Source organism: Kaistella sp. (assembly GCF_041824135.1).
In the GTDB taxonomy this organism is placed as follows: domain Bacteria; phylum Bacteroidota; class Bacteroidia; order Flavobacteriales; family Weeksellaceae; genus Kaistella.
The window spans coordinates 1-50011 of the sequence record NZ_JBGZYM010000029.1; the positions used below are offsets into that span (position 1 = coordinate 1).

Genomic DNA, 50011 nt, shown 5'->3' on the forward strand with positions numbered 1-50011 from the left:
AATAACGCGGGGTAGAGCAGTAGGTAGCTCGTCGGGCTCATAACCCGGAGGTCGCACGTTCGAGTCGTGTCTCCGCTACTAAGTAAAGAGAATCATTTTAATGGTTCTCTTTTTTGTGGGGTTAAGTGAGGGTTTTGGGGAATACAGCTTCCAGAAGAAAATTAGTAATCAGAATAAACTGTTTAAAATACTGTGCATCAATAATTAACGATTTTGATGGATGAAAATTTTTGAGTAACCATATTATTTATGATAAAAACTAAATAATAATTGTATATTTGCACCATAATAACGCGGGGTAGAGCAGTAGGTAGCTCGTCGGGCTCATAACCCGGAGGTCGCACGTTCGAGTCGTGTCTCCGCTACTAAGTAAAGAGAATCGTTTTAATGGTTCTCTTTTTTTGTGGGGTTAATTGAGGTCTTCAAAAATTCAGATAATTGCGAGTTACCCATCTTCGAAAACGGTTAACATCATGAGAAAAGATTGTAGCTAATTTTTACCTGCTATTAAATTTCTAATTGTCATGCTAGCAGAAAAAACTAAATTATTTATTTCAGTATTTAGCGTTGGCCTATAAATCGAAAACGATTAATCATTCTTAGTCTTTTATTTTTTCAATCCTTTCTTTGAGAACGGAAGTGTTTTTCTTTAATATAATCACTTTAATTTTTGTGCTAGAAACAACGAGGTTCTTTCGTGATTGTAGGAGCCAAATTTCTTAATAAGTAATTAAAAGCTGATCACTTCGAAATGTTATGTTTAGTTAAAAAAAATTGTTTTTTTTATTTTTGATTGTAAATTACCTATTGAAATTCACTGCAATGCAGATTTTAGACATCGAAAATAGTACGGTAAATATCTTCCAATAGTTTTAAATCAAGAACTAAATATTGCCAAAAGGAATTCGCTAAAATCAATCAGGCAGATCTTAAACTGGAAAATAGTTTAAAAAAAATTAACCTTTTTCATCAACTTTCGCCTGCTCCTTTAAAAGTTTTTGAATTTCAAAATAATAGGTAAGAAAAAATCATCAACAATGGAAACGAAAAATTTAATTCAGAAAAGTATCGATACAGTAAGAGTTTTATCCGCAGATGCAGTTGAGAAAGCAGATTCCGGACATCCCGGAACACCGATGGCTTTGGCTCCTTTAGGTCATGTGTTATGGTCGGAAGTGATGCATTACAATCCCAAAAATCCAGAGTGGGTGAATCGCGACCGATTCGTTCTTTCTTGTGGTCACGCCTGCATGTTGCAATACAGTTACCTTTACTTGACTGGTTATAAAATTTCGCTTGATGATATTAAAAAATTCAGACAAATTCACAGCATTACGGCTGGTCACCCGGAATATCGACTTACACCCGGAATAGAAGTAACTACCGGTCCTTTGGGACAAGGTTTTGCGAATGGGGTAGGTATGGCGATTGCGCAACAATATATGGCGGCCCGTTACAATCAGCCTGATTTCAATATTTTTGATTATAAAATTTATGCGATTTGCAGCGACGGTGATCTCATGGAAGGCGTTTCCGCAGAAGCTGCTTCTTTGGCGGGGCATCTCGGCCTCGGAAATTTAATTTATTTCTACGACAGCAACAATATTACCATTGAAGGCGATACTGATTTGGCTTTTGAAGAAGATGTTTCAAAACGGTTTGAGGCTTATGGTTGGCATGTTCAAAATTTACCCGATATCAATGATTTAGACGCAGTTTCAAAAGCCATTAAAAAGGCGAAGAAAGAAACCGATCGTCCTTCCTTAATAAAAGTTCGCAGCATTATTGGTTACGGTAGTCCGAATAAACATAATTCAGCTGCAGCTCACGGGTCACCTTTGGGTAAAGATGAACTTCGGTTGGTTAAAGAAAATTTCGGATTTGATCCTGATAAAGATTTTAATGTTTCGAAGGAAGTTTTAGATTTCTATCGAAAAGCCGGGAAGAAATCTGCAAAAAAAGAAAAGGAATGGAACGAGCTCTATAAAAATTATAAAAAACGTCATCCCGATCTTGCGAAAGAATACGAGAACATCACGGCAGGAAAACTTCTTGAAGGTTGGGAGAAAAAGCTTCCGGTTTTTGAAGCAGGAACTGAGCTGGCGACCAGAAAAGCTTCAGGCAAAACATTGAATGCTATCGCTGAATATTTACCTCAACTGATTGGTGGGTCAGCCGATCTTTCGCCCTCTACAGATACGCATCTTGAGGCGTACCAATCATTTTCTGCAAAGCACCACGACGGTCGTAATTTCCATTTTGGAATCCGGGAACATGCAATGGGTTCGGTTTTGAACGGAATGGCACTCAGTAATTATTTGATTCCTTATGGTGCTACCTTTTTGATTTTTTCTGATTATATGCGTCCACCACTTCGATTGGCTGCAATTATGAAAATTCGTCAGATTATGGTCTTCACTCACGACAGTATTGCGCTTGGAGAAGATGGAACGACCCATCAGCCGGTTGAACAGTTGATTGGATTACGTTCTGTTCCAAACATGACTGTAATTCGTCCAGCAGATGCCAACGAAACCGCTCAAGCCTGGCGGGTCGCCATCGAACATAAAGATGGACCGGTCGCAATTGTCTTAACACGTCAGGGAATTCCTGTAATCGATCAGCAGAAATATGCCAAAGCAAAAAACTTAGAAAAAGGTGCTTACATTCTTTCAGATTCCGAAGGTGAACCAGATTTAATTCTCATTGCAAGCGGGTCTGAAGTCCAATTGATTTTGGGCGCTCAGGAAGAATTGAAGAAAAATAGTATTCAAGCAAGAGTAGTAAGTATGCCTTGCTGGAATTTATTTGATCAACAGACTGACGCTTACAGGGAAAAAGTATTTCCAAAAAATATAAGAAAAAGATTGGCTGTTGAAGCAGGCTCATCTCTCGGCTGGATGAAATATACTACCGACGATGGCGATGTCATTGGCATCGACAAATTTGGCGAATCAGCACCGGGCGAAGAAGTAATGAAAGAATACGGCTTCACTGTAGAAAATGTACTGAAAAGAGCACATGCGTTGCTTAGTAAGAAAGAATAAAGCTTCGTAGTGTTTGCAACGATTTACATTTAGATCGTTGCGCTTATTGCTAAGTGAAATGGCTTTGCAATAGGAATTTTTTACATCATATTGTATTAAAACTATACGTACCCAGCGTTTTGCAAAAATTTATTATCAAAAGTCGTTATCAATTAAATAAAAAAATGTCCACAGAACCATTAATAAAAATAGGAATTTGCGCAGACCATGGCGGATTTGAGCTCAAGGAAAGAATAATTCCTTTTCTAATTGAAAATAAATTTCAACCCATAGATTTTGGAGCAATGGAATTAAATAACGCTGATGATTTTCCAGACTATGTGATTCCTTTAGCCGAATCGGTATCTGCTGGAGACGTTTTCCGCGGCATTGCGATCTGCGGAAGTGGAGTTGGAGCGTGTATTGCTGCTAATAAAGTTTCCGGAGTGAGGGCAGCTTTGATTGTCGATTATTTTTCCGCGCATCAAGGTGTTGAAGATGATGACATGAATTTGATCTGTCTCGGAGGTCGGGTTACTGGATATGCCAGTGCAGAAGAATTGGTTTTGGCTTTTTTAAATGCGAAGTTTATTGGAGCTGAAAGACATCTGCGGCGACTCAAAAAAATTCAAGACTTAGAAAATTAGAAGGAAAAGCTTTTCCCTTTTTGAGATGCTTTTCTGGGAATTAACTTTTAAAATAAATAAAATGAATTCTTTAAATCAAATACGAAAAATGGATCAGAGTATATGGCTCGATTTACTCGATCGCGAAATTATGAACTCTGGCAAGCTCCAAGACCTTATTGACCATGACGATTTGCGTGGCCTTACTTCCAATCCTTCCATTTTTGAAAAAGCCATCAGTGGCAGTTCAGACTACGATCAGGATATTGTAACACTTTCTCAAAAAGAAGATAATAATCCCGCCATATTTTTTGATTTAGCCATTGCTGATATTCAACGTGCTGCTGATCTATTCAAACCCGTTTACGACCAAACCAATGGCACCGATGGTTTTGTAAGTTTAGAAGTCTCACCTTATCTGGCGCGCGATACCGACGCAACCATAGAGCAGGCGCGTGAACTTTGGAAAAGAGTAGACCGGAAAAACGTGATGATAAAAATTCCCGGAACCAAAGAAGGTCTAATCGCCATTCGTGAATGTTTGCGGGAAGGAATTAATATTAATGTGACGTTGTTGTTCGGGCTTCCGCGCTATCGGGAAATTACGGAAGCTTTCATGGGCGGACTGGAAGACCGCCTTGCAGAAGGTCATTCCATTAAAGAAGTTTCATCGGTGGCGAGTTTCTTTTTAAGTAGAATTGATGTCATGATCGATCCAATGTTGAAGGAAAAAGGTGCGGATAAATTGGTTGGAAAAATAGCGATTGCTTCTGCGAAAAAAGCATATCAGATTTATCTTGAAATGATCTCAAGTGACCGTTTTAAAAAGCTGGAAGAGAATGGAGCACAGCGACAACGTGTTCTTTGGGCAAGTACGGGAACCAAAGATCCTTCCTTTAGTGATGTTCTGTATGTAGAAACGTTGATCGGAAAAGATACCATCAATACTCTGCCAATGGAAACCATCGATGCATTTCGGGATCATGGAAAAGTAGCCGAAACGTTGACTCAAGATATACCTGACTCCAATAAAGCAATGGCTCAGCTGGAAAAAATCGGAATCGATATTGATAAGATCACCCAAAAACTTGAAGACGAAGGAATAGAAAAATTCAACGTTGCTTACGAGAAACTGCTCAAAAGTATTGATGACCAAAAACGTAAATTTTGATCTAATGATTGATTTTGAGGTATCTAAAATTAAAGTGGTTTTCATGGATATTGGTGGCGTAATGCTGACCAATGGTTGGGATCACGAATCCCGTGCGAAGGCCGCTGAAGTTTTTGATTTTGATTATACGGAAATGAATATTCTGCATAATTTCATCTACAATGTTTTTGAGATTGGCAGTATTTCTCTGGATGAATATTTGGATACCGTTGTCTTTGACAAGCCACGGGATTTTACAAAATATCAGTTCAAAGATTTTATGTATTCTCAATCGTTAGAGTTACCACAGATGTTATCTTGGCTTAAAAGTTGGAAAAGAAAAATAGATTTACCGGTATTTGCCATTAGCAATGAAAACGAGGAGCTCAATAATTATCGAATCCAGACTTTTAATTTACATGAATTATTTGATGGATTTTTCTCTTCCTGTTATGTTGGATATCGTAAACCCGATCCAAGAATTTTTAAAACCGCTTTAGAAATTACGCAGGTAAAACCTGATGAATGCATTTATTTTGACGATCGACCGATGTTGGTTAATGCTGCAAAGAAACTCGGAATGAACAGTATTCTGCATCAAAATTTTGAAACCACTAAAAATATTCTCGAACATTTTATACGAAAATAATATTATGAACAAAGAAAATACAAATCAAAGCTCCTTTGGGATGATTGGACTCGGAACAATGGGTTCTAATCTTTTACAAAATATTGCCGATCACGGATACCAATGCTCTGGTTATGATATCGATTCTAAAAAAGCCGATACCGTCAATAATTTAGGCAACAAAAATATTCACGCTTATTCAAATTTAAAGGAATTCGTCAATAATTTAAAAAATCCCAAAACAGTGATGATGTTGGTTCCGGCTGGTAAAATTGTCGATTCCGTCATTGAAGAATTACTGGAAGTTCTGGACCAAGGCGATATTATCATCGACGGTGGAAATTCACATTTTACAGATACGGAAAGACGCTTTGTAGATCTGGAGCAAAAAGGATATCACTTTGTTGGAATGGGCGTTTCTGGTGGCGAAGAAGGCGCACGAAAAGGACCGAGTATGATGCCGGGTGGAGACAAAGAAGCTTATGAAGCTATAAAGCCAATTTTAGAAAAAATTGCGGCACACGTTAATGGAGAGCCAACCGTTGCTTATATGGGAGAACGCTCTGCCGGCCATTTTGTAAAAATGGTTCACAACGGAATCGAATATGCTTTAATGCAACTGATTTCTGAAACGTATGAAGTTATGAAAAAAGGACTTCAAATGGAGGATAACGAAATTCATGACGTCTTTAAAAATTGGAATGAAGGAAGATTACAATCCTATCTCATCGAAATTACTCGTGATATTTTTGCCTATAAAAATAAGGGCACAGACCATCTTTTGTTGAATGATATTAAAGATGAAGCAAAAGCAAAAGGAACCGGAAAATGGACTTCTCAAGCAGCTATGGATTTGGCGGTTCCCGTACCGATGATCGATATTGCCGTTTCTATGCGAGATCTTTCTAAGTTTAAAGAACTCCGTACAGAAGCTTCAAAATTATATTATGATTCTAAGAAATACGATTCAAAAGATAAAATGGAATATATCGTAAAATTAGAACAGGCTTTTTACTTTTCAATGATTTCAGCTTATTCGCAGGGAATGCATTTATTGAATCAGGCGAATCAAGAATTTAAATATGATCTGAATCTTGCTACCATTGCAAAAATCTGGCGAGGTGGTTGTATTATCCGTTCAGCATTTTTGGAAGATATTTATGTAGCTTATCAAAAAAATTCAGATTTGAAACATTTATTTCTGGATAGTTCCATTAAAGAAAGTCTTAAAGAAAGTCTTGCTGGAATTCGAGCTATTATTTCAGACGCCGCGTTGCAAGGAATTTCAGTGCCGACTTATGCTGTAGCTTTAAGTTATTTTGATAATGTTCGAAATGAAGAAATGCCGGCAAATTTGATTCAGGCACAACGTGACTTTTTTGGTTCCCATACCTACGAACTTAAAGGCAAAGAAGGCGTATTCCATACAGAGTGGGAAGAGCCAATCGTTTAAGAATCATTTAATTCATCAACTCTAAGCTTCTCAAAATTTAAACACATGATCAAGACATCAAATAAAAAATCAGAACCTACCATTTTCATAATTTTCGGTGGAACAGGCGATCTCACCAGACGGAAAATCATGCCCGCGCTTTACAATCTTTTTCTGGCGAATTGGTTGCCTACTGAATTTGCAATAATCGGAACCTCATCGACCAAAACGAGCGACGAAAAATATATTAGTGATCTACTGGATGCCATCAACGAGTTCTCAAGAAATGGTAAGGCCAAAAAAGAAGAGTGGGAGAAATTTGCTTCACACATCACTTTTCAGGATGCAGATCTTACCCAAGCTGCCACCTTTAAACCATTTGGAAAGTTGATTGAAAAATATAAAAAGCAATGGCAAAAAACACCATCGATTATTTATTATTGTGCCGTGGCACCGCGTTTTTTCTGCACTATTGCAGAAAATATATCAAAATCAAAAATTGAAAATGATCCGGCAACTACGCGAATTATTATTGAAAAACCTTTCGGCACAGATCTCGATTCGGCGAAAGCTCTGAACAAAAGATTGCTTGGTATTTTTGATGAAAAACAAATTTATCGCATTGATCATTATTTAGGAAAAGAAGTCGTTCAGAATATTATGGCGTTCCGATTTGCGAATTCGATTATGGAACCTCTTTGGAATCGAAACCACGTAGAGAATGTCCAGATTTCGGTGACCGAACAAATCGGTATCGGAAGTCGCGGAAATTATTTTGATAACGCTGGAATCTTACGAGACATGATTCAAAACCATTTGTTACAGTTGCTTTGCATCATTGCGATGGAACCTCCAACCAACTTTAATGCTGATGAAGTTAGAGATAGAAAAGTAGATGTCCTAAAAGCCATGCGAAAAATTGAAACAGGAAAAGTTGAAAGTATTTCCGCGCGCGGTCAGTACAGTTCGGGTTGGATTGAAGGCAAAGAAGTGTTGGGTTATCGGGAGGAGGAAAATGTAAAAGAAAATTCAAATACAGAAACGTTTGCTGCTATGAAGCTCCACATTGATAACTGGCGCTGGCAAGGAGTACCATTTTATTTAAGAACGGGCAAGCGACTGTTTAAATCAGCTTCGATCATAACAATTCAGTTTAAAGAAATTCCGCACAATATATTCGTCTCTGAAGATGCCGCCGCGCCGAAGCAAAACCGATTGGTCATCAGTATTCAACCCGATATGGCGATCCGTTTTCAACTGCAAAGTAAAGTTCCGGGATTAGAAATGAATTTAAATACCGTAGATGTTGTGTTTGATTATGCTGGAAATAAAAAGACCGATTCGCCCGAAGCTTACGAAACGCTTTTATTAGATGCGATCACCGGCGATCAAACTTTGTTTATGCGTGCCGATCAGGTAGAAGCTGCCTGGGAATTGATTATGCCGATTCTGAATTATTGGGAAAAGAACAAAGAACAGAATTTCCCGAATTATTCGGCTGATTCCTGGGGTCCTGAAAATGCCGAAGCGCTCATTGCAAAAGATGGTTATCACTGGTTTAATTTGCCCGATAATAAATAACAAATATGATGGAATTAAATATTTATAATACTGTAGATGAAGTGATCAATGCATTGGCACAAGCCATTTGTCATTCTTCAGAATTGGCGATTAAAAAACGCGGACAGTTTAATTTGGTGCTTTCGGGTGGAGGTTCTCCTCGTAAGTTATATGAACTCCTGGCTTCAAAGCAATACCATAACAAAATTGCCTGGAACAAAACCTACTTCTTCTTTGGTGATGAACGGTTCGTTCCTGAAAATGATTCACAAAGAAATTCATTAATGGTCAAAGAGGTTTTATTTGATCCGCTAAAGATTACAAAATCCCACATTTTTAATGTTGACACTACAGGAACTCCTGAAGAGGCAGCCGAAAAATACCAACATTCAATAGAATCTCATTTTCAACATCAACCGATTGAATTCGATTTTAATTTGCTTGGGCTAGGTGACAATTCACATACTGCTTCTCTTTTTCCCTATACTTCCGTTTTAGATGAAACCGAGCCAACCGTTAAATCTGTTTTTGTGAAAGAAGTAGATATGTATAGAATTACAATGACGGCAGCAATGATTAATCAATCAAGACGTATTGCGTTTTTAGTTTTTGGAGAAGGGAAGGCAGAAGCTGTGTTTCACGTTTTGCGAGATCAGGCTGGGACAGCAAACAAATATCCGGCACGTCTGATTTCGAAGGATGAAAAGAAAGTTCAGTGGTTTTTAGATCGCGCTGCAGCTTCTCGTTTGTAGAAAGTTATTTTAATTAACTCTGATCAATCTACTTTACAATTCCCATTGCCGCGTAATACGCCGCACCCATTAACGCCGTTTTATCATTCAGAACGATTTTTACTGGAATGGTTTTCAGCAAATGTTCTAGGCGGCCAACATTGATGAAGTTTTTATAGAATTCTTTTTTATCAATGAAGTCAATAATTTTTGGAGAAATCCCGCCACCGATAAAAACCCCACCAGATGCTTTTGTTTTTAAAGCAAGTTGCGCTGATTCTACGGCTAGATATTTCACAAATAGCTGTAAAGTCTCAAGGCATACCGCATTTTTATTTTGCAAGGCTGCGGTAGAAATTGCGATGGCTGGATCTTCAGTTTGAAATTGGGCGCTGAGCCAATTGGGTTCTTTTTCTTTTCGAAATGTTCTCAAAAACTGGTAAATATTATAAATTCCCTGTCCCGAAACAACTCTTTCCCAACTCACATGTCCGAACTTTTTATTTAAATAGTTCCATAGTTCCATATCCAGTTCATCGCTTGGACTAAAACTACAATGTCCGCCCTCTGTCGCAAAAGGATGATAGTGCGATCCGTCCCAATACATACCGGCTTCACCAAGACCTGTTCCTGATGAAATAATTGCAGCATTTCCCTTGACATTCTCGCCTTTAGTTAAAGTTTTAAAATCTGAATCTTTAAGTGCAGACAATCCATAAGCATTGGCTTGAAGATCGTTGATGAGCAATACGCGCTTGATCTTTAAATCTGATTCTAATTTCTTAGCGTTGATTTCCCAGGCAAAGTTGACACCGCGAACTTTGTCACCATCAACTACCCCAGCTACGCCCAAACAAGCAGCATCAATCTTCGATATTTCATCACCGTGAAACTCATGAATTGCCTTAACAAAAGTATCGTGATCGCTCGTCGCGAACCGTTGATGTTTAATCGAAACGAGCTTTCCGTTTTTAATTTCGAAAAGAGCGAGTTCGGTTTTGGTTCCTCCTAAATCTCCCGCTAGAACAATTCCTGATTTTGGTAAATTATTTTTACGCGAAGGATAGGCCATTGGCATCGTCGCAGATGAAATGTCAGGTAAGGAAATTGCTTTAAATTTTTCCATTTGTTACTGTATAGTTTAGGAATGAACAATTAAATAAAATAATTGCTTCAGTAATGTAGAGAAGGATAACCCATTTTAGAAACTTTTTTTGATGGATTTTGTATTTCTATATTTAGCGTTTGTATTAGAAATAATGCTCTTTACGGAACTTAAAGTTACGCTTTTTAACTATTTCGTATAAAATTTTTTAAAAATAAAGATGGATAAATAAATTACATCCTCAATTCATATAAAAAAAGGAATTCCAATCGAAATTCCTTTAAATCTTAAAGTCTGAATAATTTGTGTGAATATCGGAGAAGAATAGTCAGCGTTCGTAAATGTTTATAACGATTTACTCATTTAAAGTTCTATGTTGAAAATGGTTAATCTTACAATCTGGAAATTCCAGTTTCAATTACTTTTGCCCCTGCATTTATCATCTGCTGTTGTAATTCTGTACCTTTTAAATTTCCAGCCATTTTTTCAAACATTACTCCAGTGGTTACCAATTGTAAACCTGAGAATTTTTCATTCCAATTTGGACGGGGAACTGTATCGCCATAAGGATTTCTCCGTTTTTTTATAAAAATATGCTGTGGTTCATTCCCACACAGATCATCTATCAATTCTGCCATGTGGTCTCCTATGATTATTTGACCTTTATTTCCATTGCTTTTATTCATTAAATCAGCCGTTTCCTGCATTGTCAATAATCTGTCCATTGCCTGGAAAGCCAACCTGGAAATGAAAACTGATTCTGGTGGAATCGGTTGAGGGTTCAGTGCTACCATACTCAAAAAGTTACTCTGGAGCTGACCGATCATTGACAAGAATTTTTCGCGCGGGATACTTATTGTATTTTCTGCTCTGTGATTTTGTGTTTCCATATTATCATTTTTTATAGGTTTAAATTTATTTTAAGAAGATTGAAGAGGAAGTTTTGGTGCGGAATTTTATTGGGAATAAGTTGAAAACAAAAAAGCGCAGGATCGTAATTAAAAAATTATTTATCCAAATATCGTTTCATATTCCTACTTTAACATAGTACAAATGCGACATCATTAAATAAAAATTGAAATTGTAAAAGGAGGAATAACCTGATGAAGAATCAACTGCAAGATTTTGCAGTTTCCTGATACTATTTAAAAAGAAAATTTATGGAATTTTTGAATTGAATCGTACCGAATTTTTGAGCGTTTTTCGCTTGGAGTGACACCTGTGAAATGATGGAAATCATGTATAAGTTGCAGATATCTTCATAACCGAACTGGTGAGAAATATTAGTCCATGAGGCTTTGGGATTATCTTCTTTAAATTGATAGGCTATCGAAAAACGAACATTCCGAGAAAAATATTTTGGTTATAAGCCGATTCGCTGTATGGACTGAAGCTCTATTTGCCGAACACTTAGGCAGGGTTTAGTAACCAGCATATCTATTAATATTTTCCGATGTGAAAATGCACCATTTTTTACATCGCCAGATTTATCGGAAGTGGAGGTATATTCATTTAGCTTACTCAAGAGATATAAATAAATAATCCCATTTTTTTCGGCACAGAATTTTTAAACTAATCGACGTGATTACTTTTAATCAAATCTATAATTGGAAAGTAAAATTTAATGATAAATAATAAGTTCTCTAATTTTTTCGAATTAGTTTCTAGTAGATGAAGAAAGCATAAGATCGTCTTTTTTGAAGCCGCCATTTTGACCGAATTTAAATACTGTTTAGGCATTTAATTATATAAAACTGAATCTCCTAAATCGGCCGTTTTTATAAAAAATCTAAAATTTCTTCGCTTCATATTCACTTTCATTCCCCAACCGATCTACTGATTTTATAGCGATGGTATTTAGTTTTTTACCATTCTTTATCATCGGCAAATTCTCAGAAATAGTGTCTTTTTCTAAAATTTCAGTTTCCCAATTCTCTCCGTATTTCACATATCGGATCCACTGAAAGACATTTTGATTATCCAGTGTATTCCATTTTGCATGAACCGAATTATTGAGCGTTTCAACAAAAAGAATCGGTTTTTCTAATGCAACCGTTTTAATCCAGGGAGATTTTGGAATTAAGGCTTTTGTTTTATAAGCATTCTTAACTGCATTCAACATGGCAGGACTTTTTGATAAACCATCGACGCTATAATGAATTTCTCCGGCACCATTTTTCAGAATCGCACGTGTAGAATTAATTTGATTTACAATTTCGGTCGGTCGATCAGCTACATCTCTTAATCCAATCGTATTAAGTCCTGGCCAAAGATGGCGTTTCTCTGAGTTTTCGCTTTCCCACCATTTTAGCAGAGAAGTAAAACTTTGAGGTCCATCATTTTTCCAGTAAAGCTGAGGTGAAAAGTAATCCAGCCAACCTTGGTTCAGCCATAATTTAGCATCGGCATATAACTCATCATATTGCGATGTTCCTTTAATTCCTTCTGGAAAACCAGGTTTCCAGATTCCAAAAGGGCTGATTCCGAATTTTACATAACTTTTTTCGGCTTTAATTTCATCGTGAATTCTTTTGATGAATTTGTTCACATTCGCTCTTCTAAAATCGGCGCGCGATAAGTTGCCGCCACGTTTTTGATAATCGTTCCATGTTCTGTTATCTGGGAAATCTTTGCCACCATTGTATTCTCGGTACGGATAAAAATAATCATCAATGTGAATCGCATCGATATCGTAGCGCTTCACTAAATCCTTGATGACTGCTGAGGTATGATCCTGAGTTTTCTCATCTGATGGATCCATCCAATACATTCCATTGCGTAGTTTTATAATTTGCTCTGGCATTTTCTTCACCATAGATTCACTGGTAATTGGTCCGCCAGTGGTGTGATGAGCACGATATGGATTCAACCAAACATGCAATTCCATTCCGCGTTTGTGAGATTCTTCAATCCAAAATTCTAAAGGATCGTAAAATGGAGTAGGAGCTTTGCCAATCGCACCAGTCAGGAAGTAAGACCAGGGTTCTAAATCACTTTTATACATTGCATCTGCAGAAGGTCTCGCCTGAAAAATCACCGCATTGAAATTGGCATCTTGCAAGAGATCTAAGATTTTGATAGCCTCGTCCTTTTGTTGCTGAGTGCTGAGGTTATTTTTTGTTGGCCAGTTGATATTTGCCACCGTTGCAATCCAGGCGGCCCGAAATTCACGTTCAACTTCTGGCAAATTCAATTTTGCTTCTGGTTTTTGAACGATGGTTTTCGGTGGGGCAGGTTTGGTCGTAACAACTGGTTTTTTGGTGTTTTTAGCAACCGGCTTTTTAGTGGCGCAAGAAGTGATGAAAAGCGAAAGAATTAAAAATAATAGAGTAGCTGCTTTTGCAAAAGAGTATTTCATAAATGAATTTTAAAGGGAAAATAAAAAACGGATTGCTTTAATAAAAATTGTTTCGCTATGATTAACAAACTCAATTTAATAAGATGAAAAATGCTGATCGCAAATATATAAAAAGCAATGTGATTATTGGTTTGGATTTAAAAATAAAAAACTTTAAAGTAGATTGACTTTAAAGTTTTTCACCAATATCTTCAGCTATTAAAAACAATTTTTAGCTAATTATTAATTGGATATTTTGTAATTAGAACAGAAGCAGATAGGTTGAGTTTTTCCTGTAAATTCCTAATCATGTCAAGAGTCAATCTTTTTTTCCGGTTCAAAACTTCTGATGTCTTGCTTTTCGAGCCAATAATTTCTACCATATCTTTCTGTTTCAAATCCATTTCTTCTATTCTGATTCTGATGGCTTCGATAGGATCAGGTGCTTCAATCTGGTAGTGTTCATTCTCGAAAGTATCAATGAGTAAAGATAAAATTTCTGCCTCATCTCCTTCAGGCGTATTTTCTTTGGCATCAAAAATTTCGTCTAATTTTTCTAATGCTTGAAAATATTGTTGTTCTGTTTTTATCGGTCTTATTTTCATGGTGTTAAATTAAATTTCGTTATCGTCAATTTTATCATATTCGGAATGGGTGCCAATGAATCTAATGAATGCCCATTCTCTTTCATAGTTAAATTTCACTACCATTCGGTATGAATTTCCTTTAATATTAAAAACGACGCGGCTGTTTTTTAGAATGCTGGCATTGGCGAAGTTTTGTTTAACATCATTCGGTGATTTCCACGAATTGGTTTTTGCTATATCGAACCAAGTTTTCAAATATTGTTCTGAATCAGGATATTTCTCCCAAAACTCTTTTAAAGTTCGCTTTGCAATTATTCTTTTCATTTACAATACAAATATATATAAAAGTTCCCGATTCAGGAACTTTTATATTTATTCTACAAAGTATAAAGAAAATAAATTCTCACAACGTTCAATCATCAGTTCAAAAAATCTTAAAAAAATTAAATGTTATCGTAGAGTTTAAATATTGTTTTGTCGGTTGTGATTTAACCTTCTAACAATGAAGATCAAAATAATTTTTAACAATTATTCGGCTAACCATTTGAAAATTGCGTCAAAAGTCTTTTCTGGTTGTTCGATCCACGGAAAATGACCAGACTTATCAAGTAAAACTAATTTCGAATTCAGTGAATTTCTATTCAATTCTTCTGCAAATTCTGGTGGATTATTAGTATCAAATTTCCCATTGATGATCAGAGTTTTTACTTTCAAATTTTTGAACTTTTTCTGAATTTCTAAATATTTCTGTCGTTGATAGGGCGTCTCAACATAATGTTTTCCAGCAACAGGTTTTCTTCTACCTGCCTCGGAAATTACCTTTACAATTGGTATTACTTTTTGCGAAATCTCTTCATCATAAGCCCACCATTTTATTGGTGAATCAGCTAAATATTTTCCGCTTTTATCTGTGCTTATTTTATTCACGTACATGTATTCCCAATCTTCTACTACTTGTGAAAACCAGGCAGATTCTTTGATTCGCTTACTTTCTGAATCTCTTTTGCGTTGAAGTGTTTCGTCCAAATCACCAATAAAACTTGTTCCTGTTAAAATTAAACCTGAAACATGCTCAGGATGTTCAACCGCGTATTGCAATGCAACGGCACTTTGATCAGAATGGCCAAAGATCCAGATTTTATCAGCACCCACTTTTTTTCTCAACAAGTCAATTTCTTTTGATAAGTGATCAGAATTATAATCCTCCAGTTTTTGAGGAGCTTCTGATTTACCGGTTCCACGCGGGTCATAATAAACCATGGTGAACTTTTCTTCTAATGGTTTTAAGGTCATTTCATATCCAATTTTTCCTGAGTTTGGATGTCCAACAAACATGAAGGGACCGTTTCCTTTCACGATGTAATTTAAATATATACCATCAATTTTTTCATAATATTCTCCATTTTCAATTTTTGTTTTTGCATTACAAGAAATCATAACTGCAAATATTGAAATCACTAATATTAAAAAATAAATTTTTCTGGTTTTCATTATTTGTATTCTTACCTACTGTTTAGCTAAACTAATAAAAATAAGCAAAAAAAGAATCCCAAATAAATTTGGAACTCTTTTATCAATTTGGCAAATGCCAATATATTTAGAATGGTTTGGAAGGATTACCCTTTTGCACCTCTTTCAATACGTTTTCTTTCGTTTTCTGAAAGTACTTTTTTACGCATTCTGATGAAGTTTGGAGTTACCTCGATCGCCTCGTCACTTTGGATGTATTCCATACATTCTTCCAGAGAGAATAATTGTTTTGGAGCAATGTTACCATCTTTATCTTTTCCAGAAGCACGCATGTTGTTCAACTGTTTTGCTTCCACAATATTAACAACCATATCTACCGGTTTGTTTTGCTCACCGATGATCATCCCTTCATAGATTTCTTCACCCGGATCAACAAAGAACTTACCTCTATCCTGTAATTTTGCAATTGAATATTCAGTTGCTGGACCTTGAGTTTTACTAATCAAAACACCAACTAATCTACCTGGAATAGCACCTTTGTAAGGTTTGTACTCGCTGAAACGGTGTGCCATAATAGCTTCACCTGCAGTTGCTGTCAACATTTGAGAACGCAATCCGATCAAACCTCTTGAAGGAATTTCGAATTCCATGTGTTGCATTTCACCTTTCGTTTCCATGATATGCAGATCACCTTTTCTTTGAGTCGCTAAGTCAATTACTTTTGATGCAAATTCGTCTGGTACATCAACAACCATTGATTCATAAGGTTCACATTTCACACCATCGATTTCTTTGATGATTACTTGTGGCTGACCAATCGTCATTTCATAACCTTCTCTTCTCATCGTTTCGATCAAAACAGAAAGGTGAAGAATACCACGGCCGAATACCAAGAAAGTGTTGGCATCTTCAGTAGGTTCAACTTTCAGTGCTAAGTTTTTCTCTAACTCCTTGTACAACCTTTCTTTCAGGTGATTTGAAGTTACATATTTACCATCTTTTCCGAAGAAAGGAGAGTTGTTAATCGAGAACGTCATGTTCAAAGTCGGCTCATCGATTGCAGTTCTTGGCAATGGTTCTGGATTTTCCAGGTCTACGAATGAATCTCCAATCTGGAATTTATCAAAACCTACAATTGCACAGATATCTCCGGCTTGTACTTCCTGAACTTTTTTCTTTCCTAAACCTTCGAAAACGTAAAGTTCTTTTACTTTTCCTCTGATGATTTTACCGTCTTCCTGAGCTAAACCAATTGTTTGACCTTCTTTAATAGAATTTCTTCTGATTTTCCCGATCGCAATTCTACCTAAGAAAGAAGAGAAATCTAATGAAGTAATCTGCATTTGCAAGCTTCCTTCAAAAGTTTCAGGTTCTGGAACATACTGAATAATACCATCTAATAATGGAGTAATATCATCAGCAGGCGTTAAGCTGGTGTTAAACCAACCTTGTTTGGATGAACCGTAGAACGTTGGGAAATCCAATTGCTCTTCGGTTGCTTCTAAGTTGAAGAATAAATCGAAAACTTTGTCATGAACTTCATCAGGACGACAGTTTGGTTTATCTACTTTATTAATAACCACGATTGGCTTTAAACCTAATTCTAATGCTTTGTGCAATACAAAACGAGTCTGAGGCATTGGTCCTTCAAAAGCATCTACTAAAAGTAAAACTCCGTCAGCCATCTTCAAAACTCTCTCTACTTCTCCACCGAAATCGGCGTGACCAGGCGTATCAATTACATTAATTTTGGTGCCTTTGTACATTACCGAAATATTTTTCGATAAAATGGTAATTCCTCTCTCACGCTCCAAGTCATTGTTGTCCATGATTAAGTCACCTGTCTCTGCCTGATTTTCACGGGAAACAGTGGTTGCGTGGATGATTTTATCAACCAAAGTAGTCTTACCGTGGTCAACGTGCGCAATAATTGCGATATTTCTAATGTTTTGCATATTCGTTTTTTGACGGTGCAAAAGTAATCTTTTTTCGTCAAATTCTTTTATAAGTTGTTTAATTTAATAAAATTTTATGTTAAAATTTAGAGAAAGTTGAATTTTAAATAGTTTTTTGTGGAATTATGACCATTTAAAATAATTTTAGAAGAGGAAAGTCCTGCATACTCAGAACTTTATTTCTGTAGAATTCTATCAAATCATAAAGCGGTCTGTTTTCTCTCAAAAAGCTTTTTGATATTTATTAAAAGTAATATTCTAAATACAGTTCTACATTAAAAACGAAAGTCCAGCGATTAATGATCAACTGGACTTTCTTTAAAAACAGAAAAATAAGGATCTTTCTAGATAACTGCTCCTGCAGCATCTTCAATTTGTTGAAGCTGTTTTCTTCTTCTCATATGAGTATTATGTTTTCTTTTATCTACCGTAAGCTTCATCAAACGGAAAGTGTGATGGCGGTCAACGCCGAAATGGTAGGCGAGGATATACATTAAAACACCGACGCCGGCAATACAAACATATCCAAGCAGTCTTTTATTCGCTGCTAATATTGCATTGAGCTGAATGGCTTTCATATTTCCCATCACCTGGTTATAACTGATCGAATTTCCATCCATGTAAATAGCCAGATTTCCTATAGACTCTATCTGAAACTGATACTGTAACCAGGAAAAGAGCGCTGAAAATATAGCAACAGAAAAGAAGGTTCTCCAAACCAGTACCAATCCTGCTCCTGCCATCATCTGATTCATATCCAGTTTATCCAGCGTGTAATACCAAACAGCAATAAACAGAGCGCCCATTCCGAAACCTTTGAGAAACATCGGAAGGATCCATCTTTCAAAATTGAATTCGAACGTCATTGAAAAGTACATGATCATCGAATAAGCCAACATGGCTGCGAAACCAAGAAATATAAACATCTTCAAACCGCGTCCCTGTCGAAACCAGTACGCCATATAAACTCCTGCTGCCACGATTCCCGGAATCATTAATAAATTTAAGCTGGCATTCACTACTGGATCGTATCCTAATATTCCTACAGTAAAAATGCTCTGGATGGAACCGGTGGCTAAAAACATTCCTGTAAACAATAGCATGATCAAACCATGAATGACATTATTCCTTCTAAAAATTTTAAAGGAAAGATACGGTCGTTTTAAAGTATACTGTCTGATCACCAAAATAATGAGGCTGACAAACGACGCAATGGTTGCATTAATAATAGAAGGGGAGTGAATCCAGTCCTGTTGCTTTCCGAAGGCGAGCACATAGGCACCAAACATGAACATGGCTACAAAAATCAAAATACTGATCCAGTCGATGTAATGCAGTGGCATTTTGAAGCCGAAATATTTATCGTGCATAAAGATCCAGGCAATTAATGCCAATCCTAAACAGATCGCAGCGGCGACCATATGAACGTATTCCCAGTTATGATCATACGCTAACATTGTTAAAACATATCCTGCGATCTGCGACGTGATAATGGAGAACGGATAAAAAACAGAATAAAATTTCCCTCTGTTACCCTCCGGTGAGATCATCATCATGATCGGAATAATAAACTCCAGCAAAATGATCATTTTTAAATATCCGATGATCAATGAATTGGCGACCATTAAATAGGGACGATCGGTCGTTCCATTTACATAACTCAAAATACCGATCAGAATAAAGATAAATGTTACTTTATCGCGGATCTTAAACCGGAATTTCATCCGCAAAATGATCGGCATTGCAGCTCCCATTCCGATCACGCCGGCATAGTTGGCCCACACGAAATATTCCGTCTGGATCCCTGTGCTTCCAACCATATAAGATACGTTACCAACATACACTCCGTTTACGGGAACAATGACGATGGTGAATACCAATATGAGTAAAAGCTGAACAAGTTTGGGAACCCAATCTCTAAATAAACCTTGATTATACATTGTAATTGTTTTTTACAATAACCCTACTGGTTATTTCGATTGGGAGCTATCTTTATTAATGGTCACATCCATGTTCATTCCTGCGCGTAGTTTTGCGATGTCTTCTTTTTTATTATTGCTGGTGAATTCTATTCGTACCGGAATTCTTTGTTGAACTTTCACAAAATTACCGGTAGAGTTGTCGGTCGCCACGTTGGAGTATTGCGCTCCAGTCGCTGCAGAAATTGCAGTTACCGTTCCTTCAAATTCTTGTCCGCCTAAAGCATCTGCTTTCATCATGATCTTTTTACCGATTGCGATTGCAGGCATTTGACTTTCCAGGAAATTGGCAGTTACCCATTTTTCACCATCCAAAACGATGGTTCCAACTTGTTGTCCTCCTTGAATCAATTGGCCTTCAGAAATCATTCTTCTGCCCATAATTCCATCATAAGGTGCGGTAATTACGGTGTATGATAAATTAATTCTGGCCATGTCGAGCGCTGCTTTGGCTCTTTTAATTTCAGCATCATTAATTCCTATTTTGAATCTCACTTCTGAGGTAGAGAGATTGGCAGAGTTCTTTTGATTCAATAAAGTTTGATAAGAAGCTCTGGTCGCGTCATATTCCGTTTTTACCTGATCGTACTGTTGTCTGGTTACGGCTTCCGCTTTTAATAAGTTTTGATATCTTTTTAAGTTTTGCTCGGCATTCCACAATCTCGCTTTTTGTCCGGCAATGTTACTTTCCAAAACGGACACATTACTGGAAACCGTGTTAATGGAAGAATTGGTCGCTTGTCTTTGTGCTAAAGTATTTTGATAAGCCGCTTCAGCTTGAGCCAATTGCGTTTCGATTTCCCGTCCATCTAAAACAACCAAAGTATCTCCTTTTTTTACCGCCTGATGTTCATTAAATTTAATTTCTAAAATATAGGCGGAAACGCGGGAGTTGATCGGATTTATAAATTCCTGAACCTGTGCAGATTCTGTGTAATCATTTTTTACAACATTGAAATATTCTTTGATCAGCCAATAAAATCCGAAAACCACGACTGCAAAAACAATGATATTTGCGATTGTATTTCTTAATTTATTAGATTTGTTTTTACTGACTTTCTTCTCAGTTTTAGGGTTTGCCACTTTAGTTGGAGCAGTTGGTTTCTGCGCTTCTGCGTCAGTGTTTTCTATCTCTGGGTTATTTTCCTTATTTTCCATTTTCTTATTTCTTATTCTGTTAGTAGTTTATTTTAAAGTGTTCCGGTAGATTTCAACAGGTTGTAGTATTGATATAGCAAATCGATCTCTGCATTTACATAATCTAATTCTGCTTGAATTTTCTGATTCTGTGCATCGGTTATTTCCGCTTGAACTGCCAGTTGATTCAAATATTTCGCTTCTGTAATTTTATAGTTTTCATTGGCTAATGTTTGGGCTTCTTTTAAAATAACCAGATTTTCCAACGCATTTTGATGACCGATATAAGCGGCATTAACCTGCATGTTGATATTTTGTTCCACAAGGTTATAGGTTTTCTCCACCTGTTCTTTTTGCAATTGTCCTAGCTGTAATTTCTCTTTTGTTTTGAAAAGATTATCGATATTATAACTCACCTGAATTCCGGCTTGAAAACCTCCAGAATACATATCGAGAACTGGCGAACTGCTTGTTAAAGGTTTGTTTAAACTATATCCGCCAAAGCCAGCGATAGTCGGCATTTTGTCTGTGTTAATAATTTCAATATTCTTATCCGCAATCTCAATGTTTCTTTTTACATATTTCTGATTCGGATTATTTTGGTGCGCTAAATCGAGGTAGTAATTTAAATCACGTAACGTTTGCTCTCCTTCAATATTTTCTGTTGGAATGATTTCCGTATTCTCTGGTAATCCCAGCGCGTTGTTTAAGTTGTAATTTAAAATTTTGCGATTGTTATTTAAAACCAAAATGCCTTGGTCGATATTCATAATTCCCAATTCACCACGAATGATCTCATTTCTGGTGATCATTCCTTGCTGATAGAATTTTTTAACATTTTTCAGTCTTTCTTCTGCTAAATTTTTATTGTTCAGATAAACAGCATTCTGATTGATGATTTTAAAAATGTCCAGGTAATTTGACATCACCAGAAACTTCACGTCTTGCTGATCTTTTTCATAATCCAATTCTGAAAGTTGTTCCTGTAAAGCGGTGATCTCGATTGATTTTTTAACCAAACCACCTTTAAAAATGAGTTGACTCGCCTGCAATCCATAAGTACTGCCGTAATGCGGCAATTGCACCGTCATCGAATTAGAAAAATCTTTATCAATAATTAAAGAATTTCCTAAATAAAACTGACTGGTCGAGGCCGTAATCGAGGGAAGTTTTTGAAGTTTTGCAACCTCGGTATTTTGTTTTGAAATTTCGATAGCTTTTGCAGAAACCGCCAATTGAGGATGGTTTTGCAAAGCCAAAGTGGTAGCTTCTTTGATCGTCAATTCTCTCACCTCTTGGGCCTGAGAATTTCCGGTCCAAAAGAAAGCGATCAAGAGACTGGCTATTTTAATGTTTTTATTCATCTCTCCTTATTTTTATGCAAAATTAGAGTAAGTGAACTTTCGATACAATGATTAAAATGACTAAGAAAATGTCTAAATGTAGGATTTTATTAATCTGACTGGGTCCGGTATTGCATCGGGCTCATTCCTTCATGCTTTTTAAAGAAATGAGAAAATGAATAAGGGTCAGAAAATTTCAGCACTGTTGCGATTTCATAAACGGGTTCTTTGCTGGTACTTAATAAAATTTTCGTCTCGTTCAGTACGAACTCTGAAATGATTTGATTGGCGGTTTTTTGGGTCACACTTTTCACCACGGAACTTAGATGCCTTATCGTGAGTTGTTGCTTATCTGTATAAAACTGCAGCACTTTTTCATCTTTAAAGTTTTCGAAAACATTTTTAATAAACTCAAAAGTGATCTCTTCCTGGCGCGTCATGCTATTGCTATCCAGCTCTTCCTGCATTAATAGGGAACCGGAGACGGAATAAATAAAAGCCGTAAAGAGATGTTCCAAAACATCATCGTTGTACATTGAAGATGTTTTATTATCTAAAATTTGTGCGAGCAAATCGAGATAGGACCAAAGTACCTTAAATTCTGCGTCGGGCAAATGAGCCGTTTGATTAATATGCGATTTAAAATGTTTAAAAACTTTCAGTTTGTTTAGCTTTAGGCCTAATTTTTCAATATAATCCTGGGTGTAAGCAATCACCCGACCTTCAAAATCGTCGCTGAGAGAATGAATTTCGAAGAAGAACCGGGATTCAGAAAGGACTACTGAATTCGGATTAAGCTCTATATCATTAATCTGAATACTGATTTTTCCGTGTCCTTTCTTTACAAAAAGAATGGCAGGCCGATCCTGTTGGTAAAGTTTTTCCAATTGAATTTTTGAACTGATAAAAGTTTCATCGAAAATCCGAATTGGTGGTTTTTCCATCTTTTTTAAATCTAATTTCTGGCGCTTTTATCAAAATTGAAATTGATGCTTCTGTAAAATTAATTATCCTTTTAAATAAATCATTATAAAAGTAAATTTTTACGCAACATTTTTGTCAAAAAAAAAGCGACCGTTAGGCCGCTTGTAAATTGAATTGATCAACTTTGTCTCTTTAATTTTGATGAAGATAAGAGTATAAATCATCTTTTAAATGGACTCTTTTCTTTCTTAAATCAGTCAGATGTTCATCGGTTGTGTGGTTTTGTTCCCCTTCTTCGTAGTGCTGAATCAATGCGTTGACTTCTTCATAATTCACATACAGTTTTTTGAAAACATCATCTTTTAATTTAAGTTCATTTATTTTGACTTCTAATTCAGGGAATTCGTGGGTAAGATTGTGATTTTCCATGACTTTAAATATTTAATTTTTTAATAGATTAAAGTTAAGGAAATTTCCTTTTGAATAAATATGAAAATAATCAGTTTTGGACTGAAGTTATTTCAACAGATCAAGTTCGAGCGGGTTGTTATTTTTCTTACGGTCTTCTTTGGCTTTCAGTTCGCGCTGCCTTATAAGGTCAGAAGGTTTAATTTCGTTTCCATCGGGACCAATTATTTTAAAACTGGTAGTTGCACTGTTCATCATTTCGCGCAACGATTTTGTAGGATCATTCCTTAGTTCTGCCGCCAATTTTTTATACTTAACATGATCAATCAAAATTTCCTTTTCATAATTTCTATCGTCATCAATCTGCAACTTATTATTTTCGACATATTTCGAAATTCCTTTTAATTCAAAAGAATGATATTTCGCCTCGTCCTCAATTTTCACGATCAATCCAGGCAGACCATGAAATTTATAAGGTCCATCTTGAATAGGAATTTCTGTGGTGAACCATGCCGTCCATTTTCTTCCAAACATTTTGGTTTCTGCTTTTTGGGTCTCGAATTCGCCAAGTTTTTGTTTGTCGGCCAAAATTTTCCAAACGGGTTTTCTGTTGTCCAAGACTTTATATCGGTCATTTCCTAAACCGGTATGCTGATATATTTGAAAACCAGGATAATTTTTTTCAATGGTATAAAATATTTTTCCTTTATAACTTTGCTTGACGTTGATAAAATCAGACCCAGAATTTGCTTGCTTTGTTATTTCTACCAGTTGAAGGGAATCTGATTTAAAAAGTTCATAACTGTAAAATTTGGAACCTTCGGGATTAACATCCAAAACGATCAACTCTTTCTGCACCTCAGCTTGATTGGTAGAATCTAAAACAAAGCTGTATTCATATGTAAACCGTTTATTCTGTGCATTGGCAAAGACAGAAATCAGCAACAGCAATAGTAAACCTTTTTTCATGAAATTTTTTTTTGTTAAGATAAATAAAATTGCCAAAGTTTAGTTTCTTTGGCAATTTTAAATTTAATTATTTTTTAAGCTTGATGTAGATTTGTCCCCTTTTGTTCCCACTAGATTCTTTCTTGTAAACGTGAACAGATTCTATTTTCTTTGGATCCAATATTTGCATCTCTTCTCTAGTGGCAGGTTTTTCATCGATGAAAATATCCACGTCATCACTAAACTTGATTCCTGAATTGGGTTGGTAAGTTGTCGGTTCGACTGCGATTATTTCAGCGCCCTCTGTATTTTGTTTGAATTCGTATTTTAATTTTCTCACAGCCTCTGTCGCTTTCTTTTCAGCATTCTTAATATCACTACTAAACTTTATAGAGTATACCAACTTTTCTCCTTCTGCGGCTTTCTTTTCAGCTTCTTCAATCCTCTTTTTAAACGCTGGAGAATTAAATAATCGATCTGCTTCTGCGGCTTTCTTTTCAGCCTCTTCAATTTTCTTTTTGAACTCTGGAGAATTGACAATTCTGTCTGTTTCTGCTGCTTTTCTTTCAGCATCTTCAATTCTCTTTTTGAACGCTGGAGAATTAAATAATCGGTCAGCTTCTAATGCTTTTTTCTCAGCATCTTTAATTCTTTTTTTAAACGCTGGAGAATTAACTAATCGGTCAGCTTCTGCCGCGCTTTTTTGAGCTTCAGCAATTCTTTGTTTGAATTCAGGAGATTCACTTACGTCATGCTCGATGATCTTGTCATTGTCAATGAATAGTTGAGGATGATCTTGATTAAGTTTTGTTCCGTCAGTTCCAACTGCAATATCGTTCTGAGTGATCGAATTGATTTTTTTATTCGTTTTAATAGTATCCGATTTCAATTGAGACACCGCGTTTTTGATTTCCAGATTGGTATTGGTAATCTCCTTATTCTTCGCATTAATTAAATAGATAAATGAAAGAATAAATAATAAAGGCAACGCTAGAATTCGTCGCGCATAACTGAATTTTGTTTTCGATTTTTTAAGCATTGTTAATCTTTTTTTAAGGTTAGAACTAAGAAACGGACTCGTTGCAGGTAACTGTTTTCCGGAAAAGTGACTTGCCAAAAGCATCTGCGCAAATGCTTTCGTGTCCGAGTTTTTGATGGCTTTTTTATCAGCCAGATATTCGTGTATTAAATGGATTTCTTTTTTGATCAAATAAAAGAAAGGATTGAACCAAAATAGGGAAGTGGTGATTTCGAGGAAAATTTTGTCCCACGAATGTTTCTGTTCAATATGAACCATTTCGTGTTTCAGAATTTGACGACCTAAATCTGATTGTATGGCAATAGAATTTTTCCAGAATAAATTTTTGAAAAAGGAAAAAGGAGCTTCCGCCAGATCGGTTTGATAAAAACTAATTCCTTCGAAATTTTCTTTGCTAAACTTCTTTTTAAATAGCTGAATTTTAACCAATCCGAAAATTAATTTCGTTAGAAAAAAGATAGCAACCAGTCCAGTAAGAACAGCGCCAGTTTTAAAATAATTGAAATCATCGTTTAAATTATTAGTTGAACTTAAATTTTGTAATCTATTAATTAGTAAATATATATCACTATTTACTTCAAGTGTAAAATACCTAACTTTCAGCAAAGGCAACAATAAACTGATCAGCACCGTAGCCAGCAAATAGAAGCGGTTATAATGATGAAAGGTCTTGTCCTTAAGAAACAACTTGTAGTACAGGAACATTACACCACTTGTAAAAATAACTTTCCCGAAATAGAAAAATAGTGTTTCCATCAGTCTTTATTTTTAAGTTCATTTAAGAGCATTTCAAGATCTTCAACGCTCATTTCATTTTTCTCAACCAGGAAAGAAACCGCGTTTTTATAAGATCCTTCGAAATAATTTTTCACCAAACTCTGCATCGATTTTCCGCTGTATTTTTCTTTGGAAACTAAAGGGAAATATTGATGCTGTCTGCCGAAAACTTCATAATCGACAAAATCTTTGTCTTTTAAAACTTTTAAAATCGTAGACACGGTATTGGTGTGTGGTTTAGGTTCCGGAAATAATTCGAGAATATCTTTTAGGAAGGCTTTTTCTAAGTCCCACAGATATTGCATTACCTGTTCTTCCGCTTTTGTTAATTGAGTAACTTGCATATCACTATTTATTTAGTGATACAAATGTAGAATTTAATTTTTACTGTACAACTATTTTTTTAGTGATAATGCTAAATTTTTTATATCTACCTGATTATCAATATAATTATTTGTAAATTTAGACTGAAAAAGAGGATTACAGTCATCTGAAAATAAATTGATAAAGAGGTTTTCGTTAAAAAATCCTTAAAATAACAGAAGAATGGCACAAAGGAATTATTCTTGCTCTTTAAAATACAATCATTAAAATTTTAATTATGGATACTAAAAGACTTTCGTCAACACTTGAACAAGCGTTGAGTACACAAATGAATGTTGAATTATTTCAGTCTCACACTTATTTATCTTATGGAATTTGGGCAACAGATCTAGGATACGATGGGATCGGAAATTTTTTGTTACGTCACTCCTTAGAAGAAAGAAACCACGCCATTAAATTCATGCAATATATTTTGAACAGAGGCGGAAAACCTACCGTAACCTCTTTAAAAGCTGCAGATAAAGATCCTCAAAACTTAACAGAATGTTTCAATCTTGTATTTAAACATGAGGTTGAAAACACAGAAAAAATATACAATTTGGTCACAATGGCTTTTGAAGAAAAAGATTGGGCAACCTGGAATTTCTTACAGTGGTTTGTAAAAGAACAGATTGAAGAAGAAACTTTGGCAATGGATCTTATCGACAAATTAAAAATTGCTGGTGGAGACCGAGCTACAGATGAATCGTTATTTAATTTAGATAAAGATCTGGGAAAATCACCAGACGATTCTGAGCTGGCTAGAAATGCGACGTCAGAAAATCCATAAGATTTTTATAAATAGACTTAAAATCTGCTCTCAAAAAGGGCAGATTTTTTTATTCCATAACTCACTCAAAATCTTTATCTTTGCCAACTCTCAATTTAGTGGGTTGAAGCACAACTTTAAACCTTGATTTATAAACTTTGAACTAAAGATATGAAATGTGGAATTGTAGGTTTACCCAATGTAGGTAAGTCAACCCTTTTTAACTGTTTAAGCAATGCCAAAGCGCAATCTGCCAACTATCCTTTCTGTACGATCGAACCCAATATCGGAACTGTTTCTGTACCGGATGAGCGTTTGTTTGAGTTAGAAAAATTAGTAAAACCAGAAAGAGTTTTGCCAGCTGTAGTCGAGATCGTTGATATTGCAGGATTGGTAAAAGGAGCCAGTAAAGGAGAAGGTTTAGGAAACAAATTTTTGGCAAACATTAGAGAATGTGAGGCAATTATTCACGTATTAAGATGTTTCGAAGACGGAAATATTATTCACGTTGAGGGAACCGTTGATCCAATCAGAGATAAAGAAATTATCGATATTGAACTTCAGTTGAAAGATATTGAAACTTTAGCAAAGTCAGTTGAAAAAGCGAAGAAATTCATTAAATCCGGTAAAAAAGATGATGTGATGACTTACGAAACACTTCTTAATTTACAGAAATTTGTGGAGGAAGGGAACAACGCGCGCGAATTCGCAATGGATGATTTTGCAGAATCAATTATTTCAGAAGTTCAGTTGTTGACCAACAAACCAGTTCTTTATGTTTGTAATGTTGATGAAAATTCAATTAAAAACGGAAACGAGTGGATTGGTAAAATCGAAGAAATGGCTGCCAAAGAAAACGCAGAAGTCGTAGTTCTTGCTGCTCAAATCGAAGCTGATATCAATGAATTAGATACTTTCGAAGAGCGAGAAATGTTCCTGGATGAATTAGGTTTAACAGAACCTGGTGTTAACCGATTGATTAGAAAAGCCTACGATTTATTGAAATTACAGACTTACTTCACGGCTGGTGTAAAAGAAGTTCGTGCCTGGACGATTGGTCGCGGTTGGACTGCACCGCAAGCTGCTGGTGTTATTCATACTGATTTCGAAAAAGGATTTATCCGTGCAGAAGTAATTAAATATGAAGATTTCTTAAAATTCGGCTCTGAAGCTAAAGTAAAAGAAGCTGGAAAATTATCTGTTGAAGGAAAAGAATATATCGTACAGGATGGTGATATGATGAACTTTAGATTTAATGTTTAATTAAACTAAAAGCAGATCAGTAATAAAATAGAGCGGACTTAATAAGGTCCGCTTTTTTTTTGATAAACTATAGTGATATTTTGAATGATTTGATCAAATAATTTTCAATTTGTATATTTGTGTCAAACTTATATTATGATTAAAAAATTACTTTTGGCTTCGACCTTAGGATTAGGAGCTTTTTATTACGGACAAACAACTGTTTTTCAGGAAGATTTTGAATCGCCGGCAGCAAGAGCTGCGTGGACCATTGGAGATCGTGATGGTGATGCTGACACGTGGGAATTCTTAGATGCAGCACTGAACGAAGTTGATTCGTTTCAAGGATATTTCGCAGCTTCTTTTTCATGGTATTTTGAAGCATTTACGCCCGACAATACATTGACAAGTCCAGCAATTACACTACCGACAACAGGAAATTTAGAACTGTCTTTTAAAGTTGCAGCCGGTGACGACGAACTTTTCGACGAGCATTATGCGGTTTATGTAATTCCTGCAACAGCCACATTTACTGGTTCGGAAACGCCGGTTTTTGAAGAAACTTTAGATGCCGGTTACCTTTTAGCTGCGAAAGTGGTTAATGTTGACATTTCTGCGTACAACGGACAAGAGGTGAAATTAGTCTTCAGGCATTATGAATGTGAAGATATTTTCTATATCGGAATTGATGATGTGAAGGTTACACAAAGTGCTTTAGGAGTTTCAGATTCTGAAAAGACTGAGGTTTCAATTTATCCAAATCCAACTTCAGATTTTATTAAAATTCAAAACGTAAAAGAATTACAGACGGTTCGTATTTTCGATATGAGTGGAAAAAAAGTCAAGGAAACTTCTTCTGCAGACATCGATGTTAGAAACCTTTCTGCCGGACAATATATCATCAACATTTACAGTGGGAATAACGTGATCTCTAGAAAATTCATCAAAAAATAATTTTCGTGCGCGTCCTGTTTTAATTAAAGTGAAAGTTTATTCTTTCACTTTTTTAGTTTTAAAAAACCAATGTTTTCTTTGTAAAAACTCGAAAAAATTAATTTATAACCTTTATCTTTACCTTCAAATCAAAAATAAATACATGCAGAAAAAAGTCGCCATTATCGTTGGAAGTTTACGTAAGGAATCGTTTAACAGAAAAGTAGCCAATGAATTCATTCGCCTCGCTTCAGAAAATTTAAAGTTAGAAATCGTTGAAATTAAAGATCTTTCTTTTTTCAATGAAGATATAGAAAACAATCCTCCGAAAGAATGGCTTGATTACAAAAAGCAACTCAATGATGCTGATGCATTTTTATTCGTATCTCCGGAATACAACAGAACCATTCCAGGCGTTCTGAAAAATGCAATGGAAATCGGCGGGAGACCACCGAAACTAAATTCATGGAAAGGTAAACCCGGAGCTGTAGTTACCGTTTCGCCAGGCGCTATCGGCGGGATGGGCAGCAATCATACTATCCGAGCGGCCGCTGCGAACCTGCATGTCTCTGTGATGGCCCAGCCGGAAGCGTACATCGGTCTGATCAAAGATAAATTATTGGAAGATGGAATTACGGTAGATGAGAAAACTGAAAAATTCATGAGGACTTTCTTGGAAGCTTTTGAAACCTGGATCAACCGTTTTTAAATCAATAGATTTAAATTCCAGTAAAAAAATGTTTCGAAGAGAAGTTACAAGTCCTAAATTCATTAAAACGAGAAAGTTACTATAAACTTTTCCACAAAATTTTAGAAATCAGTTTCCTTTCACTATTTTTGTGAGTTACTGATTTTATAAAGCAGTTTCTATCAAAATATGAGCGACAACACTACTGTTAATTATTCCGAAGATAATATTAGAACCCTTGATTGGCAAGAACATATCCGACTTCGACCGGGAATGTACATTGGTAAATTGGGCGATGGTTCTTCGGCTGACGATGGGATTTATATTTTGCTCAAAGAGATCATCGATAACTCAATCGATGAATTCGTAATGAAATCCGGGAAAAGAATCGAAATCAAAATCGATGATGGTAAAGCGATCGTTCGCGATTATGGTCGTGGTATTCCTTTAGGGAAAGTAGTTGACGCCGTTTCTAAAATGAACACTGGTGGTAAGTACGATTCAAAAGCCTTTAAAAAATCAGTAGGTTTAAATGGAGTGGGAACCAAAGCCGTCAACGCACTTTCCGAATTCTTTAAAGTAAAATCGATTCGTGATGGTAAAGCAAAAATTGCTGAATTTTCGCAAGGTCTTATTACAGAAGATTTTAAAGAAGTTGATTCTACAGATCGAAACGGAACAGAAATTACGTTTATTCCTGATACCACGATATTCACGCATTTTAAGTTTCGAAAAGAGTATATTGAGAAAATGCTTAAAAATTATTGCTACCTGAATCCAGGTTTGAAAATAGTTTTTAATGGCGAAACGTACTTTTCCGAAAACGGATTGAAGGATTTATTAAATGAAGAAATTGAGGGTGAAATCATTTATCCGATTGTTCATCTGAAAGATGAAGATATTGAAGTGGCGATCACGCATTCCGATAAATCTCAGTCTGAAACTTATTTCTCTTTCGTCAACGGACAAAACACCACGCAGGGTGGAACGCACTTAAATGCTTTTCGTGAAGCTTATGTGAAAACCATTCGTGAATATTTTAATAAAAACTTTGAAGCTGCTGATATTCGAAAATCGATTATTGCAGCCGTTGCAATTAAAGTAATCGAACCCGTTTTTGAATCTCAAACCAAAACCAAATTGGGATCCAACGAAATGGAACCTGGAAAAGAAACGGTAAGATCTTTTATCACCAATTTCTTAAAAAATAAACTCGACAATTTCTTGCACCAAAATCAGGATATTGCCGAAGCGATTCATCGTAAAATCATTATATCTGAAAGAGAACGAAAAGAACTTTCGGGAATTCAAAAGTTAGCGCGGGAAAGAGCCAAGAAAGTTTCTTTACACAATAAAAAACTTCGCGATTGTCGACAACATTATAATGACCAGAAAGCTTTACGCAAAGGAGAAACCATGATCTTCATCACGGAGGGAGATTCTGCTTCCGGTTCGATCACTAAATCACGTGACGTGGAAACTCAAGCCGTATTTTCTTTAAAAGGAAAACCGCTAAACTGCTATGGTTTAACCAAAAGAGTAGTTTACGAAAATGAAGAATTTAACTATTTGCAGGCTGCGTTAAATATCGAAGATTCTCTGGAAGATCTGCGTTACAATCACGTCATCATCGCCACTGATGCCGATGTTGATGGAATGCACATTCGTCTTTTGATGATTACTTTCTTTCTGTCCTTTTTCCCTGACCTTATAAAAAATGGACATTTATACATTTTGCAAACACCCTTATTCAGAGTTCGAAATAAAAAGGAAACCAGATATTGTTATTCAGAAATAGAACGAGTGAAAGCAATGCAGGAGTTAGGTAAGAATCCTGAGATCACTCGATTTAAAGGACTTGGAGAAATTTCACCAGATGAGTTCAAACATTTTATTGGCAAAGACATTCGCCTAGAACCAGTTGTTTTAGGAAAAGATCAAACCATTGAACAGTTGCTCGAATTTTACATGGGAAAAAATACGCCAGACCGACAATTATTTATTCTGGAAAATCTGGTGGTTGAAGATCCAGAAATTGATAAGAAAGAGATTTTAGTTGAAGAAGAAAATGAACAGAACTCAATAGAAAGAAAAACTACTACAGCCGAATGAGACTTAATAATAAAAACAAAGCCGGTTACTTTAATTTTTTAAGTACGTTGGTGATTATGATTTTTATGTTTGGGGTCGCAGCCTTTTTATTGGAGTATTTTGTCTATGATTACTTTGGCTGGGAGCAGTGGCTTTTTTTATTGGTTCCTTTTGGATGTGCTGCATTATTTTATGCTCGAGGACGACAAATTTTTGAATACGACAGTGATGGAGAAGCCTTAAACTTTAAAAATAGAAATGTTGTTTTATTTTTAAATAAAAATTTAAGTGATGAATTTCCAAAATATAAGTTGTTGAAATATGAGGTTATGAACGTCATTTTTTTGAAACGATTGTACGTAACCGTATCCAGTAAAAAAGGCCATGGCATTACCTTAAGATATGATGTGTCTTATTTAACCAAAAAAGAAATGACTGACTTAAAATTTTCTTTAAACAAAGTCATTAAAAGTAACAAAGAACAAAAGAGAGAGCACAATAGTTGATGGAAGAGCAAGAAAATCACCAGGAAGAATCCCTGAGAAAAGTTTCCGGTCTGTACAAAGACTGGTTTTTAGATTACGCGTCTTATGTAATTTTAGATCGTGCAATTCCTTCTATTTTTGATGGTTTCAAACCTGTTCAAAGACGAATCATGCACTCGATGCGTGAGTTGGAAGATGGCAGATATAATAAGGTTGCCAATGTGGTAGGAAATACCATGAAATATCATCCACACGGTGATGCGTCGATTACGGATGCGATGGTTCAGATCGGGCAAAAAGAATTATTGATCGATACGCAGGGAAACTGGGGAAATATATTTACGGGAGATTCGGCGGCAGCGGCAAGATATATTGAAGCCAGACTTACTCCTTTTGCTTTGGAAGTGGTCTTTAATCCGAAAACTACAGAATGGGCAAAATCGTATGATGGTCGTAATAATGAACCTATCGATCTGCCGGTTAAGTTTCCACTTCTTTTAGCTTCTGGTGTTGAAGGAATTGGAGTAGGACTTTCAACCAAGATCATGCCTCACAATTTCAATGAGTTGATCGATGCTTCTATCGCTCATTTAAAAGGTAAGAAATTTCAGATCTTCCCTGATTTTATTACAGGTGGAATGCTTGATGTCTCCAATTATAATGATGGCGAACGTGGCGGAAGAATCCGTGCCAGAGCCAGAATTATTCAGAAAGATAAAAATACCCTTTGCATTACTGAACTTCCTTTTGGTAAAAATACGAGTGATTTAATTGATTCAGTGATTAAAGCCAATGAAAAAGGCAAGATCAAGATCAAGAAAATTGAGGATAATACTTCTGATCAGGTTGAAATTAACATCTTCCTTGCTAATGATGTTTCTCCTGATAAAACAATCGATGCCTTATACGCGTTCACAGATTGTGAAATTCCGATTTCACCGAATGCCTGTGTGATTGTTGGTAAAAAACCGATGTTCCTGAATGTTTCTGAAATTCTTAGACAAAATACAGATCACACCGTCTCTTTACTTAAAAAAGAACTACAAATTGAACTGCATGAATTGCAGGAAAACTGGCATTTTTCTTCTTTGGAGAGAATTTTTATTGAGAACAGAATTTACCACGACATCGAAGAAGTTGAATCCTGGGATGAAGTGATTTCAACCATTGCTGAAGGTTTAAAACCGCATACAACTCATTTACTGAGAGCGGTAACTGAAGAAGATATTTTAAGATTAACCGAAATTCGAATCAAGAGAATTTCACGTTTTGATTTAGATAAATTTAAAGAAAATATCAAAGCGCTTGAAGGAAAGATTGAGCAGGTAAAATATAATTTAGAACATCTAATTCCTTATGCAATTGATTATTATGTAAATATTCAAAAGAAATACGGAAAAGGAAAAGAACGCAGAACGGAACTGAGAATTTTCGATACGATCGATGCTTCGAAAGTAGCGGTAGCTAATGAGAAATTCTACGTTAACTGGGAAGAAGGATTCGTAGGAACTTCTCTTAAAAAAGACGAATATTTATTTGACTGTTCTGACATCGATGATATTATTACGTTCCAAAAAGATGGAACAATGAAAGTGGTGAAAGTAGAAGCCAAAACTTTTATCGGTAAGAACATTGAGCACGTCGCTATTTGGAAAAAGAATGACAAACGCACTGTTTACAATATGATTTACCGCGAAGGTAAAGATGGACCTTATTATATGAAACGCTTTTCAGTAACTGGAGTTACCAGAAATACGGATTACAAATTAGCTTCTGATAAAAAAGGTTCGGAGATGCTCTATTTCTCTGCAAATCCTAATGGTGAGGCTGAAAAGGTAACGGTTTTGCTAAAACCAAATGCCCGAGTTAGAAAAAATAAAATTGATATCGATTTCACTGACTTGGCCATTAAAGGTCGTGATTCCAAAGGAAATGTCGTTACAAAATACACGATTAAAAAAGTAGATCTAAAAGAAGAAGGTCACTCGACGTTGGCTCCCAGAAAAATTTGGTTTGATGATACCGTTCGACGATTAAATGCTGATTCAAGAGGAACTTTACTCGGAACTTTTAAAGGTGATGATAAAATTTTGACCATCAATGCTCAAGGAGAAGCTAAGCTGGTTAGTTTCGAATTAAGCAACCGCTTCGATGATGAATATTTAATTCTCGAAAAATGGAATCCTGATCAGCCGATCACCTGTATTTATTTTGACGGCGAAAAGCAGATCTATTTTATTAAAAGATTCTTGCTGGATAATAATACCAATGTTCAACATTTCATGCCTTCAGATCATCCGAAATCTTTTGTTGAGAATATTATCGTTTCAAATAATGCAACGGCAGAAATTAATTTTGCCAAAGTAAAAGGCGTTGAAAAAGAACAAGAAATCATCAATATCGATGAATTCATCTCGGTTAAAGGAATCAAGGCTATCGGAAATCAATTTATTAAAGATAAAATAAAATCAATTAATATTATCATTGCAGAACCTGAAGAAATTCATGAAGGTTTTGATACAGTAGAATCTACAGAAGGTCATATCAGTTTCATCGATGAAGATGTGACAGACGAAGACTTCCCGGAGGAAGGAACAATTGGTGATCTGTTTGAATTTCCAGAAGAATAATGGAAGGTTAGTCTTTTTTAAATTCTTAAAGTATAACTATTTATTTTTTTAGTAGCAACAGTTAATCAAATAACCTAATATTTCGGATGCGATTTAATTGGTAAAACTACTGATATACTAAATGGTCAGTAATTTTTTACATAACAACTAAAAAAATCACACCATGATTGTCTCATCTCATCAAAAAGGCTGGAAAATTATTAATCAGCGCTCTCACGGTCTTCTCGCCGCAATGTTAGCATACGAATATGATATCGACCTTCCCACCGATATTATGATTCCCACTCTTATCGCAATTGCCGAACATGATGACGGGGCTGCCGAAACTTTGCAAAATAAAAATCTTACCGAAGCGGGTGCACCACGGAATTTTATGATCGGTGATGAAGCAAATAAAAGCGATCTGAAACAGAAGCTAAGTGTAATGGAAATTGCGACGGCGAAAAGTCAGTTAAATGCATTGCTAACTTCACTGCATCTCCATTTTCTTTTCGGAGGTAAAGAAGTGGAAAAGGATGAGAAATTAAAAAGATTTCTAAAAGAGCAAGTGGCAAACCGGAAAAGGATTCTCAAACATTTAACAATTACTAAAAAATATGCTGATCACCTCTACCGATTTGTAGAATGGTGCGATGCTTTTTCATTATTGATCTGCATGGATAAAATTCAGCCTGAAGGAAGAAAGATGGAAGTCTCAGAAAGTCCGTCAGGTGATATGAATCAAACTTACTATAAAGCTGAAAATGTAATTACAGTAGAACCATGGCCATTTAAAAGCGATCATTTTAAAGTGTTTTTTGAATACAAAATTATTGAGCAATTAAAATTTAATTCAATCGAAGAGTTTAATTCGCTTTGTGAGAAGACGGTTGTACAAAGACAGGAATTTACTTTTTCGAAATGATTAGTTTTAAATTTTAAAACTTACAGCGTTAATTTGCTACGTTTTCAAAAACACTTAAAACTTTGCGTAGCTGTCTAAAATCAGATTTTTTTGATTTCGTTTCAAAGAAAAAATTGACCGAGTAAAAACTTAGAACTTTACTTTTAATATTACCTCTTTGCCATCACGTAAAACTGTAACGGGAAGTTCGTCGCCGGAATTTACTTTCGCTAGGCATTCCATATAAGAATAGACTTCTTTAATTTCACATTTACCGATCTTCGTTAAAACATCACCTGCCATCATTCCGGCGTTTGAGCCAGGACGGTTATCGGTAACGCCATCGATATGAAGTCCATCTTTGGTATCGGCATAACTCGGCATAATTCCTAAAGTGACTTTGTATTTTGGAACCGATTTACTTTCTGACATTTTAGTTTTGGTAAAAGGGATTTCCTCACTTTCTGATAAAGCATTCGTTAAACCGAAAATGTAATTGGTAATCATCCGAACGCCGTCGAAATTGATCTTATCCGTATCGTCAGTCGGTTTATGATAATCGCTGTGTGTTCCGGTGAACATGAATAAAACTGGAATATCTTTTAAATAAAAACTGGTATGATCCGACGGTCCAACACCTGAACTGTCGATTGCCAAGTTAATTCCTGCTGGTTTATATTGATGAATATAACCTGGGAAAATAGGAGAAGTTCCAACACCTCCAACAGATAAATCTTTATCTTTATTAAGACGGCCGACCATATCTAAATTAATCATCAAATCGACCTTAGCCCCGTTCGGTAAATGATCTGCCATATATTTTGAACCCATCAATCCATCTTCCTCACCAGAAAAAAGTGCGAAGACATAGTTGGCTTTTTCCTGAGTTTTATTTTGAGAAAATTGACGAGCTAATTCTAGAACTGCGGAAACTCCGGACGCATTATCATCTGCACCATTGTGAATTTGACCTTCCGAATTCATCAGGGTAGAGTTGTGGTGTTCATTCAAACCAAGATGATCGTAATGCGCGCCAATGACAATGGTCTTGCTGGCTTTATTATCTAAATAGGCAAGCACATTTCTCGCATTTATTTTTACGGAAGAACCATCTTCGTGAGGATTTAATTTTACGGAATATTCAAATGGTTGAATGTAATCTTTGCCAACAAAAGGTTTCAACTTTAGTTTTGTAAATTCTTTTGCGATATATTCAGCTGCTTTCTTTTCGCCAAGACTTCCAGCTAATCGTCCCTGTAGATCATCAGAAGCCAAATAAGTGATATGATTTTTTAAATTTTGTTCTGAAACATTTTCGGCATCATCAGCGTCCACCCAATCTGCGATGAAGACATTGGTTTCATTTGGTTTATCACCATCTCGATTACTTGCAAAAACGAGTTTCTTACCATCGGGAGAAAACATCGGAAACGCATTAAATATACTTTCATAAGTTACTTGCCTTAAGTTATTTCCATCGAGATCCACCGAATAGATCTGGAAATCATAGCCGCGGGTTGAATGATGATTGGAAGAAAATAATATCTTTTTATCAAATGGATGAAAGTACGGCGACCAATTCGCTTTGCCTAAATGGGTGACTTGTTTTAAATTACTGCCGTCAATATTCATGGTATAAATTTCCATTTCTGTAGGAGCGACCAGATTTTGCGCTAATAAATCTTTATATTCTTTAATGGCTTCTGCAGTTTTTGGACGTGAAGAACGGAACACCAATTTTTTAGAATCATGGGAAAAGAAAGCGCCTCCGTCATAACCCAAGCCTGAAGTTAATTGTTTTAAATTTTTACCATCGATATCCATTCGCCAAAGTTCTAAATCCGCAGTTCTGCTCGATGTAAAAACAATATACTTTCCATCCGGAGAAACAACGGCTTCTGCATCGTAACCAGGTGAATCGGTTAGTTTTTTAACTATTTTCCCGGTTAAGTCAGCGATGTAAATATCAAATTCTGCATAAACTGGCCAAAGGTATTTTCCATCAGCACGAGGTACAGGTTTCGCAGGACATTCTTTATTAGCTTCAAAAGTAGAAGCGTAAAGAATGTGTTTTCCATCGGGCATAAAAAAGGAACAGGTTGTTCTGCCTTCACCGTTAGATACCAACTGCAAATTTTTGGTTCCGATATTTTTTTTGGTTAGATCTAAAAGGTAGATCTGATCACAATGAGCTCCAATTAATGGATTGGTGATCTGCATCGTCAATTTTTTACCATCTGGCGAAAAATAGGCTTCGGCATTATCACCACCGAAAGTAAGTTTTTGAATATTTCGAAGGTTATGTTCCTGAGAAAATAGAAAGGTGGAAATACTTAAAAAGATAGCTTTTAGAATAGATTGTGACCAGTTCATATTGTATTTGTTTTTAGAGACTTAACAAATGTAGCAAAAAAAATCGCAGAATAATCTGCGATGATATTTTTAAAAAGGATACCCAAATGCGAAATTTAGGATTGGTTTGAGCGGTTGCCATTTGCTGATCACCCAGCGGTCTCCCATCGGTTTATTGGGGTCGTACACTTTGTAAGCGGCATCTAGACGCAAAGTAATATAGGCGACATTAATTCTTAAACCAATTCCGGTCCCAACGCCCATTTGGGAGATGAATTTATTAAACTTGAACTGATCACCGAAACCACTGTCTTTTAAACTCCAGATATTTCCGGCATCGATGAAAGCTGCTCCTTCAAACATTTCTGTGAATGGCATTCTGTATTCGATATTGGTGGTCAGTTTTACATTGTCCATTGCATAGGAACGAACCTTTTCATCAAGTTGAGAATCAGCCGGACCAAGGCCTCCAAAAACTCTCCAGGCGCGAATATCATTTGACCCACCATTAAAATAAGACCTTACGAAAGGCATACTTGATGAGTTTCCGTAAGGAATTCCGATTCCTATAAATTGTCTTAAAGCAAGTGTCTGTTTTTCATTATTAAAAGTAAAATATTTTCTAACATCAAAGTCAAATTTCACGAACTGAGAATAGGGAATATTAAAGATCGTTCTCGAAGGACCAGAAACGATTCCATCCTCTTTCCGGTTGCTGTTAAAAATACTGAAAATATTTCCAGCCATTTCAAACTTTCCATTAAAATAGAAAGGATTTGGTCGGTCTTTCTTCCCAATTTCATTATAAACAAAATTATAAATCATGGAGGAAATTAGAATGTTTTGGGTTTGGCGGTCTTTATTAATTAAAGATTGGAGAAATGTATTTAAAGTTGAAAGATTATCGCCAGTCAATCCTTGCTGAAAGTTTTGATCATCTACAATCATGGTTGACAATTCATCGGAAGTGATGTTTCCAGCAATAAAATCCTGGTATAATGCAGGAGAATAGATCTCAAAAATCTGGTCACGAACATCACCGTCTCGAGGGAAGAAATCATAATAACGATCTTTATTTCTCGTTAAACTTAACTGCGTATTGAAAATAGAAAGTCGATGCGACACAATATCATTGGCATTGGCAAAGTAATTTAAACTCGCATTAAAACCAATTCTTCCTAAACCAATATTGTCTTGTACAGAAGTTCCTAAAACAATGGATGAAGTAGGTGAGTATCTTTTAGGAACTACTTTCCAGGTTTGGAACGGAAGAAGCAAACGAGGGAAATTCAAAGAAGCCTGCGCTGAAATTTCGTAAGCCAATGTTCTTTTGTCTGTATTTTTAGAACTGACCACAGAACCGAAAATACCGGAAAGACTGGTCGTTAAGTTTTCCGCGCCGCCAAAAATATTTCGACTGGTAAGATCCACGGAGGGAGAAACACCGAAATTTAAAATTTGTGAATAATTAAGATCGGTTGCAACTTTTAAATCATATTTGGGAAGTGGTGCCAAGTAATAACTGACATCCAAAATACTATCGCTTGGTTTACGAAGTGTTTCATCATATTTAATAATGCTGAAGTTGTTCATCGCCGCGATGTTACGCTTGGTCAAATCTAAATTTCCTTGGTCATAGACTTCGCCCGGACGCAAAATAATTGGTCGCCATAAAGACAATGTTTTATACTGATCATCGAGCTTGTAAAAGTTAATTCGCAAGAGTGAATCTTTCACCGTATCTACAGAATCCGAAAGTTTCTCCAAAAGATGAACCTTAACTTTACCAATGGTAGTAAGCTTGTAGCGGGAATTCATAGAGTCTTTATGAATATCCATGGTTAACGGAACATTTTTTCTGCTTGTTAGAGTATCAGCGGTAAAATAAATTTCTTCATTTGAACTGTTAAATTTATAGTAGCCTTTATCTTTCATCAAGTCATTGATTCTTTTGACTTCTTTTTCCAGTACTGCCTGATCCAGGACTTTCTTACCACGAACCAAACTTTTATTAAGGTTTTGTTCATAAATATCTTTAATAGCTGGATCTGGAATGTTGTAATAATAATCACTGATGTAAGTTGGATCTTTATGCGTGATTAAATAATTTACCTGCGCTTTTTTTGCGGCAGAATCTAAATCGTGACTAAATTTAACATCGGTATCCCAATATCCTTTATAGACTAAAAATTTCCGAACAGAATTAGCGCTTTCTTCTGTTTTACCTTGATCTAAAATAACTGGCGGCTGGCCAATATTCTGAAAAAAGCGTTCATAAAAAAGTCTTTTTCCCACATATTCAGGATGGTTGAATTTTACAAAAAGAGAATCGCGTAGTTTTTGATCTCTCATTTCTGAGGGATATGTCATGTATTCGGCAAGGATAGAATCGTATTTTGGATCTGTCGCATTATAAAACCATAATCCAAGTGGGAAAATTAAGAGTTGCTTTTTATTGGGCTTTTGGGCAACATGGCTTTCCACTTCATCGTCATGTACTTTTCCATCTTCATACTTAAAGTTATTTTTGGTCAGAAGATATTCACCATCGGGAACTTTTTTCGTTGTGCTACAAGCGTACAAAAAAAGAATAGTGATTGCAGATGAAAAAAATAAGTAATACTTTTGAAAATATTTTGAAAAATGCTTACGGCTCATAAAATAAAAATTTTACAGTCTCTTGATAAAAAGAAGTTCAGACAAAAATACAATTTGTTTTTGGTTGAAGGTAATAAAACCATCAAAGAAATACCAACTTCTCACTACCTAATCAACGAAATTTATTCTTTAAATCCAAGTGAATTATCGCTCGGAAATATTAACGCAACAGAGATTTCAGCTTCTGAATTAAAAAAAATAAGTTTCTTGCAACATCCGAAAGATTCGGTGGCAGTTTGCGAAATGAGAGAAGAATTATTGCAAAAAGAAGCTGGCGTTCAATTGATCTTAGACGGAATACAGGATCCTGGAAATTTAGGAACGATTATAAGATTGGCAGACTGGTTTGGGATTTCACAAATTATATGTAGTGAAGATACCGCAGATTTCTACAATCCAAAAGTAATCCAGGCAAGTATGGGCTCGTTTCTTCGGATGAATATTGTGTATCAAAATTTAGAAAATTATCTAGCAGAAAATAATCAGCCTATTATCGGAACAGATATGGATGGAACGAGTTTTTACGATTACGAATTTCCAGACAATTTTAATTTAGTTTTAGGAAATGAAGGAAACGGAATTCGACCAGAAATAGAAAATTTACTGACTGATAAAATTACGATTCCACGTTTTGGAAAATCGAAAGCTACAGAAAGTCTTAACGTGGCGATGTCTGCCGGAATTATCTTAGGTCAAATTTTCAACAAAAAATAAGTCGGAAAAAAAATCCGACTTTATATTTTATATCAACTGTTCAAAACTCGATGTTGTTTTACTTTTTTCGTATTCGTCCAATTTTTTACGAATAAATCGCAGCGCCATTGGAGCTAAATAGATAAGAGCTAAACCGATCAGTTTTTTCTTCCAACTTTTATTATAGAGACTTTTGCGGGCATAATTTCCAACAAAGGTAACGACTCCTATTTTCATGGCGTTTTCTACAACGCTTAATCCACCTTCGCTTTTTGCAAAATTTAAAACTGAACTTCTGCTTAGCAAGGTATCTTTAATGTTTCCAGAAATCTCTTTTACGATCTCATTGGTTTTGAGGGAAACGGTTGTCTCTCCTTGAATATTGGTTTCTGATTCTAGATATTTATCTGTAAATCCGTGGGTTAAAGCACTTAAACTTTCTTTCGTATTATCGAAGGTCAAGAGATCTTCTAAGTCAGAAACCTCTTTTTTCAATAATGCTTTCTTTCGTCTGAGTTCCTCCAAACTATTGTATTTCGTGCTCATCTTTAAGAATTTATAAATTTAATAATTTTATTGGCCACATTGTTTTTAATAGAATTTCGGGCTGCAAAAGTGATGATGATTATAATCAAATAAAACGCTGCCATAATTAAAATGCCGTAAGCGTAATTACCCAACCAAGATCCAATCAACAAGCCCAAACCGATATTAAAAAGGATGATGAAAAACAAAGCCGCAATCGCTGCTATAATAAGATAGCTTAATGTACCTACAGTGACAGAGGACTTTTCGGTCGCTTCCATCTTTAGCAATTCTATTTTTTTTGAGGCAAAGTCTTTTATAATGTCAACCATAATATTTTTTTTAAAGTTACAAAAAAAGGAACTTAAATTAAGTTCCTTTTTATTTTTAGGAATAAAACGGGCTCGAGATTATGATCTCATTCCGTCTAATTCGTTTTCTACGTCTCCTACAACTTCTTTAGTTTTAGCAACCGCTTGATCTTTGTATTTATCATAACCATCTTTTACAGAAGTTACTACTTTATCAGCTGTTTCTTTTAATTGAGAAGAGATATTACCGTACTGATCTTTTACTTTACCAGATACATCTTCATATTGTTCTTTAGCTTTTTCAGAAACTTTACCATACTGATCAACAGCCTGATCTTTTAAATCACCTGCTTTATTCTTGATCTTCTTTCTTGTTTCTGAACCTTCTTCTGGAGCGTAAAGCATTCCAAGAACAACACCTGCTGCTGCTCCTGCTAGTAAACCTGCTAATACACTTGCTGCGTTATTACCCTTTTTTGACATCTTAGTTAATTTTTTAATAGTTAATAAATCTAATGTAGTGGATTTCTCCATCTCTTCTAAAGTTACAATTAATATACCAAAGAAAAAAGTTAGACTCTTAAAATATGTTAAAAATCAGTAAGGTGTGATAAGATGAGATCAATGGTTTGATTTTTCGTGAAATTTGAGTTATCAATCACAATGGCATCCTGGGCTTTTTTCAATGGTGCGACTGCTCTTTCGCTGTCCGTTTTATCTCTGGAGATCAGATTTTCTCTCACGGTGTTTTCATCCGTTTCGAAGCCCAAACTCCGCAATTCTAAAAAGCGTCTTTTTGTCCGTTCTTCTACACTTGCTGTCAAAAAGAATTTAAAATCTGCCTTGGGTAAAATTACGGTGCCGATATCGCGACCATCCATAATAACACCGCCTTTTTTGGCCATCTCTCTTTGCGCGTCGAGCAGAAAATCACGAACTTCTTTTTGACTGGCTATTAAACTTACATTCTGCGAGATTTCATTAGTTCTAATTTCTGTTGAAATATCCTGTCCGTTCAAGAACATGACCAATTCGGTATCAATGGGTTTAAATTCTAATTGAATTTCATTAAACCTCATAAAGAGCTCCTCTAAATTAATCTTGCCATCTTCTCCCAAGCAATTATTTAAAGCAAAGTAAGTAATCCCACGATATAAAGCTCCAGTATCCAAATGAACCAGACCCAGTTTGTGAGCAATGATTTTCGAGATCGAACTTTTGCCAGTAGAAGAGTAGCCGTCGATAGCAATTACAGGTTTTCTCATAAGTACAAATTTCCTGAAAATTGTTGGGTAAAAAAAATATTTTCACAACCTCTGGCTGATTTGGGATTAAGGTTCAATTGACTCACTAAAAATAGCCAGTAAGAGCTTTTGAAAATTAACGAAAAACAGAAATTGCGATAGAAGTTCTTTATAGATAACTATTGTATATTGAATTTATTACAAGTATTTTTGTTTTAATATTATCAAATAAACACAAATAACTTTTAATTTTAAAAGCATGAAAAAACTAATTTTACTCGTTTGTTTTGGATTTGGAATGACCAACAGTTTAAACGCTCAGGAGAGCAAATGTGGAGCCTATATCGCTCCCGGAGTTTGGAAAGAATTTATGTGTGAGAATGTGGGCGGTGAAATAGCGCTCTATACCTGGAAGGAAGCACAAAACGCTTGCCCAAGTGGATTTCGTTTACCTACCGATGTTGAATGGAAGGGAGTTGCAGACCATAATCAATATGAATGGAAAGGTAACGGAGGTTCTTCTTCGAGAGAAGCACTATTTGGTGACAAACTGATTTTGTACCCAATGGGATATTCTTCAGAAGATGGAAGTTATACCAGCAGTGAAAATTATTATGGTTATTACTGGAACAATAAACCCTTGGAAGGGAAACGAGCTTTCAATATTGTGTTTTCGGCCTCTGGCCATGATGCTGAAAATTATGGCTTGGTAGGTAAGTTTTCTGTTCGTTGTATCCAAGAGTAATTGTGGAAATTATAATTAATTTTAATAGTGAACCACTGCAATTGCGGTGGTTTTTTTTAGATGGTTTATTCGTAAATATTTTACTTTTAACGTTTTTAATAAAAGCATTAAATACATTTATCATCCTTAAAATTTAAATGTCCTTGCATTTTTAGTACGAACACGTTCCGCTTAAATAGTAGAAATTCCTTCTGAATTATCAAAAGGAATTTTTTATTAAATTATATTTTAAAGAAAATTTATCTTCTGTTTCCAGACACCTCAATTAAATCAAGCGTTAAACCAAACATATTGACATTCGAAGAGTTGTGATATCTCACATGAGCGTAATCAAATCGGAAGCTAGAAATTTTAATTCCAAAGCCCGCGGATAATCCGGTAAAACTTCTTTGATCCAAAAGAGCGAGTTCATTGCCACGTCTTACATTATATCCGAAACGAATATTGAAAGCCTGTTCCGGAAAAAGTTCGGCACCTAAGGAAAAGTGATCGGCAATTTTTCGGCTCCAGTTAATGGGTTGACCATTATTATCGAAATCCTGAGAAATATTAAGTTTTTGTAAATCGTGGGCGGTAATGGTGAACGCTAACGGAAATTCATCCAGAATTTTGGTGTATCCTAAATCAACTCTGAAAGCAACATTCTCACGAGTTCCATTAAATGATTTGAATTGATAGCCAAAATTCCTGAAAACCAAAGCCAATGTTTCGCGACTTTGTTTATTATGATAAGTAACTCCTGCGGTCCCAACAACTGCCATTGAAGTATAACTGTCGATTTTTGAAGTGACAAAATTGGCGCCACCAGCTATGGTAAAATCTTCATCAAACTGGTACGCATACGAAAGTCCAAGGGAAGCATCCATCGCACCAAAATCACCATTGATCTCTGCACTTTCATCAGTTCTTGGCATTTTGCCATAATCCATGTAACGGGCATTAAAACCGATCAAATGTCCTTCTTCCAGATCTTTCACATAACTAATGGTTCCGTATTTTGAATCCGCCAGATATGAAGCGTAATTGACCGCAATCATGTCATCTTGATCCAAATTCATCAAACTTGGATTTACGCCTACAAAGCTTGCATCAAAGTCTCTGATGGAAACAGCGTCACCTCCCAAAGCTGCCTGTCTGGCAGAGACGGGAATGTTCAGGAAAGGATACACATTCGTTCCTTCCTGAGCAGAGAGCAAGCCAGCAATAAGTAGAGTGGAAAAGGCGGTAATTTTTTTCAAGTGGTGTGGTAAAGATGCAAAAATAATTTATTTAAGTACTTTTCAAAAATAATTTCGGTGTAAATATAAATCTATTAACGAAATTATTTGTGTTTCCTTATATTTGCACCGTAAAAAAGTAAAAAAAAGTAAAAAATGAAATACCAACGAATTCTTCTAAAATTAAGTGGCGAGGCATTAATGGGAAACCGACAATATGGAATCGACAATGACCGATTGAAAGAATATGCGGCAGAAATTAAAAAAGTAGTCGATATTGGTTGTCAAGTGGCAATTGTTATTGGTGGCGGAAATATCTTTAGAGGTCTTGCTGGTGCAGCGACAGGAATGGATAGAGTTCAGGGTGATTACATGGGAATGCTGGCGACCGTTATTAATGGAATGGCCTTACAAGGAGCTTTAGAAGATGCTGGAATTTTCACGCGTTTACAAAGCGCCATCGAAATGGATAAAGTGGCTGAACCATTTATCAAGAGAAAAGCAGTTCGTCATTTAGAAAAAGGCAGAGTCGTAATTTTTGGTGCTGGTACTGGAAATCCGTATTTCACTACAGATACCGCAGCGACTTTGAGAGCAATTGAAATGAATGCTGATGTGATTTTAAAAGGAACGAGAGTCGATGGAATCTATGATTCTGATCCTGAAAAAAATATTGATGCTGTGAAATTTAATAACTTAACGTACAGTGAAGTTTTTGAAAAAGATCTGAAAGTAATGGATATGACTGCTTTTACCTTAAGCAGAGAAAATAATTTACCGATCATCGTTTTTGATATGAATAAAGAAGGAAATCTTCTAAAAGTAGTTCAGGGTGAAACTATCGGAACCTTAGTGAATTTATAAAAAAATAATGCTATTTTTGAATACTTCATTTTAATTAGTAAAACAGAAATTTAAGATATAATGGAAGAATTAGAACTTATTGTAGATATGGTTAAGCAGGAAATGGATGCTGCCATTAAACATTTGGAACATGCTTTTCAGAAAATTAGAGCCGGACGTGCTTCTACAACAATGGTACAAGACGTTATGGTAGAGTATTACGGAGCACCAACACCCTTGAGTCAGGTTGCGAACGTGATGATTCCAGATGCGATGACGATTTCAATTCAACCTTGGGATCGATCTGCAATTGGAGCCATTGAAAAAGCAATTATCAATTCAAACCTCGGATTTGCACCTTCTAATAATGGAGACAATATCATTTTGAATGTTCCGCCATTGACAGAAGAAAGAAGACGTGAATTGGGTAAACAAGCGAAATCTGAAGCAGAAGCTACGAAAATTGTAGTTAGAAATGCGCGTCAGGATGGAATGAAAGAACTTCGCAAATTAGAAGGAGTTTCTGAAGATTTAATTAAAGATGAAGAAGCCAAAATTCAGGTCATTACCGATAAATACATCAAAATGTGCGACGATCACTTCAAAGTGAAAGAAGCAGAGATTATGAAAGTATAAACTTTTTTTGATCATCATAATAAAAGCCGTTTCAGCATTGTTGAAACGGCTTTTTTACTTGTTAAATCTTTAAACACAAATGGCACTAATGATTGCACAAATTTCACAACTAAAAGTTTATAATTAATTTGATGAAGTGATCAAGTAATTAAAAATTCATACATATATTTTTATAAGAATTACTTTTTTGCAATTATTGATAAAATAATCCTTTGCTAAGTGAAACACCTTTGCGATCGTAATTTAGTAAGCATAATCATTTATACCTCTTTGCGTCTTTGCGTTAACAAAATTGCCATTTAAATCAATTATGTTTATCAGCGAAACTAAAAATACTTCCCAGTTTAATTTTAGAGTAACCGTTCGATTTAATTTTAGAGGCGTTGATCATAGCATGAGCTAGAACTTCAGTTGGTAAAGGTTTCTGACTTTTTAATAAACCAAGGCTATTAATAAATTTAATCACTTTTGCGCCTGCAACTTCCCCGAACCGGTCTGAACTTTTTCGCTCCAGCATTCCGGGTTGAAAAATAGTTACTTTGTTAAAATGTAAATCTTTAATTTTTTGTTCTAATTCTCCTTTGATCTTAGAATAGAACATTGCAGAATTCGAATCTGCACCGTAAGCGGAAACTAAAATAAAATCTTCAACGCCATTTTCTCTAGCACTTTTTGCAAAGTTATATTGATAATCGACATCGACTTTTTTTTGAGCTTCTTTGCTTCCGGCAGCTTTCAAAGTTGTTCCCAAGCAAGAAAATGCAACGTCTCCTTTAACCAGATCTTTCCAATCAGCAGGTTTTTCAAAATCAACGATATGAACTTTTAGTTTTGGATCATTTATTTTTAAAGCTTTTCTAACAAAGACATGAACTTCGTTGCAATCCGTATCCTGAAGTAATTGATGAACAAGGTCTTTTCCGGTTGCGCCAGTTGCGCCGATGATTAGTGCGATCATTTATTGATGAGTAATGGGTAATAATTAATTAGTAATCTTAACTAAGATTCTGATTCATAAAATTACTAAATTTGTTGGACAGTTTAACAATTACTTATTGCTAATTACCCATTACTTATAATATACATGGATATCACAGAAATTTTGTCGTACTGTCAGCAAAAAAAAGGAGTGGAGGAAACCTTTCCTTTTAATCCAGAAACTTTGGTGTTGAAAGTGGCAGGAAAAATGTTTGCTTTGATACCGTTGGAAAAACAACCTTTAGTGATCTCTTTGAAAACAGATCCAGAGTGGAGTGCTGAACTTCGGGCGCAATATCCCCAAATTCAAGGTGCATATCACATGAATAAGACACACTGGAATTCGGTCGTTTGTGAAAGTTTGAAAAAGGAATTGATTTTTAAGTTGGTCGATCATTCGTATGATCTTATCGTGCAATCTTTAACAAAAAAAATTAGAGAGGAATTATTAAATTCCTAAAAGCTAAACTCAGACGTCAGTCTTTTATCTTCATCTAATCGTATCATCAATTCTTCAAGACCATTAAATTTAATTTCTTCGTGTAGAAAGTCTCTGAAGTTAACCGAAATTTTCTGGTCGTAAATATCTGCATCAAAATCTAAAATATAAACTTCCACAGAAACATTCGTTCCGTTCACGGTCGGATTGGTACCAATACTCAACATTCCTTTATAGTGTTGGTTCTTCACAAAAACATCAACTATGTAAGCGCCTTTCTTAGGTAACAATTTAAGCTCATCGACTTCAATATTTGCGGTCGGATAACCAATTGTACGGCCGATTTTTTTACCGTGAACAACTGTTCCAGAAAGAGAGTAGTTATAGCCCAACATTTCATTGGCAAAAATAACATTGCCAGCTGACAGCGCGTTTCTAATTTGGGTTGAACTTATATTTACCTCTTTATAAGAAACTGCTTCCACCTGTTCTACATCGAAACCGAGTTCTGGACCCATCTTTTTTAATAATGAAAAATCACCACTTCTGTTTTTTCCAAAAGTATGATCGTAACCGACAATTAAATGTTTGACCTGAAGCTTCTCTACCAAAATATGTTTTACAAATTCTTCGCCTGTGAGATTCCTAAAATCTTCATCAAATTCTTTTAAAAATAAATGGTGCAAGCCGTTTTTCTGAAGCAGGTATTTTTTCTCCTCAATGGTATTTAATAGTTTTAAATCATCGATTGGATTGAAAACTTTTCTTGGGTGTGGCCAAAAAGTAAGAATGGCAGATTTTAGATTTTTTGCGTCGGAGATCTTATTGAGTTTTTGTATGATACTTTGATGTCCCAAATGCACACCATCAAACATACCAATCGAGAGCGCCAAAGGATTTTCGGAAAGTGAACCGACGAAATTTTCTGTAATTATCAACTGAAATTCTTAAATAAGAGTGGAATTAATCGTCCTAAAAATGGACTTGAAATAACTTTATGCAAATATGACAAAAATCTTCTTTTAAACCAATTGCAAATGTGCGAATATTCATTATATTTGCACTCAAGAAAAAAATTAGCAATGGCAAACCAACTTAAAGGAAAAATTTCTCAAATTATCGGT

44 protein-coding genes and 2 tRNA genes are annotated in these 50011 nt (G+C 35.6%); 22 read left to right on the plus strand and 24 right to left on the minus strand.

The features are described 5' to 3' along the window. Positions 1–5: 5 nt before the first annotated feature. The 9 genes from ACEYOS_RS02980 to pgl all read left to right on the plus strand — a co-directional run bounded on the left by ACEYOS_RS02980 (position 6) and on the right by pgl (position 9174). Positions 6–78: transfer RNA gene (locus tag ACEYOS_RS02980), tRNA-Met, on the plus strand. Between the two features lie 214 nt (positions 79–292). Continuing rightward, positions 293–365, plus strand: a tRNA-Met gene (locus tag ACEYOS_RS02985). A 672-nt stretch (positions 366–1037) separates the two neighbouring features. Continuing rightward, positions 1038–3047 (plus strand): transketolase, encoded by a 2010-nt coding sequence (gene tkt / locus ACEYOS_RS02990; RefSeq protein WP_373708585.1) that lies wholly within the window; start codon positions 1038–1040, stop codon positions 3045–3047. A 164-nt stretch (positions 3048–3211) separates the two neighbouring features. Next, positions 3212–3673, plus strand: coding sequence for an RpiB/LacA/LacB family sugar-phosphate isomerase (locus tag ACEYOS_RS02995; RefSeq protein ID WP_373708584.1), 462 nt, complete (start codon positions 3212–3214; stop codon positions 3671–3673). 88 nt (positions 3674–3761) lie between these two features. Then, complete coding sequence (gene tal, locus ACEYOS_RS03000) at positions 3762–4823, plus strand: transaldolase (protein ID WP_373708583.1); 1062 nt, start codon at positions 3762–3764, stop codon at positions 4821–4823. Beyond that, positions 4801–5451: an HAD family hydrolase gene (locus tag ACEYOS_RS03005; RefSeq protein WP_373708582.1), complete on the plus strand. Its 651-nt coding sequence runs from the start codon at positions 4801–4803 to the stop codon at positions 5449–5451. The genes tal and ACEYOS_RS03005 overlap by 23 nt, the downstream gene beginning before the upstream one ends. A gap of 4 nt (positions 5452–5455) precedes the next feature. Next, positions 5456–6883: an NADP-dependent phosphogluconate dehydrogenase gene (gene gndA, locus ACEYOS_RS03010; protein ID WP_373708581.1), complete on the plus strand. Its 1428-nt coding sequence runs from the start codon at positions 5456–5458 to the stop codon at positions 6881–6883. Between the two features lie 45 nt (positions 6884–6928). Then, positions 6929–8443 carry a glucose-6-phosphate dehydrogenase gene (gene zwf / locus ACEYOS_RS03015; RefSeq protein ID WP_373708580.1) on the plus strand — a complete coding sequence of 505 codons (1515 nt, stop codon included), beginning with the start codon at positions 6929–6931 and terminating at the stop codon, positions 8441–8443. Positions 8444–8448: 5 nt separating this feature from the next. After that, positions 8449–9174, plus strand: coding sequence for a 6-phosphogluconolactonase (pgl, locus tag ACEYOS_RS03020; protein ID WP_373708579.1), 726 nt, complete (start codon positions 8449–8451; stop codon positions 9172–9174). 28 nt (positions 9175–9202) lie between these two features. Here the strand turns inward: pgl and glk are convergent, their stop codons facing one another. From glk to ACEYOS_RS03095, 15 genes are all read right to left on the minus strand, one after another. After that, a complete protein-coding gene (gene glk, locus ACEYOS_RS03025) occupies positions 9203–10279 on the minus strand; it encodes a glucokinase (protein WP_373708578.1) in 1077 nt (358 codons plus the stop codon). 371 nt (positions 10280–10650) lie between these two features. Continuing rightward, entirely contained in the window at positions 10651–11148 is a 498-nt protein-coding gene (locus ACEYOS_RS03030) for a hypothetical protein (protein ID WP_373708577.1), read from the minus strand. A gap of 899 nt (positions 11149–12047) precedes the next feature. Next, entirely contained in the window at positions 12048–13616 is a 1569-nt protein-coding gene (locus ACEYOS_RS03035) for a glycoside hydrolase family 10 protein (protein WP_373708576.1), read from the minus strand. Between the two features lie 215 nt (positions 13617–13831). Then, positions 13832–14200: a type II toxin-antitoxin system HigA family antitoxin gene (locus tag ACEYOS_RS03040; RefSeq protein WP_373708575.1), complete on the minus strand. Its 369-nt coding sequence runs from the start codon at positions 14198–14200 to the stop codon at positions 13832–13834. Positions 14201–14209: 9 nt separating this feature from the next. After that, a complete protein-coding gene (locus ACEYOS_RS03045; RefSeq protein ID WP_373708574.1) occupies positions 14210–14506 on the minus strand; it encodes a type II toxin-antitoxin system HigB family toxin in 297 nt (98 codons plus the stop codon). A 204-nt stretch (positions 14507–14710) separates the two neighbouring features. Further along, positions 14711–15673 (minus strand): alpha/beta fold hydrolase, encoded by a 963-nt coding sequence (locus ACEYOS_RS03050; protein ID WP_373708573.1) that lies wholly within the window; start codon positions 15671–15673, stop codon positions 14711–14713. A 125-nt stretch (positions 15674–15798) separates the two neighbouring features. Continuing rightward, complete coding sequence (typA, locus tag ACEYOS_RS03055; protein ID WP_373781304.1) at positions 15799–17607, minus strand: translational GTPase TypA; 1809 nt, start codon at positions 17605–17607, stop codon at positions 15799–15801. 344 nt (positions 17608–17951) lie between these two features. Further along, on the minus strand, positions 17952–19547 hold the full coding sequence (locus ACEYOS_RS03060) for an MFS transporter (RefSeq protein WP_373708741.1): 1596 nt from the start codon (positions 19545–19547) through the stop codon (positions 17952–17954). Positions 19548–19577: 30 nt separating this feature from the next. Further along, positions 19578–20744, minus strand: a complete 1167-nt coding sequence (locus tag ACEYOS_RS03065; RefSeq protein ID WP_373708742.1) for an HlyD family secretion protein — start codon at positions 20742–20744, stop codon at positions 19578–19580. 32 nt (positions 20745–20776) lie between these two features. Beyond that, complete coding sequence (locus tag ACEYOS_RS03070; RefSeq protein ID WP_373708743.1) at positions 20777–22087, minus strand: TolC family protein; 1311 nt, start codon at positions 22085–22087, stop codon at positions 20777–20779. 89 nt (positions 22088–22176) lie between these two features. Then, on the minus strand, positions 22177–23010 hold the full coding sequence (locus tag ACEYOS_RS03075) for a helix-turn-helix domain-containing protein (protein ID WP_373708744.1): 834 nt from the start codon (positions 23008–23010) through the stop codon (positions 22177–22179). A gap of 172 nt (positions 23011–23182) precedes the next feature. Then, on the minus strand, positions 23183–23419 hold the full coding sequence (locus ACEYOS_RS03080; RefSeq protein WP_373708745.1) for a YdcH family protein: 237 nt from the start codon (positions 23417–23419) through the stop codon (positions 23183–23185). A gap of 87 nt (positions 23420–23506) precedes the next feature. Beyond that, entirely contained in the window at positions 23507–24367 is an 861-nt protein-coding gene (locus ACEYOS_RS03085; RefSeq protein ID WP_373708746.1) for a GLPGLI family protein, read from the minus strand. 67 nt (positions 24368–24434) lie between these two features. After that, positions 24435–26141: a M56 family metallopeptidase gene (locus ACEYOS_RS03090; protein WP_373708747.1), complete on the minus strand. Its 1707-nt coding sequence runs from the start codon at positions 26139–26141 to the stop codon at positions 24435–24437. After that, positions 26141–26506 (minus strand): BlaI/MecI/CopY family transcriptional regulator, encoded by a 366-nt coding sequence (locus tag ACEYOS_RS03095; RefSeq protein WP_373708748.1) that lies wholly within the window; start codon positions 26504–26506, stop codon positions 26141–26143. Before ACEYOS_RS03095 ends, ACEYOS_RS03090 begins: the two co-directional genes overlap by 1 nt. Positions 26507–26763: 257 nt before the next feature. Between ACEYOS_RS03095 and ACEYOS_RS03100 the strand changes: the two genes are divergently transcribed. From ACEYOS_RS03100 to ACEYOS_RS03135, 8 genes are all read left to right on the plus strand, one after another. Continuing rightward, positions 26764–27315 (plus strand): ferritin, encoded by a 552-nt coding sequence (locus ACEYOS_RS03100; RefSeq protein WP_373708749.1) that lies wholly within the window; start codon positions 26764–26766, stop codon positions 27313–27315. A gap of 150 nt (positions 27316–27465) precedes the next feature. After that, positions 27466–28557, plus strand: a complete 1092-nt coding sequence (gene ychF, locus ACEYOS_RS03105) for a redox-regulated ATPase YchF (RefSeq protein WP_373708750.1) — start codon at positions 27466–27468, stop codon at positions 28555–28557. A gap of 135 nt (positions 28558–28692) precedes the next feature. Further along, positions 28693–29490, plus strand: coding sequence for a choice-of-anchor J domain-containing protein (locus ACEYOS_RS03110; RefSeq protein WP_373708751.1), 798 nt, complete (start codon positions 28693–28695; stop codon positions 29488–29490). A 142-nt stretch (positions 29491–29632) separates the two neighbouring features. Further along, positions 29633–30178 carry an NADPH-dependent FMN reductase gene (locus tag ACEYOS_RS03115; protein ID WP_373708752.1) on the plus strand — a complete coding sequence of 182 codons (546 nt, stop codon included), beginning with the start codon at positions 29633–29635 and terminating at the stop codon, positions 30176–30178. Positions 30179–30346: 168 nt separating this feature from the next. Then, entirely contained in the window at positions 30347–32269 is a 1923-nt protein-coding gene (locus ACEYOS_RS03120) for a DNA topoisomerase IV subunit B (RefSeq protein ID WP_373708753.1), read from the plus strand. Then, complete coding sequence (locus ACEYOS_RS03125; RefSeq protein ID WP_373708754.1) at positions 32266–32754, plus strand: hypothetical protein; 489 nt, start codon at positions 32266–32268, stop codon at positions 32752–32754. The genes ACEYOS_RS03120 and ACEYOS_RS03125 overlap by 4 nt, the downstream gene beginning before the upstream one ends. After that, on the plus strand, positions 32754–35363 hold the full coding sequence (locus ACEYOS_RS03130) for a DNA gyrase/topoisomerase IV subunit A (protein ID WP_373708755.1): 2610 nt from the start codon (positions 32754–32756) through the stop codon (positions 35361–35363). Before ACEYOS_RS03125 ends, ACEYOS_RS03130 begins: the two co-directional genes overlap by 1 nt. A 163-nt stretch (positions 35364–35526) precedes the next feature. After that, positions 35527–36267, plus strand: coding sequence for a DUF3891 family protein (locus ACEYOS_RS03135; protein ID WP_373708756.1), 741 nt, complete (start codon positions 35527–35529; stop codon positions 36265–36267). A gap of 129 nt (positions 36268–36396) precedes the next feature. On the opposite strand, the gene ACEYOS_RS03140 is transcribed toward ACEYOS_RS03135, so the two are convergent. Then, a complete protein-coding gene (locus ACEYOS_RS03140; RefSeq protein WP_373708757.1) occupies positions 36397–38619 on the minus strand; it encodes a M20/M25/M40 family metallo-hydrolase in 2223 nt (740 codons plus the stop codon). A gap of 69 nt (positions 38620–38688) precedes the next feature. Next, complete coding sequence (locus ACEYOS_RS03145) at positions 38689–41256, minus strand: BamA/TamA family outer membrane protein (protein ID WP_373708758.1); 2568 nt, start codon at positions 41254–41256, stop codon at positions 38689–38691. Here ACEYOS_RS03145 and ACEYOS_RS03150 point away from each other — a divergent pair. Next, positions 41242–41970 carry a TrmH family RNA methyltransferase gene (locus tag ACEYOS_RS03150; protein WP_373708759.1) on the plus strand — a complete coding sequence of 243 codons (729 nt, stop codon included), beginning with the start codon at positions 41242–41244 and terminating at the stop codon, positions 41968–41970. The genes ACEYOS_RS03145 and ACEYOS_RS03150 overlap by 15 nt on opposite strands. A gap of 27 nt (positions 41971–41997) precedes the next feature. Here the strand turns inward: ACEYOS_RS03150 and ACEYOS_RS03155 are convergent, their stop codons facing one another. From ACEYOS_RS03155 to cmk, 4 genes are all read right to left on the minus strand, one after another. Further along, positions 41998–42495: a phosphoribosyl-ATP pyrophosphatase gene (locus ACEYOS_RS03155; RefSeq protein ID WP_373708760.1), complete on the minus strand. Its 498-nt coding sequence runs from the start codon at positions 42493–42495 to the stop codon at positions 41998–42000. A 2-nt stretch (positions 42496–42497) separates the two neighbouring features. Beyond that, positions 42498–42806, minus strand: coding sequence for a phage holin family protein (locus ACEYOS_RS03160; RefSeq protein WP_373708761.1), 309 nt, complete (start codon positions 42804–42806; stop codon positions 42498–42500). Between the two features lie 78 nt (positions 42807–42884). Continuing rightward, entirely contained in the window at positions 42885–43268 is a 384-nt protein-coding gene (locus ACEYOS_RS03165; protein ID WP_373708762.1) for a YtxH domain-containing protein, read from the minus strand. A 107-nt stretch (positions 43269–43375) separates the two neighbouring features. After that, the gene (gene cmk, locus ACEYOS_RS03170) at positions 43376–44050 is read right to left on the minus strand and encodes a (d)CMP kinase (protein ID WP_373708763.1); all 675 of its coding nucleotides are present in this window, start codon (positions 44048–44050) and stop codon (positions 43376–43378) included. A gap of 238 nt (positions 44051–44288) precedes the next feature. Between cmk and ACEYOS_RS03175 the strand changes: the two genes are divergently transcribed. Further along, positions 44289–44774: an FISUMP domain-containing protein gene (locus ACEYOS_RS03175; RefSeq protein ID WP_373708764.1), complete on the plus strand. Its 486-nt coding sequence runs from the start codon at positions 44289–44291 to the stop codon at positions 44772–44774. A gap of 239 nt (positions 44775–45013) precedes the next feature. Here the strand turns inward: ACEYOS_RS03175 and porQ are convergent, their stop codons facing one another. After that, positions 45014–46012, minus strand: coding sequence for a type IX secretion system protein PorQ (gene porQ, locus ACEYOS_RS03180; protein ID WP_373708765.1), 999 nt, complete (start codon positions 46010–46012; stop codon positions 45014–45016). A 135-nt stretch (positions 46013–46147) separates the two neighbouring features. Here porQ and pyrH point away from each other — a divergent pair, with 135 nt between their 5' ends. Both pyrH and frr read left to right on the plus strand, forming a co-directional pair. After that, positions 46148–46855 carry a UMP kinase gene (gene pyrH / locus ACEYOS_RS03185; protein WP_373708766.1) on the plus strand — a complete coding sequence of 236 codons (708 nt, stop codon included), beginning with the start codon at positions 46148–46150 and terminating at the stop codon, positions 46853–46855. Positions 46856–46915: 60 nt separating this feature from the next. After that, positions 46916–47470, plus strand: a complete 555-nt coding sequence (gene frr / locus ACEYOS_RS03190) for a ribosome recycling factor (protein ID WP_373708767.1) — start codon at positions 46916–46918, stop codon at positions 47468–47470. Between the two features lie 304 nt (positions 47471–47774). Here frr and ACEYOS_RS03195 read toward each other — a convergent pair whose 3' ends face one another. After that, entirely contained in the window at positions 47775–48428 is a 654-nt protein-coding gene (locus ACEYOS_RS03195; RefSeq protein ID WP_373708768.1) for an NAD(P)H-binding protein, read from the minus strand. A gap of 126 nt (positions 48429–48554) precedes the next feature. On the opposite strand from ACEYOS_RS03195, the gene ACEYOS_RS03200 reads away from it, so the two are divergent. Further along, the gene (locus tag ACEYOS_RS03200) at positions 48555–48908 is read left to right on the plus strand and encodes an MmcQ/YjbR family DNA-binding protein (protein ID WP_373708769.1); all 354 of its coding nucleotides are present in this window, start codon (positions 48555–48557) and stop codon (positions 48906–48908) included. Here ACEYOS_RS03200 and ACEYOS_RS03205 read toward each other — a convergent pair. Next, positions 48905–49825, minus strand: coding sequence for a bifunctional riboflavin kinase/FAD synthetase (locus ACEYOS_RS03205; RefSeq protein ID WP_373708770.1), 921 nt, complete (start codon positions 49823–49825; stop codon positions 48905–48907). The two genes, ACEYOS_RS03200 and ACEYOS_RS03205, sit on opposite strands and share 4 nt — an antisense overlap. Positions 49826–50011: the final 186 nt, after the last annotated feature.

Bases quoted from the DNA above. Each gene is read 5' to 3' on its own strand.
- ACEYOS_RS03195 (WP_373708768.1), bottom strand. From the start codon at position 48,428: ATGATCGCACTAATCATCGGCGCAACTGGCGCAACCGGAAAAGACCTT.
- ychF (WP_373708750.1), top strand. From the start codon at position 27,466: ATGAAATGTGGAATTGTAGGTTTACCCAATGTAGGTAAGTCAACCCTT.
- ACEYOS_RS03130 (WP_373708755.1), top strand. From the start codon at position 32,754: ATGGAAGAGCAAGAAAATCACCAGGAAGAATCCCTGAGAAAAGTTTCC.
- tkt (WP_373708585.1), top strand. From the start codon at position 1,038: ATGGAAACGAAAAATTTAATTCAGAAAAGTATCGATACAGTAAGAGTT.
- ACEYOS_RS03150 (WP_373708759.1), top strand. From the start codon at position 41,242: ATGCTTACGGCTCATAAAATAAAAATTTTACAGTCTCTTGATAAAAAG.
- ACEYOS_RS03070 (WP_373708743.1), bottom strand. From the start codon at position 22,087: ATGAATAAAAACATTAAAATAGCCAGTCTCTTGATCGCTTTCTTTTGG.
- ACEYOS_RS03095 (WP_373708748.1), bottom strand. From the start codon at position 26,506: ATGCAAGTTACTCAATTAACAAAAGCGGAAGAACAGGTAATGCAATAT.
- ACEYOS_RS03120 (WP_373708753.1), top strand. From the start codon at position 30,347: ATGAGCGACAACACTACTGTTAATTATTCCGAAGATAATATTAGAACC.
- zwf (WP_373708580.1), top strand. From the start codon at position 6,929: ATGATCAAGACATCAAATAAAAAATCAGAACCTACCATTTTCATAATT.
- ACEYOS_RS03035 (WP_373708576.1), bottom strand. From the start codon at position 13,616: ATGAAATACTCTTTTGCAAAAGCAGCTACTCTATTATTTTTAATTCTT.
- ACEYOS_RS03145 (WP_373708758.1), bottom strand. From the start codon at position 41,256: ATGAGCCGTAAGCATTTTTCAAAATATTTTCAAAAGTATTACTTATTT.
- ACEYOS_RS03100 (WP_373708749.1), top strand. From the start codon at position 26,764: ATGGATACTAAAAGACTTTCGTCAACACTTGAACAAGCGTTGAGTACA.
- ACEYOS_RS03040 (WP_373708575.1), bottom strand. From the start codon at position 14,200: ATGAAAATAAGACCGATAAAAACAGAACAACAATATTTTCAAGCATTA.
- ACEYOS_RS02995 (WP_373708584.1), top strand. From the start codon at position 3,212: ATGTCCACAGAACCATTAATAAAAATAGGAATTTGCGCAGACCATGGC.
- ACEYOS_RS03065 (WP_373708742.1), bottom strand. From the start codon at position 20,744: ATGGAAAATAAGGAAAATAACCCAGAGATAGAAAACACTGACGCAGAA.
- ACEYOS_RS03200 (WP_373708769.1), top strand. From the start codon at position 48,555: ATGGATATCACAGAAATTTTGTCGTACTGTCAGCAAAAAAAAGGAGTG.
- ACEYOS_RS03075 (WP_373708744.1), bottom strand. From the start codon at position 23,010: ATGGAAAAACCACCAATTCGGATTTTCGATGAAACTTTTATCAGTTCA.
- pgl (WP_373708579.1), top strand. From the start codon at position 8,449: ATGATGGAATTAAATATTTATAATACTGTAGATGAAGTGATCAATGCA.
- ACEYOS_RS03005 (WP_373708582.1), top strand. From the start codon at position 4,801: ATGACCAAAAACGTAAATTTTGATCTAATGATTGATTTTGAGGTATCT.
- ACEYOS_RS03085 (WP_373708746.1), bottom strand. From the start codon at position 24,367: ATGAAAAAAGGTTTACTATTGCTGTTGCTGATTTCTGTCTTTGCCAAT.
- ACEYOS_RS03125 (WP_373708754.1), top strand. From the start codon at position 32,266: ATGAGACTTAATAATAAAAACAAAGCCGGTTACTTTAATTTTTTAAGT.
- cmk (WP_373708763.1), bottom strand. From the start codon at position 44,050: ATGAGAAAACCTGTAATTGCTATCGACGGCTACTCTTCTACTGGCAAA.
- tal (WP_373708583.1), top strand. From the start codon at position 3,762: ATGGATCAGAGTATATGGCTCGATTTACTCGATCGCGAAATTATGAAC.
- pyrH (WP_373708766.1), top strand. From the start codon at position 46,148: ATGAAATACCAACGAATTCTTCTAAAATTAAGTGGCGAGGCATTAATG.
- ACEYOS_RS03080 (WP_373708745.1), bottom strand. From the start codon at position 23,419: ATGGAAAATCACAATCTTACCCACGAATTCCCTGAATTAGAAGTCAAA.
- ACEYOS_RS03115 (WP_373708752.1), top strand. From the start codon at position 29,633: ATGCAGAAAAAAGTCGCCATTATCGTTGGAAGTTTACGTAAGGAATCG.
- ACEYOS_RS03155 (WP_373708760.1), bottom strand. From the start codon at position 42,495: ATGAGCACGAAATACAATAGTTTGGAGGAACTCAGACGAAAGAAAGCA.
- ACEYOS_RS03165 (WP_373708762.1), bottom strand. From the start codon at position 43,268: ATGTCAAAAAAGGGTAATAACGCAGCAAGTGTATTAGCAGGTTTACTA.
- ACEYOS_RS03045 (WP_373708574.1), bottom strand. From the start codon at position 14,506: ATGAAAAGAATAATTGCAAAGCGAACTTTAAAAGAGTTTTGGGAGAAA.
- typA (WP_373781304.1), bottom strand. From the start codon at position 17,607: ATGCAAAACATTAGAAATATCGCAATTATTGCGCACGTTGACCACGGT.
- gndA (WP_373708581.1), top strand. From the start codon at position 5,456: ATGAACAAAGAAAATACAAATCAAAGCTCCTTTGGGATGATTGGACTC.
- ACEYOS_RS03140 (WP_373708757.1), bottom strand. From the start codon at position 38,619: ATGAACTGGTCACAATCTATTCTAAAAGCTATCTTTTTAAGTATTTCC.
- ACEYOS_RS03175 (WP_373708764.1), top strand. From the start codon at position 44,289: ATGAAAAAACTAATTTTACTCGTTTGTTTTGGATTTGGAATGACCAAC.
- ACEYOS_RS03050 (WP_373708573.1), bottom strand. From the start codon at position 15,673: ATGAAAACCAGAAAAATTTATTTTTTAATATTAGTGATTTCAATATTT.
- glk (WP_373708578.1), bottom strand. From the start codon at position 10,279: ATGGAAAAATTTAAAGCAATTTCCTTACCTGACATTTCATCTGCGACG.
- ACEYOS_RS03090 (WP_373708747.1), bottom strand. From the start codon at position 26,141: ATGGAAACACTATTTTTCTATTTCGGGAAAGTTATTTTTACAAGTGGT.
- frr (WP_373708767.1), top strand. From the start codon at position 46,916: ATGGAAGAATTAGAACTTATTGTAGATATGGTTAAGCAGGAAATGGAT.
- ACEYOS_RS03030 (WP_373708577.1), bottom strand. From the start codon at position 11,148: ATGGAAACACAAAATCACAGAGCAGAAAATACAATAAGTATCCCGCGC.
- ACEYOS_RS03160 (WP_373708761.1), bottom strand. From the start codon at position 42,806: ATGGTTGACATTATAAAAGACTTTGCCTCAAAAAAAATAGAATTGCTA.
- ACEYOS_RS03060 (WP_373708741.1), bottom strand. From the start codon at position 19,547: ATGTATAATCAAGGTTTATTTAGAGATTGGGTTCCCAAACTTGTTCAG.
- ACEYOS_RS03110 (WP_373708751.1), top strand. From the start codon at position 28,693: ATGATTAAAAAATTACTTTTGGCTTCGACCTTAGGATTAGGAGCTTTT.
- ACEYOS_RS03135 (WP_373708756.1), top strand. From the start codon at position 35,527: ATGATTGTCTCATCTCATCAAAAAGGCTGGAAAATTATTAATCAGCGC.